This is a genomic window from Oryzomonas japonica, from assembly GCF_008802365.1.
In the GTDB taxonomy this organism is placed as follows: Bacteria; Desulfobacterota; Desulfuromonadia; order Geobacterales; family Pseudopelobacteraceae; genus Oryzomonas; species Oryzomonas japonica.
Window position 1 is genome coordinate 282,710 of sequence record NZ_VZQZ01000004.1, and the last position, 53,555, is coordinate 336,264.

54 protein-coding genes and 4 tRNA genes (1 of these 58 cut by a window edge) are annotated in these 53,555 nt (G+C 59.9%); 25 read left to right on the plus strand and 33 right to left on the minus strand.

The genetic code is table 11. The annotated features are described in order from the left end of the window. The 4 genes from F6V25_RS17480 to F6V25_RS08875 all read right to left on the minus strand — a co-directional run. Positions 1-476, minus strand: the 5' portion of a protein-coding gene (locus tag F6V25_RS17480; protein WP_218043538.1) for an AAA family ATPase. Its footprint begins 400 nt before the window's first position; the window shows 476 of its 876 coding nt (coding positions 1-476); its start codon is at positions 474-476; its stop codon lies off the left edge, out of view. Between the two features lie 379 nt (positions 477-855). After that, positions 856-1,272, minus strand: a complete 417-nt coding sequence (locus F6V25_RS08865; protein WP_151128239.1) for a putative toxin-antitoxin system toxin component, PIN family — start codon at positions 1,270-1,272, stop codon at positions 856-858. Then, positions 1,269-1,562, minus strand: coding sequence for a type II toxin-antitoxin system Phd/YefM family antitoxin (locus F6V25_RS08870; RefSeq protein WP_151128240.1), 294 nt, complete (start codon positions 1,560-1,562; stop codon positions 1,269-1,271). Before F6V25_RS08870 ends, F6V25_RS08865 begins: the two co-directional genes overlap by 4 nt. Before the next feature lie 124 nt (positions 1,563-1,686). Beyond that, positions 1,687-2,544 carry an AraC family transcriptional regulator gene (locus F6V25_RS08875; protein ID WP_246167005.1) on the minus strand — a complete coding sequence of 286 codons (858 nt, stop codon included), beginning with the start codon at positions 2,542-2,544 and terminating at the stop codon, positions 1,687-1,689. Positions 2,545-2,568: 24 nt separating this feature from the next. Between F6V25_RS08875 and F6V25_RS08880 the strand changes: the two genes are divergently transcribed. Then, positions 2,569-3,342: a class I SAM-dependent methyltransferase gene (locus F6V25_RS08880; RefSeq protein WP_151128241.1), complete on the plus strand. Its 774-nt coding sequence runs from the start codon at positions 2,569-2,571 to the stop codon at positions 3,340-3,342. A 33-nt stretch (positions 3,343-3,375) separates the two neighbouring features. On the opposite strand, the gene F6V25_RS08885 is transcribed toward F6V25_RS08880, so the two are convergent. The 5 genes from F6V25_RS08885 to F6V25_RS08905 form a co-directional block, all read right to left on the minus strand. Then, positions 3,376-3,699 carry a low molecular weight protein tyrosine phosphatase family protein gene (locus F6V25_RS08885; RefSeq protein WP_151128242.1) on the minus strand — a complete coding sequence of 108 codons (324 nt, stop codon included), beginning with the start codon at positions 3,697-3,699 and terminating at the stop codon, positions 3,376-3,378. A gap of 73 nt (positions 3,700-3,772) precedes the next feature. Beyond that, positions 3,773-4,411 (minus strand): tetratricopeptide repeat protein, encoded by a 639-nt coding sequence (locus F6V25_RS08890; RefSeq protein WP_151128243.1) that lies wholly within the window; start codon positions 4,409-4,411, stop codon positions 3,773-3,775. Between the two features lie 51 nt (positions 4,412-4,462). Further along, positions 4,463-6,067 (minus strand): thiolase family protein, encoded by a 1,605-nt coding sequence (locus F6V25_RS08895; protein WP_151128244.1) that lies wholly within the window; start codon positions 6,065-6,067, stop codon positions 4,463-4,465. Between the two features lie 272 nt (positions 6,068-6,339). Continuing rightward, positions 6,340-7,203 carry an NAD(P)-dependent oxidoreductase gene (locus F6V25_RS08900; protein ID WP_151128245.1) on the minus strand — a complete coding sequence of 288 codons (864 nt, stop codon included), beginning with the start codon at positions 7,201-7,203 and terminating at the stop codon, positions 6,340-6,342. Positions 7,204-7,338: 135 nt separating this feature from the next. Beyond that, the gene (locus F6V25_RS08905; protein ID WP_151128246.1) at positions 7,339-7,995 is read right to left on the minus strand and encodes an endonuclease III domain-containing protein; all 657 of its coding nucleotides are present in this window, start codon (positions 7,993-7,995) and stop codon (positions 7,339-7,341) included. Between the two features lie 77 nt (positions 7,996-8,072). Between F6V25_RS08905 and F6V25_RS08910 the strand changes: the two genes are divergently transcribed. Next, entirely contained in the window at positions 8,073-8,954 is an 882-nt protein-coding gene (locus F6V25_RS08910; RefSeq protein WP_151128247.1) for a PHP domain-containing protein, read from the plus strand. Here the strand turns inward: F6V25_RS08910 and F6V25_RS08915 are convergent, their stop codons facing one another. Continuing rightward, entirely contained in the window at positions 8,955-9,782 is an 828-nt protein-coding gene (locus F6V25_RS08915; protein WP_151128248.1) for a cytidylate kinase family protein, read from the minus strand. Positions 9,783-9,917: 135 nt separating this feature from the next. Between F6V25_RS08915 and F6V25_RS08920 the strand changes: the two genes are divergently transcribed. Beyond that, positions 9,918-10,496 carry a methyltransferase family protein gene (locus F6V25_RS08920; RefSeq protein ID WP_275095493.1) on the plus strand — a complete coding sequence of 193 codons (579 nt, stop codon included), beginning with the start codon at positions 9,918-9,920 and terminating at the stop codon, positions 10,494-10,496. Here F6V25_RS08920 and F6V25_RS08925 read toward each other — a convergent pair. The 8 genes from F6V25_RS08925 to nadC form a co-directional block, all read right to left on the minus strand. Further along, entirely contained in the window at positions 10,474-11,175 is a 702-nt protein-coding gene (locus F6V25_RS08925) for an MgtC/SapB family protein (RefSeq protein ID WP_151128250.1), read from the minus strand. The genes F6V25_RS08920 and F6V25_RS08925 overlap by 23 nt on opposite strands. Further along, positions 11,172-12,074, minus strand: a complete 903-nt coding sequence (locus F6V25_RS08930) for a GTP-binding protein (RefSeq protein ID WP_151128251.1) — start codon at positions 12,072-12,074, stop codon at positions 11,172-11,174. The genes F6V25_RS08925 and F6V25_RS08930 overlap by 4 nt, the downstream gene beginning before the upstream one ends. 78 nt (positions 12,075-12,152) lie before the next feature. Further along, positions 12,153-13,046 (minus strand): hypothetical protein, encoded by an 894-nt coding sequence (locus F6V25_RS08935; protein WP_151128252.1) that lies wholly within the window; start codon positions 13,044-13,046, stop codon positions 12,153-12,155. Between the two features lie 87 nt (positions 13,047-13,133). Next, positions 13,134-14,303, minus strand: a complete 1,170-nt coding sequence (locus F6V25_RS08940) for an SPOR domain-containing protein (RefSeq protein WP_151128253.1) — start codon at positions 14,301-14,303, stop codon at positions 13,134-13,136. A 36-nt stretch (positions 14,304-14,339) separates the two neighbouring features. Then, the gene (gene fusA / locus F6V25_RS08945; protein ID WP_151128254.1) at positions 14,340-16,424 is read right to left on the minus strand and encodes an elongation factor G; all 2,085 of its coding nucleotides are present in this window, start codon (positions 16,422-16,424) and stop codon (positions 14,340-14,342) included. A gap of 167 nt (positions 16,425-16,591) precedes the next feature. After that, positions 16,592-17,356: a type III pantothenate kinase gene (locus tag F6V25_RS08950; RefSeq protein ID WP_149306114.1), complete on the minus strand. Its 765-nt coding sequence runs from the start codon at positions 17,354-17,356 to the stop codon at positions 16,592-16,594. A gap of 1 nt (position 17,357) precedes the next feature. After that, on the minus strand, positions 17,358-18,347 hold the full coding sequence (locus tag F6V25_RS08955) for a biotin--[acetyl-CoA-carboxylase] ligase (RefSeq protein ID WP_151128255.1): 990 nt from the start codon (positions 18,345-18,347) through the stop codon (positions 17,358-17,360). 26 nt (positions 18,348-18,373) lie between these two features. Next, complete coding sequence (gene nadC, locus F6V25_RS08960; RefSeq protein ID WP_151128296.1) at positions 18,374-19,198, minus strand: carboxylating nicotinate-nucleotide diphosphorylase; 825 nt, start codon at positions 19,196-19,198, stop codon at positions 18,374-18,376. A 194-nt stretch (positions 19,199-19,392) separates the two neighbouring features. On the opposite strand from nadC, the gene F6V25_RS08965 reads away from it, so the two are divergent. Beyond that, entirely contained in the window at positions 19,393-20,658 is a 1,266-nt protein-coding gene (locus F6V25_RS08965; protein WP_191966140.1) for a c(7)-type cytochrome triheme domain-containing protein, read from the plus strand. 87 nt (positions 20,659-20,745) lie between these two features. Here the strand turns inward: F6V25_RS08965 and F6V25_RS08970 are convergent, their stop codons facing one another. The 10 genes from F6V25_RS08970 to F6V25_RS09015 form a co-directional block, all read right to left on the minus strand. After that, positions 20,746-21,666 carry a diguanylate cyclase gene (locus F6V25_RS08970; protein ID WP_151128256.1) on the minus strand — a complete coding sequence of 307 codons (921 nt, stop codon included), beginning with the start codon at positions 21,664-21,666 and terminating at the stop codon, positions 20,746-20,748. Next, positions 21,650-22,513, minus strand: coding sequence for an HDOD domain-containing protein (locus F6V25_RS08975; RefSeq protein WP_151128257.1), 864 nt, complete (start codon positions 22,511-22,513; stop codon positions 21,650-21,652). Before F6V25_RS08975 ends, F6V25_RS08970 begins: the two co-directional genes overlap by 17 nt. Then, positions 22,494-22,832, minus strand: coding sequence for a hypothetical protein (locus tag F6V25_RS08980; protein ID WP_151128258.1), 339 nt, complete (start codon positions 22,830-22,832; stop codon positions 22,494-22,496). The genes F6V25_RS08975 and F6V25_RS08980 overlap by 20 nt, the downstream gene beginning before the upstream one ends. A 229-nt stretch (positions 22,833-23,061) precedes the next feature. Beyond that, on the minus strand, positions 23,062-23,553 hold the full coding sequence (locus tag F6V25_RS08985; RefSeq protein WP_151128259.1) for a chemotaxis protein CheD: 492 nt from the start codon (positions 23,551-23,553) through the stop codon (positions 23,062-23,064). A 5-nt stretch (positions 23,554-23,558) separates the two neighbouring features. Further along, the gene (locus F6V25_RS08990; RefSeq protein WP_151128260.1) at positions 23,559-24,449 is read right to left on the minus strand and encodes a sensor histidine kinase; all 891 of its coding nucleotides are present in this window, start codon (positions 24,447-24,449) and stop codon (positions 23,559-23,561) included. A gap of 13 nt (positions 24,450-24,462) precedes the next feature. Continuing rightward, complete coding sequence (locus tag F6V25_RS08995; RefSeq protein WP_151128261.1) at positions 24,463-26,025, minus strand: 4Fe-4S binding protein; 1,563 nt, start codon at positions 26,023-26,025, stop codon at positions 24,463-24,465. 129 nt (positions 26,026-26,154) lie between these two features. Continuing rightward, positions 26,155-26,979, minus strand: coding sequence for a nitroreductase family protein (locus tag F6V25_RS09000; RefSeq protein ID WP_151128262.1), 825 nt, complete (start codon positions 26,977-26,979; stop codon positions 26,155-26,157). A 54-nt stretch (positions 26,980-27,033) separates the two neighbouring features. Next, entirely contained in the window at positions 27,034-27,918 is an 885-nt protein-coding gene (locus F6V25_RS09005) for a DUF362 domain-containing protein (RefSeq protein ID WP_151128263.1), read from the minus strand. Positions 27,919-28,021: 103 nt separating this feature from the next. Continuing rightward, complete coding sequence (locus tag F6V25_RS09010) at positions 28,022-29,014, minus strand: ROK family protein (RefSeq protein ID WP_151128264.1); 993 nt, start codon at positions 29,012-29,014, stop codon at positions 28,022-28,024. Beyond that, entirely contained in the window at positions 29,011-29,508 is a 498-nt protein-coding gene (locus F6V25_RS09015) for an HIT family protein (RefSeq protein WP_151128265.1), read from the minus strand. The genes F6V25_RS09010 and F6V25_RS09015 overlap by 4 nt, the downstream gene beginning before the upstream one ends. 219 nt (positions 29,509-29,727) lie before the next feature. On the opposite strand from F6V25_RS09015, the gene F6V25_RS09020 reads away from it, so the two are divergent. The 15 genes from F6V25_RS09020 (at position 29,728) to F6V25_RS09090 (ending at position 46,905) form a co-directional block, all read left to right on the plus strand. Continuing rightward, complete coding sequence (locus F6V25_RS09020) at positions 29,728-31,986, plus strand: NADP-dependent malic enzyme (protein ID WP_151128266.1); 2,259 nt, start codon at positions 29,728-29,730, stop codon at positions 31,984-31,986. A 240-nt stretch (positions 31,987-32,226) separates the two neighbouring features. Further along, positions 32,227-33,435, plus strand: coding sequence for a type II secretion system F family protein (locus tag F6V25_RS09025; RefSeq protein ID WP_151128267.1), 1,209 nt, complete (start codon positions 32,227-32,229; stop codon positions 33,433-33,435). Positions 33,436-33,443: 8 nt separating this feature from the next. Further along, complete coding sequence (locus F6V25_RS09030; RefSeq protein ID WP_151128268.1) at positions 33,444-35,162, plus strand: GspE/PulE family protein; 1,719 nt, start codon at positions 33,444-33,446, stop codon at positions 35,160-35,162. A gap of 19 nt (positions 35,163-35,181) precedes the next feature. Further along, complete coding sequence (pilM, locus tag F6V25_RS09035) at positions 35,182-36,108, plus strand: type IV pilus biogenesis protein PilM (protein WP_151128269.1); 927 nt, start codon at positions 35,182-35,184, stop codon at positions 36,106-36,108. Beyond that, entirely contained in the window at positions 36,108-36,647 is a 540-nt protein-coding gene (locus F6V25_RS09040) for a PilN domain-containing protein (RefSeq protein WP_151128270.1), read from the plus strand. Before pilM ends, F6V25_RS09040 begins: the two co-directional genes overlap by 1 nt. Further along, positions 36,644-37,192 (plus strand): type 4a pilus biogenesis protein PilO, encoded by a 549-nt coding sequence (gene pilO, locus F6V25_RS09045; protein ID WP_191966141.1) that lies wholly within the window; start codon positions 36,644-36,646, stop codon positions 37,190-37,192. Before F6V25_RS09040 ends, pilO begins: the two co-directional genes overlap by 4 nt. After that, the gene (locus tag F6V25_RS09050) at positions 37,189-37,836 is read left to right on the plus strand and encodes a hypothetical protein (protein ID WP_151128272.1); all 648 of its coding nucleotides are present in this window, start codon (positions 37,189-37,191) and stop codon (positions 37,834-37,836) included. The genes pilO and F6V25_RS09050 overlap by 4 nt, the downstream gene beginning before the upstream one ends. 33 nt (positions 37,837-37,869) lie before the next feature. Next, positions 37,870-40,557, plus strand: a complete 2,688-nt coding sequence (locus F6V25_RS09055; RefSeq protein ID WP_151128273.1) for a secretin N-terminal domain-containing protein — start codon at positions 37,870-37,872, stop codon at positions 40,555-40,557. Positions 40,558-40,570: 13 nt separating this feature from the next. Next, entirely contained in the window at positions 40,571-41,065 is a 495-nt protein-coding gene (locus F6V25_RS09060) for a type II secretion system protein (RefSeq protein ID WP_275095497.1), read from the plus strand. Beyond that, positions 41,040-41,543 (plus strand): type IV pilin protein, encoded by a 504-nt coding sequence (locus tag F6V25_RS09065; protein WP_151128274.1) that lies wholly within the window; start codon positions 41,040-41,042, stop codon positions 41,541-41,543. Before F6V25_RS09060 ends, F6V25_RS09065 begins: the two co-directional genes overlap by 26 nt. A 107-nt stretch (positions 41,544-41,650) precedes the next feature. Next, entirely contained in the window at positions 41,651-42,340 is a 690-nt protein-coding gene (gene ftsE / locus F6V25_RS09070; RefSeq protein ID WP_149306092.1) for a cell division ATP-binding protein FtsE, read from the plus strand. Beyond that, entirely contained in the window at positions 42,297-43,265 is a 969-nt protein-coding gene (gene ftsX / locus F6V25_RS09075; RefSeq protein WP_151128275.1) for a permease-like cell division protein FtsX, read from the plus strand. The genes ftsE and ftsX overlap by 44 nt, the downstream gene beginning before the upstream one ends. Before the next feature lie 4 nt (positions 43,266-43,269). Further along, complete coding sequence (locus F6V25_RS09080; protein WP_338045591.1) at positions 43,270-44,451, plus strand: murein hydrolase activator EnvC family protein; 1,182 nt, start codon at positions 43,270-43,272, stop codon at positions 44,449-44,451. Between the two features lie 48 nt (positions 44,452-44,499). Continuing rightward, a complete protein-coding gene (locus F6V25_RS09085; protein WP_151128276.1) occupies positions 44,500-45,858 on the plus strand; it encodes a S41 family peptidase in 1,359 nt (452 codons plus the stop codon). A gap of 66 nt (positions 45,859-45,924) precedes the next feature. Next, positions 45,925-46,905: a divergent polysaccharide deacetylase family protein gene (locus tag F6V25_RS09090; protein ID WP_246167006.1), complete on the plus strand. Its 981-nt coding sequence runs from the start codon at positions 45,925-45,927 to the stop codon at positions 46,903-46,905. Between the two features lie 117 nt (positions 46,906-47,022). Here F6V25_RS09090 and F6V25_RS09095 read toward each other — a convergent pair whose 3' ends face one another. The 5 genes from F6V25_RS09095 to F6V25_RS09115 are packed head-to-tail and all read right to left on the minus strand — an operon-like array spanning position 47,023 to position 50,898. Further along, positions 47,023-48,228 (minus strand): bifunctional 3,4-dihydroxy-2-butanone-4-phosphate synthase/GTP cyclohydrolase II, encoded by a 1,206-nt coding sequence (locus F6V25_RS09095; RefSeq protein WP_151128277.1) that lies wholly within the window; start codon positions 48,226-48,228, stop codon positions 47,023-47,025. A gap of 21 nt (positions 48,229-48,249) precedes the next feature. After that, positions 48,250-48,891, minus strand: a complete 642-nt coding sequence (locus tag F6V25_RS09100; protein ID WP_151128278.1) for a riboflavin synthase — start codon at positions 48,889-48,891, stop codon at positions 48,250-48,252. Next, positions 48,876-49,985, minus strand: coding sequence for a bifunctional diaminohydroxyphosphoribosylaminopyrimidine deaminase/5-amino-6-(5-phosphoribosylamino)uracil reductase RibD (ribD, locus tag F6V25_RS09105; RefSeq protein ID WP_151128279.1), 1,110 nt, complete (start codon positions 49,983-49,985; stop codon positions 48,876-48,878). Before ribD ends, F6V25_RS09100 begins: the two co-directional genes overlap by 16 nt. Beyond that, the gene (nrdR, locus tag F6V25_RS09110) at positions 49,982-50,434 is read right to left on the minus strand and encodes a transcriptional regulator NrdR (RefSeq protein WP_151128280.1); all 453 of its coding nucleotides are present in this window, start codon (positions 50,432-50,434) and stop codon (positions 49,982-49,984) included. The genes ribD and nrdR overlap by 4 nt, the downstream gene beginning before the upstream one ends. A 2-nt stretch (positions 50,435-50,436) precedes the next feature. After that, positions 50,437-50,898, minus strand: coding sequence for a deoxycytidylate deaminase (locus tag F6V25_RS09115; RefSeq protein ID WP_149306085.1), 462 nt, complete (start codon positions 50,896-50,898; stop codon positions 50,437-50,439). 274 nt (positions 50,899-51,172) lie between these two features. On the opposite strand from F6V25_RS09115, the gene rpoH reads away from it, so the two are divergent. From rpoH to tuf, 6 genes are all read left to right on the plus strand, one after another. Next, positions 51,173-52,021: an RNA polymerase sigma factor RpoH gene (gene rpoH, locus F6V25_RS09120; RefSeq protein WP_151128281.1), complete on the plus strand. Its 849-nt coding sequence runs from the start codon at positions 51,173-51,175 to the stop codon at positions 52,019-52,021. 139 nt (positions 52,022-52,160) lie between these two features. Next, positions 52,161-52,236, plus strand: a tRNA-Thr gene (locus F6V25_RS09125). Positions 52,237-52,276: 40 nt separating this feature from the next. Then, positions 52,277-52,361: transfer RNA gene (locus F6V25_RS09130), tRNA-Tyr, on the plus strand. A gap of 106 nt (positions 52,362-52,467) precedes the next feature. Then, a tRNA-Gly gene (locus F6V25_RS09135) sits at positions 52,468-52,544 on the plus strand. 6 nt (positions 52,545-52,550) lie between these two features. Continuing rightward, a tRNA-Thr gene (locus F6V25_RS09140) sits at positions 52,551-52,626 on the plus strand. A gap of 78 nt (positions 52,627-52,704) precedes the next feature. Then, positions 52,705-53,555: elongation factor Tu (gene tuf, locus F6V25_RS09145; protein ID WP_151128282.1), on the plus strand; the 851-nt coding region annotated here is incomplete at its 3' end.

The window sequence follows — 53,555 nt, forward strand, 5'->3', positions numbered from 1 at the left end:
GCGTTGGCGGCCAACCGGTGCGCAAGGGTTGATTTTCCCGCCCCAATTTTCCCACACACCAGATAGAGGACTGGTGCAGACTCAGGTCGTATCAGTTCCGTCCCGTACGAATTATCCACGACACAGCGCCAGACGCCTTCTGTGTCCCGTTTGAAAACGTATGTGGCGTGCCTCTCCATGGCAAAGGCTTCACCGCTGCTCTGCTTTCCGCTGAGAAGTGTCTGTGCTAAAACGAGGGCACTAGTGCCACCTTCGATGACAGACATATCTCCTTGCTTCACCACGAGGCTATGATTGAAATACTCCGAAATGGCAACAAATGCAGCGCGGATTTGCTGCTTTCCGGTGACATTCAAGCCTGGACGCACGACAAGGGTGGCATCCTCGGCGTAAAAGTCCATCAGAGCGTCAAAATCTTCACGATTTATGGCGCTGTCTGCTGATTCAATGACCTGATTGAGTTCGTGTGGCTGCATCGATACACTCCTGTGTTTTTTGAAATTACCCAGGAAGCGGAAATAAAAAAACCCGCCTCCGTGGGGGCGGGTTGCTTATATTATCTGACAACGTGCGCTATCCCACCATTTTGGAAATGGTGGAAATAATCAGCGCAGTGTAAAATTCGTGACGGTTCATTTTTTTATGCTAACACGACAGAGGATTGTTTTGCCAACCTTTTATTGGACCCCTTGGCACAATATGGGGGGAGCCCTTGAAAAGCAGTATTATCGAGGGCAGGCCACCTCGCGGCTCTTTGTTGTCTCCATCCATATTTTTAGCGGTGATGAGGTTTGTGAGGGCAGGCCTGCGCCTCCCCAACAAACGGACGTTTCCTCTCCCAGCGGGGGAGAGGAGCTATTTCCTCCGCTGTTTTTTGTAGAATGCCAGAAACTCGCTTGGAGAAAGAACCGTTACCCCCTGGCATAGTTCAGGCGGGAAATGTATCCGGTTCCCGGTGACGATACATATTGCCTGGGAGGCCATGGCAACTTCCAGGAACGGTTCGTCGTCGATGTCGGGTAGGGATTGGGTGAGTGGCGAGGAGGCTACCGTGAGTCCTCGGTATTCGATCTGGTCGAGGAGGGCCGCAACCTTGTCTTTGTCGAACTTGAACTTGGGGCGGTCGAGCACTTCCTGATATTCGGTCAGGATGCGGGCATCCAGGGCAAGGGTCAGTTCACCCGAAGAAACCATGCGGACTATTTCCCCGCACGGCCCGAACGGCGACAACAGCCCGGCGACAAGGACGTTGGTGTCGAGAACGATGTTCACCGCGCTGACGTGCGCTTTTGTCGGACAGCTTTGATCTCGGCGTTGATCTCATCCATGGTTATCCGGTCCGCTCCCTGGTCAACGGAACTGCGCTGAAGCGCTGCAACCGCCTCGACGGCCCGCGCCTGGCGGAATGCCGACAGGGATTCTTCGAGGTTCGACTCGCTGATCGCCGCAAGGATAGCTATGGGCCTGCCATTGCTGGTAATGATCATTTCCCGTTCTTCCGGGAGATCTTTCCATATCTGGGCCGATTTGCCCCGCAGGTCGCGCACGCTTAAAAATTTCATGATGATTGCCCTCCTTTGTGTCTATAATTATGCCCGCAATTGTCACTCAAAGCAAATGGACTTTTCTGTAGTCATGTTTGTTAGATCAATAAGGACCGATGTTGAATGTGTCCGCCCTTGGGAACTACAGGGTTTGTCTCGCTGCCTGCACATACTGCCCCGGTGGTGAACCAAGGGCATGGCGAAACATGTCGATAAACGCGCTGAGGCTCCCGTATCCCAGGTCAAAGGCCACGCTTGTCACGCTATGGCCTTTGCCAAGGCGTTTCACCGCCTCTTGCAGAATGAGCCTTTTCCGCCACGTTCCAAATGTCAGCCCGGTCTCGCGCACAAAAAGGCGCGCCAAGGTTCGTGAGCTTGCACCCGCAATAATGGCCAGTTCGTCAATAGCCCTTTTGTCGCCTGGGTTGCTTAGCAAAAAATCCATGGCCCTCTGAAGCCGTTCATCTTGCCCCATGGGCAGACGGAGGTCTGTCGGTTCCATGCTTCGCAATTCGTCGATAATCACCATCATCAACCGGTACCCGGCACTGTCTGACTCATAGGTATCCCCAACCTTCACAGATTCCAGAATCAATTCGCGCAACAGCGGGGAAACCTTTAAGACTTTGCATTCATTGGGTAGGACTCGGGAGACGGATTGGTCGATGAAGAGATTACGCAGTGAGGCGTCACCGGGAAAATATACCTCATGTTCCACCTCGGGCGGAACCCATACCGCTTGCGAAGGGGGCACCACCCAAATATCACGACTGCAAATAACCCGCATCACCCCCCTGCTGGCAAATATCAGTTGCCCGCGCGGATGGGCATGGGGTGCCGCGCAGCCGGCCCGATGAACCTCCATGGCAAATGGAATGACCGGCAAAGCGGGATTGACGATGTAGCCGATTTCGATAGGGGATAATTTTGTCAGTTTTGAGACATCCATTGTCATAATATAGCAAGACAGCCATTGTCTCCACAAGCTATAATCCGCCAATACAATCCTCGGGGAGGCTTCAGCATGAATTATGGAATTAAACAGGCTCACGAATCGAACATCATCGAGCAGTTCTCCCGCCAAGCCATTCCATTTACCCGGGTCCCCGGTCACTATGATGCGATGCAAATCCTGATCGAGTTGTCCGGGGTGCACCGTGACGATACGGTATTGGATGTGGCATGCGGGCCGGGCATGGTTGCATGTGAGTTTGCCCGGCACGCTCGGCATGTGACCGGCATCGATATCACGCCGGCTATGATCGAGCAGGCGGCACAACGCCAACAGGAACAGAAGCTGGATAACCTGGCATGGGACAGGGGTAATGCCATACCGCTGCCCTATGCCGACAACTCGTTTTCATTGGTGATCACCCGATACAGTTTCCACCATTTGTTGGCGCCGGAAGAGGCGTTGGCGGAAATGATGAGGGTGTGCGCGCCGGGGGGGCGGGTCATGGTTGCGGATGTTGCGGTTGAATCCGCGAAAGCAGCAGCGTATGACCGCCTGGAAATGCTGAGAGACCCTTCCCATACCCACGCTTTAACCCAGGAAGCGTTTGCCGCGCTGTTCCGGAATTCCGGCTTGGCGGATTGTCGCCAGAGCGCCTATGGCGTCGATATAGAGCTGGAGACCCAGTTGAAAGCGTCGTTTCCCAAACCGGGCGACGAGGAGGTGCTGCGGAACATGGTCACAGACGACGTGGGCGTTGACGCTCTCGGCATCAATGCCCGGAGGGTGGACGGCAGTGTTGTCTATACCGTGCCTATCGCTGTGTATGTGGGCAGGAAGAGGTGAGGGGCGGATGGATCATTGGAGCTGGTCTCCCCCTCAAATCCTGACATACCGAGGCACTTTGGCCTCCAGTATCCTGATAAGTTCCGGGTCCATGTACGCGTAGTTATCCGGGATATCCAGGACAACCAGCCTCGTCGTCTTGAACGCGGCTTTGAACCTGCGCGCCAACTTGTCCCGGTGGATTCTTTCCATGCAGAAAACCACATCGGCCCATTCGATCACATCAGCGGATATTGGGGTTACGGCGTCATTGTTCGTGCCTGCCGAAAGCGCCTCGACGCCTGGGTAGGCTGAGAAGACGGCCTCTGCGGTGGGGCTGCGAAGCTTATTCTGGCTGCATACAAAAAGGAGATTCAAGGTGGGCGCTTGGTTTATGGGAGCGGTGTTTTTCAGCTATCTGTGCCAAATTCGCGATCTTTGATATAAATATCTAATGAACGTAAGGCGCTGGTTCGCTTGTCTTTTGGGGCTCCCATGAAATTGCTAGAGATTCCGACTGTTTGACTTGGTCTGCTGACAGTCTGGCTTTGAGTTTCGATTTGTGCCCTGGCGGATCACTTAGTACCCATTGGCAGAGCGAAACATTCTGGCACCTCTTTGCCGCATCTTGGGCCAATAGCATCCACTTTAGCCCTTCGACATCATTTTGAGGCTGGACATATTGATTTGAATACAGGCTCGCCAAGTTATACTGTGACTGCATATATCCTCTTTCTGCTGCCATCATATAAAAATCGTAGGCTTTCGTAAGATTCCTGTTTAAGCCATTTTTACCATACTCGTATGAAACGCCGACATTATGGCAAGCAGGTTGACTACCGAGTTTGCAAGCCCGTTCATACCATGAAGCTGGACTCCCGAAAATATTTACCTGCACTCGCCCTTCTTCCAGTAAACGCCCAAGTTTCAATGCAGCAGAAGCATCACCTTGCTCTGCCCCTGCTTTATACAGCATGGCCGCATTTTCAGGGTGTCCCGTTCGCAAAGCTGCATCACCTGGGGTGTGGGCACAGCCAATGAGAGAAGTATACAACGACATGAATATAAAAGACTGGACTAGGTTTCTCATTTGATTTCGTTCCGGTAATTTCCAAACCTCTGTATCGTTGCTATAAACCTACTACCCCTTCCCAATCAACCTCTTCCACCCGCTCCCGGCCAACTCCACCAACCCGTTGATGGTGCGGGTGTAAAACTTGCGCACCGGCATGCGGTTGACCAGGACCCTATCGTCCTGCCGCTCCACGGAGATCGGGGCGCCGTGTTCTATGCTCGCCACTTGGTCGTAATGCTCCCCGTCGATGCCGAAGAGGAAACGGTACTTGACCCCCTCCAGCTTGCAGGCGACGATCAGGATGACCACCTCGGGCCGGCCGGTCTTGTAGTCGAAACGGGCGGTGGAGGTGACGAAGGAGCCTTCCACCAGCGGTGTTGCCGCCAGCAGCGTGTCCAGGGTCGCGTTCTTGGGCTTGATCTTGCCCAACGAGGGGAGCCCCCACGGCTTGTACGCCTCGTGGCGACGGCGCTGGTACTGGTCGCTCCGCTCCAGCAGGGTCACCACGTTGTTGTTGATCGGGCCGCCGATGGAGTGGGACAGGCCGGCGCTGAACCCCTGCTCTTGGATCAGGCGGTGGTTCTCCACGATCTGGATCATGCCGGTGGCCCCCAGGGGGTGGCCGCGCCCCTTCAGGCCGCCGGTCAGGTTGGTGGGGAAGGCCCCGGTGGGGCCGGTGAGGGAGTCGTCCAGCAGGGCGTCCATGAGGCGGTTGCGGCTGACGATCCCCAGGTCCACCAGGTTGATGGGGCCGAAGCCGTTGAAGGGGTCATGCATGTTCACGTGCAGCCGCCCCTCCAGGGTGCGTATGTCCTTGAGGCCGGCCATGCCGTAGGCGTATCCGGCGGCTATGACCGTGGCGGGGAAGGAGTGGAAGTAGTTGCGGTCGGCGATGGTGGGGATGTCGGTGGCGCTCCCCACGCCGCTGACCAGCACGTCCTGGGGCTTGGCGGTGAGGATGACCGCCGCCATACCGTCGGACATGGGGCAGTAGTCGTGGTAACGCAGGGGATACCAATAAAGGTAGTTCTTGCCGCTGGCGATCTGGCGGTAGTACTCCTCCACCTCGATGGTGTTCCTCAAATGTGCGTCCGGGTTCTGGGCGGCAAAGCGCTGGCTCCGCTGGGTCAAGAGGGCCGCGTAGGCGGTCCACTCCTCGTCGGAAAGCTCCAGCCGTTCCTTGAGGGCCCGGGCCACCAGGGCGCCGCAGGCCGGCATGGTGAGGCCGAATTCCGATTCCTCGCGGTCGATCACCCCGGCGATGATCCGGGTGGATTCGGTGGTGGAGGCGTCGCTCATCTTCTGGATGCCGATGGCCAACACATGGTCGAAGCGCCCCGACGCCACCTCCAGATAGGCGCTCTCGAAGGCCGAGGCGCCGGAGGACGAGGCGGTGTCCACCAGCACGGAGCGGGCCCCGGAGATGCCGAGTATCCCGGCGATCTTCGCCGCGGTGTTGTCCACCCCGGAAAAGGCGGAAGGGTTCTGGCTCCCCACCACCACCGCCTCGATGTCGCGCCGCCGCACCGGACTGCCGCCGAACACGGCTTCGCAGCGTTCGGCCATCTCCAAAAAGGAGAGGTTCTCCTTGTCCTTGCCGTTGTAACGCCCCACCGGGGCCATCCAGGAGGCGGCCACATAGACCTGCCGGGGACGGAATTGGGTGCTCATGGTTTCTCTCCTTGTGCACTAAAAGAAAAGAGGCGCCCGGCCAGCCGGACGCCTCGTGCGTATTCCAGATCAATCGCTATCAAGCCGTTTTTGCAAGGGGCTTTGGCATTGAACCGGTATCACCGCCCTAGCAGACTATTGAAAACTCAGGTTGTTCAAAAATAGTCAGATCGTCGCACACGCTAGACAAGCCCTGAGGAGGCGTAGCAGCGCTACGCCGCACGAAAGGGCTTTTGAGGACGAAGGCCTGATGGCTGTTTTTCAACAACCTCCTAGCGCAACGCCTTGATGACCGCCGAGAAATCTTCCTCGCCCCAGCCGGCGTCCACCGCTTTTTCGTAGACCTTGCTGGCCGCTTCCGCCGTGGGCAGGTTCAGGCCCATGAGGCGTGCCGCATTCAGGACCATGTGGAGCTGCTCGTGGACGTATTTGAGCGCCAGGCTGCGCGTAAAATCGCCCCGGGCCATGGCCCGACCCTTGAGGTGGAACAGGGGGGAGGCGACACCCCGGGTATCGAGCACTTCGAGGATCTTGTCGGCGGTGAAGCCCATCTTGTCGCCCAGCACCAAGCCTTCCGCCAGGACCTGCACCAGTTCGGCCTGCACCATGTTGACGATGAACTTCATCTTGGTGGCGTCGCCCACCTCGCCCACATGGATGATGTTGAGCCCGAAGCAGGAAAAGGGCTCGCGGCATCTCCCCACCAGGGACGGATCGCCGCCGGTAACGATGGTCAGAAGCCCGTTGGCCGCATGCTCCTTGCTCCCCCAGACCGGGGCGTCCAGATACAGAACCCGTTTCTTGGCGCACTCGTCGGCCATCTTCATGGTGGTATCCAGGGAGTGGGAACCCATGTCAGCCAGGATCGTCCCCCCGCCGATGCCGGCAAGGATACCGTCCTCGCCGAAGAAGAGACGCCCCAATTCCTCACCTTCCGGGACGATGGCGATAACCAGGTCGCGGTCCCGTGCGGCTTCGGCGGCCGACGTTGCGGCTTCGGCGCCCAACTCCACCAGCCTGCTCACGGCGGAGGGGTCCGTATCGAAAACCGTCAGCTCATAACTTCCCTTGGACAGGTTGGCGGCCATGTGCCGGCCAACGGTACCAAGCCCGATGAATCCGATTTTTCTCAACATTTTTGCGCCTCCTGAGATAGCGTTATTATATAGATGATGGGGGATTTTACCTAATAATCATAGCGCTGGCAACCAACAAATCGTTATTCAAACGGTATTTTAAAACAATGTGACACACAAACGGCGTAATCGGCGTCAGCGGGATTGGGCAACGCCGACGCGCGAGCAGAGATCGCTCAGGCGGCAGACGGAGCAGCGGGGCGATACGGGGTGGCAGAGGTTCTGGCCGAAGGCCACCAGCAAGTCGTTGATTTCGATCCAGTATTCCGGCGGGAGCAGGGCGCGCAGCGCCATTTCGGTGGCGTCGGGGTTCTTGGTCGCCACGTATCCCCAGCGGTTGCAGATGCGATGGACGTGGGTATCGACGCAGATACCCGGCTTGCCGAACCCCAGGGTGAGCACCAGATTGGCGGTCTTGCGCCCCACGCCCCGAAAGGCGAGCAGTGCGTCCAGGCTGTCCGGCACCCTGCCGCCGTACTCCGCCACCAGGCGGCGGGAGATCTCCAGAATCTGCTCGGCCTTGGTACGGTAGAACCCGGCCGGGTAGATCAGGCGGGCGATCTCCTCTGCCGGAAGCCCTTCCATCGCCTCGGGGGTAGGGGCGCGGTCGAAGAGCCGGGCGGAGGCCTGGGTCGTCACCTCGTCCTTGGTGCGCAGGGAGATGATGCAGGAAATGAGCACCTTGAAAGGGCTGCGGCTGGCTTCGGCAACCACGGTGACCGAGGGGGTGCGCCACGCCCGGGCCTCTTCGCGCAGGATGGCCATGGCGCGGTGTATATCGTCCGGTTTCATGGCAAAATAGTACCCGAAGGCGGCCGGCCATGCAATAGCGCTTTTACTTTTCTGCGGCACCGGGCTACTATACCGGTATGACAACGGAACCATCTGCCTACATAGACCTGCACGTCCACTCCAGTTTTTCCGACGGCGCCTTTACCCCCTCCCAGGTGGTGGAGCGGGCGGCAAGGGAGGGATTGCGCGCCATCGCCATTGCGGACCACGACTCGGTGGCCGGCGTGCCGGAGGGGATCGCCGCCGGGGCGGAACGGGGCCTGGAGGTGATCCCGGCCATCGAGCTTTCGGTGCAGTTCAAGACCTACAAGGACGTACACCTGCTGGGATACGGCATGGATTGGGGCGACCGCGGGTTTCTGGAGCACTTGGGCCTTCTGCGCGAACGGCGGGAGTTGCGGAGCCACGACATCCTGGCCGCGGTGAACGAACGCCTGGCGGGGGAGGGGCGGGCGGTCATCGGGTTTGAAGAGGTGGCGATACATGCCCGAGGCGCCATCGGCCGGCCCCACATCGCCCGGGCCATGATCGGGCGGGGCTATGTGGATTCGGTCGAGGAGGCTTTCCGCCGTTATCTGGTCCCCTGCAACGTTCCCAAGCGCTACTGGCCCATGGACGACGCCATCGCCACCATCAGGCGGCTGGGTGGGGTAGCGGTCCTCGCCCACCCGACCAGTGTCAGCACCCTGCGGCCCGAGTTGCGCAGCATCATCACGGAATTGGCGGAGCTGGGGCTGGACGGTATCGAGGTATTCAACAACATGGCACTGCCGGAGGAGATGTCGGTGCTGCAACGGATTGCCGGGGACCGGGGGCTGCTGATGACCGGCGGCTCGGATTTTCACGGCATCGAAGAGGGGCAGGAACTGGGAAGGGGGCGAGGCGGCATCCGTTTCGAGGATACCCTGCTCACCCCCCTGAAGGCTCGTCTTGAACAGCGGAAGGTTGAGAGGTCCTGATCAGCTTCGATCCTTGTAGGCCTTGTAATTGACCACCTGGATGTCTTCCTGCACCGACTTGACCCCCTTGACCGACCCGGCGATTCTGATGGCTTCCCGTTTTTCCTGTTCCGAGGCCAGGTAGCCGCTGAGATTCACCTTTCCCTTGGCAACCTCGATGGTGAAGGGGCGGTAGTCCAGGTCGGCCGAATTCAGCAGGGCGGTCTCGATCTTCTTCATCAGGATGGTGTTGTCGATCAACTCCGTTGCGCCCTTATCCGCTTCCTTGAGGTGGTGATCCTTGGCCGCAGCCACGATGCACTCCACAATGGCCTCTTCCGACATGCGCGACGTGTTGAACACCAGATCGTATCCCAGCGGGTCGTGCCAGTCCCGGTCGAAATAGAAATGGATGAAGCCGCCCCGTTGGTGGTCGCTGCGGCGGATCATGGACTTGGCCAGGTCGGGGTCGATCCATTCGCGCTCGGCGAAGCGTTCGGCCCGCTCTTCGAAATCGGCGATAAAACGGAGCCTGAGAACGTTGCGGCACTCCTTGAGCAGGTCCTGGCCGCCGCGGCCGTACAGGATTACGTTCCCCTTGCGGGCGAAATCCAGCAGGATGAGTTCCACCGAGTTGAGAGCCGCGGCCCGTTTGCGGTCTTCGGCCGTGATGTAGGAGGGTGGCTTTTCGTCAACCATCTGGAGCATGTCGGTCGTAAGGCCGTATTTGGAGGCGATGGCGCCGATCCGGGCGCCGTCCACAAAGGTGTACTTGAGTCGCTTGGCAACCTCTTCCGCAATGTGATACGCCCCGGTACCCATTTCCCGTGAAAATGTGATGACTGCCATCAATAACCTCCCTGCAGGATGAGCGTTGCCAGCGCTATATAACACGTTGGGGTTGTGTATACAAGAGGACAGTGATAATCTGGTGCCCTGAAATGATTCATCGGGGAGGCTCCGCTGCCGGACTACTGCGTCTTCATACTCCGTTTCCTGATCTTTGCCGCCGCGCATTCCCTGTTTGCCGCAACCGGGATCAAGGAAATCATCGCCCGGCTGTGCCATGGCGAACCACGGGGCTACCGCCTGGCCTACAACCTGTTCTCCCTGGCGCTGTTCGGCTGGGTGATGGCCGCCTTCCGCTCATCACCGGTGCTCTACTTCGCCCCCGGCGTCTGGAGTCTGGTCATGTACCTGGGCCAACTCGTCTGCGGGGTGATCCTGGTGGATTGCCTGCGCCGGACCGGGGCGGGCGACTTCCTCGGCATCAGCCAGCTCGGTTCTGGCCGGGCCGAAGGCCCCCGCCTGGTTACCGACGGCTACTACGCCATGGTGCGCCACCCCCTGTACCTCTTCTCCACCGCCTTCCTCCTCCTCAACCCGGTCATGACCGCCCAGTGGCTCCTGTTGACGATCCTTTCGGCCGCCTATTTCGTCATCGGCGGCCTGATCGAGGAACGCCGCCTCCTGGCGGAGTTCGGCGACGAATACCGCCGGTATCGCCAGCAGACCCCCTTCATCATCCCCGCGGCCAGGGTCAGGCGACCGCATTCACCTTGACGGCCACATCCCTGATGCCGCTTATGGCCGAAACGCTCTCCAGGGCGTCGACAGCCAGTTTCTGTCCGTGCAGCTTGAGCTGGAATTCGTAGACCAGGAGTCCCGCAATCGGGCGTCGCTCCATGCCGAGCAGCGTCATCTTGTAGCCGCATGCCTGGACCGCCAGGGTGATCCGTTCGAGTTGCCCGTCGCAGTCGTCGCTGTGGACCGTGAGGATGGCGTAGGTGTCCCGGGAGAGCATCCCCTCGATCTTTTTCAGCGCAATGAGGCTCACGAGCGCAATGGCGGTCACCAGGGCCGAGAGCGCGAACAGGCCGACGCCGCAGGCGACCCCCACGGCCGCGGCGACCCAGAGGCAGGCCGCGGTGGTCAAGCCCCGCACCGATGTCCGCTCCCTGATGATAGCGCCGGCCCCTAAAAAACCGATCCCCGTCACCACTTGGGCCGCCACCCGGCCGGCATCAATCCCCACCGGCAGCACGCCGCCGAAGTTGCCGAACATGCGATAAAAGCTGATGGAAACGGCCACGAACAGGGCTGAGCCGAGGGATACCAACAGGTGGGTCCTGAAACCGGCCGGCCGGCCGTGAATCTCCCGTTCCAGGCCGATCAGCGCGCCGAACAGCGCCGCCAGCAGGAGGCGCCCCATCATCTGGTAGTCGAAATCGACGGGCGTCATGGCGCGTCGGTATCCGGCCCGACGGCGACCGTCAGCACGAGCCGCCGCGTCTGCCCGTGGAGGGAGATGGCGAGGGGAATCCGCACGCTGCCGTCGGCCTGGGGCACCGCCTCAGCCGCCTGCGTCACCCGGAGATCGCCCGGGGACTCCGGTTCCGACGGCAGGGGGGCATCGGCCGCCTCTTCACCGTCCGTGGGGGGAGGCGGGCTCGGGGCAGAGGCTTCGCCGAGGAGGCTGTCGGGCTGCGCGGGCGGGGCCGCGGCCTGGGGAGCGGCCACGGAGGAGGGGGGGAGGGGGGCCGGTTCGGCTTGCAGGGTGTGTTCCGCGCCGACCCGTTCCATGATCTGGCGGGAGAGGACCGAGAATGTTTCCAGCACCCCCTCGCCGTTCAGGGCCGTGGAGAGGCAGGCCGTGAGGTGCTCCACCTCCAGTTGGGCCGCGGTTGTCGTCGCATTCGTCGCCCCGGCCCGGTCCACCTTGTTCACCTGCAGGACCGCCGGCATGTCGTTCAGGCTCATGCCGTATGAGGCCAGGTAATCGCGCAAACGCTCGATACTCTGCTTTCCCGTCGCCGTGGCGTCTGCGGCATCGACCACCAGCACCACCCCGTCCGCCCCCTTGAGGGTCATCTTCCAGGCTGCGGGATTGGCGACCCGGCCCGGCAGGGTATAGATGTGGAAACGGATGCGGTAACCGCCGAACACCGGTTGCTCGAACGGGCAGAAATCGAAGAAGAGCAGCGAGCCGCCGCTGGCCGGCAGTGTTTTCAGTTCGCCGCGCAGCGACGGCTTGATCCTTTCGTACAGGTAGCGCAACGAGGTGCCTTTGCCGGCCCCCTCATGCCCGTAGTAGACAATCTTGGCGTTGATCTCGCGTTTGGCGTTGTTGATAATGGCCATTCCAGCTCCCGGTTTGTCGATTGAATATCCTCATTGCATGTGCAGGTGTTTCTATTTTTATCCGTTTTCAGCGGCCACCTAACGTTTTTTGTTGAGCAGCAACCGTTTCGCCTGGGTGGAAATGACCGATGAAACATTCTTGCTCTTGGCGTAGCCGGCGATATCCTTGTCGCTCAGGGTGGAAAGGTAGCGCAGCGCATTCTGGATCGGCGTGCGGTGATTGTCCACCAGCGCCTTGCGGATATTGTAGACCTTGACCCAATCCTTGTTGGCACAGATCAGGCGCATGATCTCGTCGTTCTGGATGCCGGATTTCAACAGGGTTACGACCTCGCCCTCGGTCATGCGCGGGTTTTTGACGACGCTCCCCGAAACGAGCTTGTTTGCATCCTTGACCAGGATCGAGCGCCATTCCTTGTCGCCGGTCAGGGCCATCTTGATCTTCTCGGCAATGCCCAGCACCTGGGCCATTTGATACTTGCTCTGAAATTCCTCGGCGGTCTCATCCACCGGGACATCGGGCTCTTGCGGGGCGGTCTCGGCCGCTTCCCCGGGTTTGGACTCATGGGGGGGGCTGTCGGCAGGCGGCGCAGCGCCGGCGCGCTGCAGGATGATCCTCTCCAGGAAGGAGCGGGCCGGTGCGGAAAGCTGTTCGTTTCCCAGGAGCGCTTCCGCAATGCCCTCCCGTTGATGGTGGACCTTGGCGATGGCGTCGAGGAGCGCCGGATGGGCCTCGGACGAACCGGCCACGACGAGCAGGGTCTCCCCGGGCAGCGAGGAAAATGCCGCCTGCGCCGCAGCCTTGACCGCCGCATCGCCATCCTTCATCAGGCAGAAGATCAGCATGAACCGGTCGAACGGCTCCAGTGCAGGGGCATTCCCAATGCCCTGGAGCCGTTCCCCGGCGCTCTGCCCCGGACGGAGGCAGGCCGCCACGGGCGGCGATATCTTCAGCTTGATCGTCTCGGCCATAATCCTTATATCCTGTGCGATTGTGTCGCTCCCGGCAGGGGGGGAGGGCGTAGCGACTACGCCCCGGCCCCGCCTGCCGTACTTATGTTACGGATGGGACAGGGAAGCCTTGATACCAAGCCCCTTCAACTTTTTGAGCACCGCATCGGCACCTTTCCTGTCGCTGAACGTACCGGCGACAAGGGTCTTCGACGGTATGGATACCTCGGCGTGTTTTACGGTCAGGTTGATGCCGGCCGCGGCCAGGCGTTCCTTCTCGGAACCGGCCCGGGCCGTCAGCAGGTAGGAACCGGCGTACACGGCAAACTTGCCTCCCTGATCCATGATAAAGGCGTCCGAGGTGTAACGTTTCAATTTGTCCAACTCCTGCTGGGCCTCGACGCGGCTCGGGTACTCTCCGGCAAGGAGGCGGTTCATGGCTGATTTCTTGCGGCCTCCCGGTTTGACGGCCGTCTCGATCCCGGCGCCTTTGACCCGCGACAGGTCTGTCGCCATGGCTTCTTCAAGAACATAGTTCCCCACGACGACCGTCCAGGGGCCGGTAGCCTTGGCGGGAGCGGGCTTCGGCTTCACCGTATCCTTTTTCGCCGTTGCCGGCGCGGCCTTCTTTGCCGGGACTGCCGCTGCTCCGGCCTGACTCTTGCCGGGCGCTTTGGCGGCTTCGGCCGATTTTTTGTCGCTTCCCTGTGCCGGTGCCGGTTTCTTCACCGCCCCGGCGGGTTGCTGTTTCGTGACGGGGACGGCCTTCTTGGCATCCTGCTTGGCTGCGGTCGCCGCTTTGGGCTCTTTTGCCGCGGGTGCCGCCTTTTTCTCGGGAACTGCTGGTTTCTTTTCTGGAACCGCCGGTTTCTTTTCGGGAGCCGCCGGTTTGGCCGGCTTGGCCGCTTCGGGCTTGGGAGGTTCCACCTTTGCCTCGGGTGCCGCTTTCACGGCTGCAGGGGGCTCGGCCGAGGCCACCTTCTTGGCTTCGGGCGCCGCAGGTGCGGCGGCATTCTTCTGCGCCCCCGGCGCGCCTGCCGTCTCGTCCTTGGCCGTCTGCCCGTTGCGTGGCGGCAGCGGTTTTTTCACCACCTGGGGCGCCGGGGTCTCGGCCGGTTTCTGCGCCTCCTGCGGCTTGATCAGGCCGGTGAAGAAATACAGGTACGCGAAAGCTGCCACGAGGATCAACAGTACAACCAGCAGCATATTCTGTCTGCCCTTTTCGGCCGGTGCCGCCGACTCTGGCTCCTTGGTGTCGTTGCCAAACTTGAAATCCATGAAAAACCTCCGTTGATTTTTAACCCGCGAAAGCGGTTATTCCTTCTTGACCGTCTGAGTCTCGGCAATCACCTTTTGGGACAGGTGCGTCGGCAACTCCTCGTAGTGAGAGAATGCCATACTGAACAGGCCCCGATCGCTGGTCATGGACTTGAGGTCGTTGGAGTAGGCCAGCACCTCGGACATGGGGACGATGGCGCGGATAATCTGGGAGTTGGCCTTGGGCTCAACCCCGACCACCTTGCCGCGGCGGGAGTTCAGGTCGCCGATCACATCCCCCATGCTTTCGTCCGGAACGGTCACCGTCATGTTCACGATCGGTTCCAGAAGTACCGGTTTGCACAGCTCCATCGCCTTTTTGAACGCCATGGAACCGGCCACCTTGAAGGCCATTTCCGAAGAATCAACCGTATGGAAGGAACCGTCGTAGAGCGCAACCCGGAAGTCCACCACCGGGTAGCCGGCCAGGTATCCCTCCAGGGCCGCTTCCTGAATCCCCTTGTCCACCGCAGGGATATACTGGCGCGGGATGACGCCCCCCACGATCTTGTCGTCGAACTGATACCCTTCGCCCCGGCCGGTGGGGGACATCTCTATCCAGCAATCGCCGTACTGACCCCGGCCGCCGGACTGTTTCTTGTATTTCCCCTGGACCTTGGTCGAAGCGCGGATCGTCTCCAGGTACGGCACCTTGGGGGTCTTGAGCACCACCTCCACGCCGAACTTGCGCTTCAGCTTCTCGACGATCACCTCCAGGTGTACCTGGCCCATGCCGGAGATGATGAACTCCTTGGTCTGGGGGTCGCGGTGCGACTGCAGGGTCGGCTCTTCCTCGATCATGCGGTGCAGGGCGCTGTGGATCTTGTCCTCGTCGGCCTTGGTCTTCGGGGCGATGGCATAGGAGATCACCGGCTGGAGCTGCTGGGCCGGCTCGTACACGATCGGCTTGGCGGCATCGCACAGGGTGTCGCCGGTCACGGTCTCCTTGAGTTTGGCCACGGCCACGATATCGCCGGCCACCGCCTGCTTGATCGGGTGCTGCTTCTTCCCTTCCAGTTCGTAGATCTGGCCGATGCGCTCTTCGATCCCCTTGGTGGAATTGAGGATGGTGGAGTCGGAGTTGAGCACCCCCGAGTAGATCCTGAAGATGGTTATCTTCCCCGTGAAGGGGTCGGATGTGGTTTTGAACACCAGGGCCGAGAACGGCTCCTTTTCATCGGGGGCGCGCTCGATCATTGCGCCGCTTTTGGGCTCGGTTCCCACCGCCTTGGTACGGTCCAGGGGGGACGGCAGGTAGTCGCAGATGGCGTCCATGAGCTGCCGGACCCCGATGTTCTGCACGGCCGAGCCGCACAGGACGGCCGTAAAGGTGTTGCGCATGGTGCCGACCCGCAGGCCGTCGACGATCTCCTCCACGGTCAGTTCGCCGCTGTCCAGGTATTTTTCGGTCAGGGCGTCGTAGGCCTCGGCCACGATCTCCACCATGTACTCGCGCAGGCGCGCGGCCTCATCCCGGTATTCGGCCGGTATCTCCCCCTCGGTGCAGGTCCCGGAGCCGTCCTTGGGATAGAAACAGGCCTTCATGTGAATCAGGTCGATGACACCGGCGAACGTGTCCTCCGCGCCTATGGGCATCTGGATCGGCACCCCCCGCGCTCCCAGGGCCTTCTCCATACCGTCGATGGCCCGGAGAAAGTTGGCCCGCTCCCGGTCCATCTTGTTGACGAAGGCGACGCGGGGGATCTCGAACTCGTTGGCCCACCCCCAGATATCCTCGGTCTGCGCCTTGATGCCGGAGATGGCGGAAATGATGACGACGGCGCAATCCAGGGCCCGCATGCAGGCGCGGGTGTCGGCGATGAAATTGCCGTAACCGGGGGTGTCCACGATGTGGACGGAATGGCCGTTCCATTCGCAATGGTCCAGGGCCGAGGTGATGGATATCTTGCGCTTGATCTCTTCGGGCTCGAAATCCATGGTGGCGGTGCCGTCATCGACCCGCCCCAGGCGGTCGATCATGCCGGCGTTGAACAGGATCGCCTCGGACAGCGAGGTCTTGCCCGCCCCTCCGTGTGCGATGATCCCCAGGTTCCGAAGTTTGCTCGTCTCGTACTGTCCCATTGCATAGCCCCCTTAATAAATGAGATATCCTCTGCGTAGCTGCCACTTCATCGCTGTTCGTACAACGTGTGTGTCTGCACAAGAAAGATGTATCTGCAGTCTCAAAAAGGCATCCCGGTCCAGCCGTCAAAGCGCCTGCATTGGCTCGCTTCTCCGTGCCGCCGGAATCAGCTGTTGCGTTCGTACAGTATTCTCAGTCCCTCCAGGGTAAGGAATTCGTCCACTTCGTCGATGGTCTTTGATTCGGGCGCGATCAGGGCCGCCAGGCCGCCGGTGGCGATGACCCGGAATTTTTCCCTCGATTCCTGGCGCATCTGTTCCACAATCCCGTCCACCAGGCCGACATAGCCGAAGAAGATACCGGCCTGCATGGAGTTGACGGTGTTCTTGGCGATAATGTGGGGTGGTTTGGCGATATCCACGCGCGGGAGTTTGCTGGCCCGCTGAAAGAGCGCTTCCAGGGAGATGGCCAGACCGGGGGCGATGGCGCCGCCGCAGTACTCGCCGCGGGCGTTGACGTAGTCGAAGGTGGTGGCGGTGCCGAAATCCACGATCACCAGGGCGCATTTGTGCTTCTCGTATCCCGCCACGGCGTTGACGATACGGTCGGCCCCCACCTCCCGGGGATTATCGTACTGGATCGGCATGCCGCTTTTGATTCCCGGGCCGACCACGTAGGGGGTCAGGTTGAAAAAATCCCGGGCGATGGCCTCCATCACGCCGGTGAGCGGGGGGACGACCGAGGAGATGATGGCGGCGGTTATGGCGGGGAACTCGAGGCCGGCCTGGCCGAACAGGCTGTGGAGCAGGACCGCGTATTCATCGGATGTGCGCGACTTGTCCGTGGAGAGCCGCCAGTTGCGCATGAGCTGCGGCCCCTCATAGATTCCCAAAACGATATTGCTGTTGCCGACGTCAATCACCAGGAGCATTTCAGAGCACCCTCACATCCCCACTGAGTATTCGTTCGATCGTGCCGTCCGGGTGGCGCAGCAGCAGGGCGCCGTCGCCATCGATGCCGGCGAACAGCCCCCGGATGTCGTCACGGCCGTGGTTGCTGACCACCACCTCGCGGCCGTTGGCGTTGCAGCGTTCCTGCCATTCACGACGCACCTGGACGAAGCCGTGGTCGAGAAAGCCGGCATAGAGCCGGTCCAGTTCGTTCAGGAGAAATGCCGTGAACCGCGCCCGGCTGATCTTGGCCCCCCCCTCGATGAGGAGCGAGGTGGCGGGGTGGCGCAGGTCGCCGGGGAACTGGTCGGCCGTCATGTTCAGGTTGACGCCGATCCCCAGGATGACGAAATTGATGCCGTCGTTGATGCCGTCGGTCTCGGCGCTCATTTCGTTAAGCAGCCCGGCCACCTTTTTGCCGTCGATCAGCACGTCGTTGGGCCATTTGATCTCCGGCTTCAGGCCGGTGGTCTGCTCGATGGCCCGGGCGGTGGCGACGGCGGAGAGGAAGGTGAGTTGGGGGGCCTCGAAGGGCTTGATCCGCGGGCGCAGGATGACCGAACAGTAGAGGTTGGCCCCCGGCGGAGACGACCAGATGCGCCCCAGGCGTCCCTTGCCCTTGCTCTGCTCCTCGGCGGTTACCACCGTCCCCTCGCCAGCTCCCTCTTCCGCGAGGCGAAAGGCCTCGAAATTGGTGGAGGTCGTGGTGGCCAGGTTGACCAGCCGGGTGCCGATGAGCCCACTGTTCAACTGCACGCTTATTTCTTCGGCCGCCAGGGTGTCGGGCGACGAAAGCAGCCGGTATCCCCGGGAGGGAACCGCCTCCACCCGGTACCCGGCGCCTCTGAGTGCCGAGATGTGTTTCCAGACCGCGGTGCGTGAGATGCCGAGTTCCCTGCTGAGTTGCTCGCCGGAAACGAACCCGCTCTGTTGCCGGAAAAATCGCAGGATGACAGCTGCCTTCTGGTGCATTGAACGACTCCTGCAGGGGGTAGCGGTTAGTCCAGCAGCATGGAGATATCCATGGCCCGGGCCGAATGGGTCAGGGCGCCGACGGAAATGATGTCGACCCCGGTTTCGGCGATGGCGCGCACCGTTTCCAGATTAACCCCACCGGATGCCTCGACCAGCGCGCGGCCGGCAATGGCCGTCACGGCGGAACGCATGTCCGCGAGGTTCATGTTGTCCAGCATGATGATGTCGGCGCCGCTCGCCAGCGCCTCCTTGACCTGGGCCAGGGTCTCGGTCTCGATCTCGATCTTCAGGGTATGGGGGATATAGGCGCGGGCCCGCGCGATCGCCTCCCCGATGCCGCCGGTGGCGGTGATATGGTTTTCCTTGATCAGGACGCCGTCGTAGAGGCCGGTCCGATGGTTGATGCCCCCTCCGACGCGCACAGCGTATTTTTCCAGTTCCCGCAGGCCGGGGGTGGTCTTGCGGGTATCGACGATGCGCGCCCCGGTTCCCGCCACCGCCGCCACATAGCGCGAGGTGAGGGTGGCGATGCCGCTCAGGCGCTGGAGCAGGTTCAGGGCCACCCGCTCGCCCATGAGCAGCTCGGCCGCGGTGCCGCGCACCGAGGCGATGACGGCCCCCTTGGCGGCTGGTGCCCCCTCCGCCAGACAGGCTTCGAACTCTATGGCGGGGTTGAGGCGTTTGAATACCCTCTCGGCCACGGACAGCCCGGCCAGGAGCATCTCCTCTTTGGCGATCAGACGGGCCGAAGCCCGGCTGTCGGCGGGGATCAGCGCCTGGGTGGTGATGTCTCCGGTATGAATGTCTTCGCGCAGGGCTTGGTCTATGAGATTGTCGAGTGAGAGCATCATCTGTGAGTCCACCTTGAATAGGGGAAATGTGCCCATTTCTATATCACAGGTAGGGAGGCGTATCAACCGCAAAACCGGCGCGTTCGCGACCGTGTTTGCCCGTCTACTTTGCAATTGACGGGAAACACGCCCTCCTGTATAGTAAACCGCTTGAAAAACCCATTTAATCCTATCATTGAGGAGTGGTTAGAATGCAGAAGCACATTTCAGTGTATGTTCTCGCGGTTATTTTACTCACAGCCGTCTGCGCCGCTGCAGTCGAAACCAAGGACATCAAGTTTACCTTCAAGAATGCGACTCCGGTCGTTTTCAGCCACGAACGTCACCTGCTCAAATATAACAACAACTGCAAGATGTGCCATGACGCCATCTATGACCTGAAGACACGCCGCCATTTCACCATGGCCGAGATGGAGAAGACCAAGTCCTGCGGCGCATGCCATAGCGGCGTCAAGGCTTTCAGCGTGGCGACCGAAAAGGATTGCGTCAAGTGCCACAAGGGTAAGACCCAGGACAAGGTCTACAAGGTCAAGGGGGTGTCCGATGTGGTATTCGGCCATACGCTCCATGTTTCCAAGACCGGCGGCGCCTGCAAGAGCTGCCATGGCGGCAAGATCTTCAGCGGCAAAACCCGGGGCGTCACCATGGCCGAGATGGAAAAAGGAAAAACCTGCGGCGCCTGCCACAACGGCACCAAAGCCTTCACCGTCGCCGGCAACTGCAACCGCTGCCACAAGGGGCTGAAACCCCGGGACATCACCTTTACGCTCAAGGGTGCCGCACCGGCGACCTTCAGCCATTCGTTCCATACCCAGGCCTATTCCTGCAAGGAGTGCCACACCAGGGCCTTCCCCTACAAGGCGGTTTCCGGCAAGGCCACCATGGCCGACATGGCCCAGGGCAAATCCTGCGGCGTGTGCCATAACGGCAAGGACGCCTTCGCGTCCAGCGGCGACTGCGGCAAGTGCCACAAGGGGATGAAGCCGGGCAAGATCTCGTTCAAGACCTCCGCAGGTGAGGCCGTCTTCAGCCACGAGTTCCATATCCAGGCATTCAAATGCGCGGACTGCCACACCAAGGTGTTCCCTTACAAGGCGGTTACGGGCAAGGCCACCATGGCTGACATGGCCAACGGCAAATCCTGCGGGGCGTGCCACGACGGCAAGGAAGCCTTTGCGTCCAGCGGCGACTGCGAAAAGTGCCACAAAGGGTTCAAACCCCGCACCATCACGTTCAAAACCGATGCCGGCGATGCCACCTTCAGCCACGACTTCCATGTTCAGGCTTACAAGTGCGCGGACTGCCACACCAAGGTGTTCCCCTACAAGGCGGTTACCGGCAAGGCCACCATGGCCGACATGGAGAAGGGCGCCTCCTGCGGGACCTGCCATAACAAGGACAAGGACGCCTTCTCGGTCAAGGACGACAAGTTCTGCGCCAAGTGTCACAAGATGTAACGGCTTTACAGCTGCAGACGAAATAAGAAGGGCGTCCTTCCCGGTTGGGGAGGACGCCCTTTCTGTATCCGTGCTGTGGCCTCGTTACTAGCTTTTGCGCTGGTCCACCAGGTACTGGCTTTTCTCCGACTCCTTGGCCAGTTTCTTCAGTTCGGCGGCCACCTCGGCCACCTTGGCCACGTGCCGGATCTTGTCCGAGTTCATGGGTACGGCGGCGATGGAGATGGAGAGCAGGGGAATCTTTTCCATCTCCCCCTTGCGGTTGGTGCCGTTGTAATACCCCTGCCGCTTGGTGGCCTCGTCGAACAGGTCCAAAACGATCTGGTCGAAATGATCGATGACGGTCTTGCACACCGATTCCAGTTGAGTCAGGGAGACGATGAAGACGAAATCGTCGCCGCCGATATGCCCGCAGAAGCCGCCTCCCGCATCGCGAACGGCGTTGAACATGATGCGGGCCAGCATCCGGAGCACCTCGTCGCCATGGGAAAAGCCGAAGGCGTCGTTGTACGGTTTGAAATGGTTGATATCCACATGGCAGACCGCCTGAGGCTTGCCCATGGCGTCCTCGATGGCCCGCTGGATGGAAGTGTTGCCGGGGAGGCGCGTCAGGGGATTGTTGTCGAAGATGCGCTTGAGGCGGGAGAAGGAGAGCGCGATGCGGCAGAAGAGTTCACTGAAGTTGAGCGGCAGGAAGACGAAGTCGTCCAGGGGATAGGTCTCCCACGGGAAGGAGTCGTAATCACTGTTCGACACCAGGCCGATGATCGGGATGGTGCTGAAGAAACTGTCGCTGCGCAGGGCCGTGATGATCGTGGTCCCCGCGTTGCAGTCCGAGGAAAGGTCGATGATCAGCAGGTCGGGCGGGTCGGAATAAAAGGCGCCCAGTACGCTGTCGATGTACGACATGCCGGTCGCCTGGTGCCCCCTGCTTTGCAGGCGCAATTGCAGCTGGGAGATGAGCTGCACGTCGGAGGAGACGAGGGATATCCTAATAGGCAACAGCATCGGTGCCCTGTTGCAGTTCGAGGCTGAAGTTCTTGACCTCCACCAGTTTGTCCTCCAGAGCCTCGACGATGTCGGCAATGATCTGCTCGTTGAGCTTGAGGATGTCCCAGGCGACCTGCTGAATCTGCGGCACGTAACTGTCGCCGCTGTCGCCGAAGCCGCTGGCCTTGATCAGCGCGTCGGCGATATGCACCACGGCGGTCTTGATGCGATGACTCCCCGCTGCCGCCACATTGTGGTGGCAGTTGATCGGCTCGCTCAGCTTGTCCGGCAGAAACCAGCTCTTGGCGAGCCATCCACCCACCTCGGCGTGATCCGTATCGATGATCTCCTGCTCCGCCTCCCGCATGTAGACCCGCTTTTGATCGATGACGCGACGGACCTCCTGCTCGGCTTCGCTGCATTTAAGGCTGATGATGACCTTGCCGATATCGTGCAGCAGTCCGGCGGTGGCGATCTCCTCGCACTCCGGCAGGTTAAGCTTGGTGGCGATCAGGTTGGAGGCCACGCCGACCCCCAGGGAATGCTCCCACAGGCCGACGCTGTTCTTCTCCATGATCTCGAAAATAGACGAGGAAAGGGCCAGGCTTTTGACCACGTTGACCCCCAGGAGGATCATGGCGTTGGAGATGGTCGAAACCCGGTAAAAACCGTAGGAGGGGGAGTTGGCCAGCCTGAGGATGCGCGCCGAAAGCACCTGGTCCGAGGAGACGATCCTGGCCATCTCCTGCACCGAGGATTTGTCGTTATCGGACAGGGAGTTCAGCTTATTGATGACACCGGGCAAGGTGGGGAGTGTTTTGGTGTCCATGATGATTTTTTTCAGTTCATTCCGCTTTTCGTCCACCGGATTCTCCCAAGGAGCGTTTCAAGTGCTCGGCGTAGATATCGTAGATTTTCGCCATCAGGGGGTCGTGACGAACCTTTTCAAAACGGTTGTCAAGATCGTGGAGGGTTTCTTCAAGGCTGAGGTCACCCTCCGTCCAGACGGGATGCCCCTCGACATATACGGATTGAATGTTCAGGTTTTCCAGCCGGGCAATGAGCGAATCCGTCAATTCCGTATCCTTGCCGCAAATGGGGATACCGTTTGCGGATTCCGTGCGGAATACGTCCCGCGAGAGCACCATGCCTGCTTTGGCAACCATGAGAGGTATTTTCTGCATCGAGGTTGCTGTCCTTGCCTGGTAATGAGTAATTTGCTAAATGATTGTTAATAAATCAGGATTAAGCATAATAGCTAAAAAAGGTCGTAACGTCAATCCGTTCATTGGCTGGACAGGCGAGTCTCCCGTGCGTTTTTTTCGGACCGACCGCACGAGGGGGCTGGGTGAATAATACCAGATAACTCCACGGAGTTCGAGTGTTAACTCAAAAAAATGCCGGCAGCAGCGGCTATGGCGCCTGGGCGGTAACCTTGTGTTTGCCCACCCAGACGACGCCGGTGCCGGTTTGCATGACGATCTTGCGCCCCAGGCGCCCGCCAACATCACAGGCTTTGATCGGTATGGCGTATTCGTCCAGCAGTTGATTGGCCAGGATGACGTTGCGGTCGCCGATCATGAATATCTCGTTACCGTTGCCGGTGCCATTGACGTTTGCCCCACCGAAAATTTTGGCCACGAGATGCTTTTTCACGCACCCGAGAGCCAACATCTTGTGCAGAAGTTTCTCCATGGCGATATTGCCGTACCGGGGTGTTGCCAGGCCCTCGCCGTTCCAGAGCGGCAGCATGAAGTGATTCATGCCCCCCACGTGGGTCACGGTGTCCCACAGGCAGACCGAAACGCACGACCCCAGCACGGTGCTGATCTGGTAATCGCGCGCGTCGGCGAAGAGGGTGCCGGGGAACAGAAAGTGCCTGTTTGTGGAGTCTTCCTTATTCATCGGTCCTATTTTTCACTGATGTCGTCGAACAGGAACAGGTTGCCCCCTTCGGCAAAGGTGGTGAGGGGGGCGTCACCGTCAGGGGGCGGGAGCGTGACTCTGAACAGCGCCCCCTGGCCGTAGGTGCTCTCCAGGTCGATGGTCCCCTGCAAGAGATCGGCCAGCGCCTTGACGATGCTGAGCCCCAGCCCCTGTCCCAGGTGGGAGCGGGTCGTGCCGGTTTCAAGCTGGGTGAAGCGGTCGAAGATACGTCTCTGGTCTTCCTCGGCGATGCCCGCTCCAAAGTCCCGTACCCCGACGACCAAGCTGCCGTCCGGGGCGAGGTTCAGGGATATCTGGACGCGTCCCCCCTCACGACTGTATTCGACCGCATTGGCCACCAGGTTGGAGAGGATGATCTGCACCTTTTCCGCATCGGTGTCGAACAGCAGGGGGGCCGATTCCGGGGACGGCTCCAGTTCGATCGCCACGGACTTGCGGGCCGCGTGGTGCCGGAACGATTCCGCCACGTCCCGCGCCACCGCGGCAACGTTCACCCGGCTCAGGTGGGGGTCGATCTCCCCCGCCTCCAGCTCGGCGGCCATGAAGATGTTGCGGAGCTGGAAATCCAGGTTGGTGGCCTCCGAGCAGATCATGGACGCCAGCGGGGCAACCTCGCTCCCTTCCGGGCCAAGGGCCCCGATCTGGCCGGCCAGCCCGACGATGGCATTGAGGGGGTTGTTGATCTCGTTGCGGATGTTGGAGAGGAAGTTGCTCTTCAACGCCTCGGATTGTTCCAGCCGCCGGTTCATCTCCACCAGTTTGCGATTTACCACGTTCAGGTCCGAAAAGGTCTTGCGGCTCCGGGCAAAGCGGTTGCTCAACTCCTGGATAAGCTCGTCGTCCGTCAGATTCATGCTAGATGCCCCCTCACTGATATCCCAGCCCCGACCCCGACCCCGTCGTATCTGCTGCGTCCCCGGGGGACTCGGCGATGGGCGTCCGGTTTGTTACCGCGAAGACCTCGATGCCCGCCTTTGTCTCCAAGGGGCAGACGTTCTCGCAGATGCCGCATCCGTTGCAAATCTCCTCCACGACATACGGCTCCTTGACCTTTTTGCGGACGCCGTCCAGCCCCAGAACCTCCACCTCTCGCGTGCGGATGGCCTTGGACGGGATGGGGCAGTGTTCCTCGCAGACCATACAATCGATACGTTTGGCGAACGGCAGGCAGTGGTTCTTGTCGAGCACCGCCTTGCCGATCACCTCACGCTGCTTGATGCTCGCCGGTAGTTTGGGGATGGCCCCGGTGGGGCAGACCTGACCGCACAGGGTGCAGTTGTATTCGCAGTATCCCAGGCGCGGGACGACTACCGGCGTATAGATGCCCTCCATGCCGGCCTGCCAGGCGGCCGGGTAGAGGGCGTTCTTCAGGCAGACCTTCATGCATTCGCCGCACCGGACGCATTTGTTCCGAAACTCGTCCTCGTTGCGCACACCGGGAGGGCGCAACAGGCGCAGGCCCTTTTCGGGCGGGCGGAAGCGCGCCGGGATGGCCAGCAATAAGCCGGTCGCCATGCTCCCCAACAGGACCCGCCGCTCCGGGAGAAGCGGTCCGGCACCCGTGCGCCCGGGGGTGAGGCGGAACGAGATGCGCTGGTGGGGGCAGTGCAGTTGGCACTCCATGCAGAGGATGCACTCCTCCTTGGCCAGCAGGTCCCGGTCAAAGGTGGTCGGGCAGAGTTCGCGGCATTTGCCGCAATCGCTGCACAGGCCGGCGGGGATGCGTTTGAAGAGGGAAAAACGCCCCAGCCACCCCAGCAGGGTGCCCAGGGGACAGAGATTCCGGCACCAGTTGCGCTCCTCAAACTGCTCCAGGGCGATGATCGCCAGGAGAGCCAGGGCCGAAAAGGCGGCCAGGGGATAGAGGGTCTCGCGGAACGGGAGCAGATAGGTGTGCAGCAATTCGTAGGCCGGAGCGACGGCGTCGCGCCGTTCACCCAGCAGGCGGTAGAGTCCGACCCACCCCTCCCGAGCCCCAAGCCCCAGAAGGGGATAGAGAAAGAAGGTCACCCCCCGCAGGAGGATGGCCATGGGGTCCAGCAGACCGGCCAGATTCAGGTTGAACAGGGCGGCGGCCAGGATCGGCAGCAAAAGCCAATATTTCAGGTTTCCCTTGAGGGCGGCGATCGGCCGGCGTGTGCGTTTTTTGGGCGTCACCAGATCGAGGACGGTCCCCAACGGGCAGATCCAGCCGCAGAAAAAACGCCCCAGAAGGAGCGTTGCCACCACCATCAGCAGGGCCGGCAGCAGGAGCCAAGTCCAGGTTTTGGCGGCCAAAAGGTAGCTGAAAAGCACCAAGGGGTCGGCCCGGAAAAAGGCGTTCACCGCGGCGTTGATCTCGTCGTGGCCGCGGTACTCGGTCTGGACGAACAAAATAAGGAACAGGGCCAGGAAGGCTAACTGGCTGATACGGGCGGAGGTCGGTTTCATGTCGTCACCTTGTCGGGGATGAAAAATCAGTGCGGGGAACCGTCTGCGACGTTGCAGGGGGACACGCATCGTGTTCGATACATTTCTGCCGGGTGCCCGGTCGTTCCCCGGGCGCTTTTCAGAGCCCGGTCATGACCGCCACGTGATGGTAAGCGGATTACGTTTCGGCGGGCGCTGGTAGCGCAGCAGCGGATAGCCGAGCATCATGGCATAGACCGGCAGATGGTCCGCCGGCAGGTCCAGCGCCCGCTGCAGCGGTTCCCACCGGGCTGCCGCCATTTGGAAAAAACCGGCCCAGCAGGTGCCGAGGCCGAAGGAAGGGGCGGCGATCTCAAGGTGGGCAAGGGCGATGATGGCGTCGGTCCCGGCCACGAGGGACTCCCGGTGGCCGTATGCCACGACGAGATGGGGTGCCTTGCGGCAGATCGGGTCGTTCCCCTTGTCCCACGAGCGGATGATCCCCTCGAAGTTGAAATAGGCGTTGATCGGCGCGTCGGAAACCATGACGGTCCGCATCCAGTCAACCGCCAGGCCGGTCAAGCGCCGCACCTCGCCGGTGTTGTGAATGACCAGCCAGCGTATGGACTGGCTGTTGCCGCTGGTGGGGGCGTAACGCACAGTATCCAGGAGCCGTTCTATGGTGTCGCGATCCACCGGGGTGTCCAGGTAATTACGCACTGATCTTCTCATGCGCAGATAGGCCGCCAAGCGTTCCGGAGCAATCTCGGCCTCGCCGGTTTCGTACACGGCCGGATCGAGGCGCGCATCCTCGATCTCCACCGCGGCGCTCGGGCAGACCGCCACGCAGTGGCCGCAGATGATGCAGCGGGTCGCCCCGTCCGCCACGTAACGCGGCTGTTCCCCTTCGGGAAGCCTGATGATGCCCAGAGGGCAGGCGGTGGCGCACAGGCCGCAGCGGGTGCATCTCTGGCTGTTGATGGCGAGTTTTGACATGCGTTGTTCCCTCTGTGGTTTCCCGGAAAGGGTGACGGCTCGATTCGTCGGGCGTCAGGCCCGCACGACCTTGATCCGCCCCAGGTCCATCTCGCCCAGGCCCCTCTTGTGGGCGGTGGCAATAACCGGGATGTCGGCCGGTTTGAGGCCGAACAGGGTGGTGGCGAAGGCGTCTGCGGCCACGATGTCGGTGGATGCGATCACCTTGTTGAGTACCTTGACGTCGGCCAGGCTCCCCCCTTGCGGCCCATGGGCGGTCAGGATGCGGGTGGCGTCGATGACCGTCAGGTGGCTTCTTACGCGGGCGTTGACATCCGCCAGCGCCACGTCGAGGTTGCGATGGATGTAACCCCGGTTGCCTCCCATGATGCCCATGATGTTCTTGAGGCCCATGGTAACTTTGGAAAGGCCGTGGTGCTTGGCGATCGGCACGTTGATGAAGACATTGGCCGAAAGCACTTCGTCGTACAGTTCCCATTCCTTGAGAAACCGGCCGTTCAGGGTCACCTTTTTGAAACGTTCCTGCTCGATCTGCTTGCACTCCACGTTCCGCATCCCCTTGAGCGCTCCTTCTATACCACTGTTGACGTAGCAGCGCCGCGAATCGTTACAGGTATAATCGAATACCTTGACCTTTTTTGCTCCGGCGGCCAGACACTCCTCGACCAGCGCCCGCACCACCTGGGGATGGGTGTTGGCGGCAAACTCGGTCGAGCGGTCCCACCCCATGTTGGGTTTGACCACTACCACGTCGCCGGCCTTGACGAAGCGCCGCATGCCGCCGATGGCGTTGACCGCCTTGCGGGTGATGGCCCTGTAATCCTTGCCTTCGGCCACCGCGACCACCGACTGCTCCTTTGCCGCCAGGGCTTCCTTGACCAAGCTGGGGGTAAAGAGGGAAGCTGCGGCGGCTGTCTTGAGAAACGCGCGTCTATCCATGGGGAGACTCCTGTTGAATGTATGGTTGATGGTGCGTGGAGAAACATTGTACGCCAGCATGCACAATTTTCAAGTATGCAAAAGTGGCGATGGTGGGAAAACGCTATGGGGCCTGGAGTGACGCACCATCAGCCGCGGTGTGGGGAGGGGGCGGGACATGGAGGCGCTCTTCCGCCAGGGCTGCTCCACCCAAGAGGCCGGCGTCGTCCCCCAACTCGGTCTTGAGGATGGCAAGCCCATCGTAAATGTGGGGGAAGCAGCGCTGGGACAGCTCCGCCCGGAGGCCCGGCAGCAACAGATCAAAGCTGGCGGCCACGCCGCCACCCACGATGACCGCCTGCAGGTTCAGGGTGTTGGAGAGGCTTCCCAGGGCGATACCGAGCCATCTTCCCAGCCGTTCGAAGACGGTCCGGGCTCCAGCCACCCCCTGGCGCGCCAGGGCTGCCACGGCCTCCGCGCTCGGCTCCGGGGGTGCAGGGGCGAGCAGGCCCGCCGGGATCAACTCGAGGGCTGCACGTACCACGGCGCCTGCCGAGCAGTACTGCTCCAGGCATCCCCTGTTGCCGCAGGGGCAGGGGAGGCCCTGCGGGTCCACGGTGACATGACCGAACTCGGCAGCAAAACCGTTTGCGCCGGTCCAGAGCCTGTTGTCCAGGATCAGCCCGCTCCCCAGGCCGGTCCCGATGGTGACCACCAGGAACGACGACAGCCCCTTGCCGGCGCCAAAACGCTGTTCGCCCAGGGCGATGATGTTGGCGTCATTGCCGCAGGCGGCCGGAAGGCCGGTGTGCTCTTCCAGAAAGGAGCCCAGATTCAAGCCCTCCAGGGGGCGCATGTTGACCGACGAATGGATCAGGCCATCCCGCCCGATCAGCCCGGGCACCCCGGCACCGATGGCGTGCACCCGTATGCCGCGCCGGGCCGCCTCTTCACGCAACTCGTCGATACAAGCCAGGAGGCGGGAGCAGAAACGGTCCCGCCCTGTTTCGATCCCGCTGGTGCTGCGCCGCTGTTCAACGATTGCGCCCGATGCCGTGACCAGGGCGCTACGCAGGTTGGTTCCACCGATATCGATGCCGATGACGGCCGTTTTCATCCCTTCGCTACTCCAGCCCTGATGGCTTCCGCCAGGTGATCATAGGTTTCCAGGAGCCCTTCGGGGATGACGCGCACATCCCCCACGACCGACATGAAGTTGGTGTCGCCATTCCAGCGCGGCACGATATGGACGTGCATATGGTCCGCGATGCCTGCCCCGCCCGCCTTACCCAGGTTGATGCCCATATTGAAGCCCTGGGGATTGGCAACGGCCTTCAACAGGTTGTGGGCCCGGCGTACGCACTGCATGAGGTCCAACATCTCCGCATCGGAGAGGTCGCTCATGTCGGACACGTGCCGGGCGGGGGCTGCCATCAGGTGGCCACCGGAATAGGGGTAGCGATTCATCATGATCAGGGAATGTTCGCTTCGGGCCAGCACCAGCCGTTCCCGATCGGCGTTTTCCTCCCAGGCCTTGCAGAAGATACATCCTTCCTGGGGGACGGCGTTATTGATATACGTCATCCTCCAGGGAGCCCAGATCCGTTCCATGACGGTTCCTCCTTTGTGCGCAGTTTCCGGATTGTAGCAGCACAAACGCGCGAGGCAAATCATTAGTTATAAATATAATATTTTTTTATCCGCGTATATTAACTTCTTGACAAATACGGTGTTTTAGGGATATGGTTTTTTTAATTTAAGTAAAAGATATTGCTAATATAGGTGGTATTAAACCCCTGTTTTTTATTGTAACTAAATTCGGAGGGCGGAATGGCCAAAATTACCGGTGCACTGGAATATCATTCGAGCGGCAGAAAAGGCAAGATTGAGGTCATATCTTCGAAACCATGTTTGACGTCGCGGGACCTGTCGTTGGCATACTCGCCCGGTGTTGCCGAGCCCTGCCTGGAGATCGAAAAAAATCCCGAAGATGCTTACCAGTACACGGCCAAGGGTAACCTGGTGGCCGTTGTCTCCAACGGCACGGCGGTGTTGGGGTTGGGCAATATCGGCGCCCTGGCGGGCAAGCCGGTCATGGAGGGGAAAGGGGTTCTCTTTAAGCGTTTTGCCGATATCGACGTGTTCGACATCGAATTGAACAGCGAAAATCCGGACGAGATCATCCGCGCCTGCCAACTCCTGGAGCCGACCTTCGGCGGCATCAACCTGGAGGATATCAAGGCCCCCGAGTGTTTCTACATTGAGGAAGAACTGAAGAAGACCATGAACATCCCGGTCTTCCACGACGACCAGCACGGCACCGCCATCATCTCCTCCGCGGCCCTGATCAACGCCCTGGAATTGATCGGCAAGAAGATCGAAGAGATCAGGATTGTGGTAAACGGCGCTGGGGCATCGGCCATTGCCTGCGCCAATCTGGCCATCTCCCTGGGGGTGAAGCGGGAAAAACTGATCATGTGCGACACCAAGGGGGTGATCTACCGGGGGCGCGTCGAAGGGATGAACAAGTACAAAGAGCGCTTTGCCGCCGATACGCCGCTGCGTACCCTGGAAGAGGCGGCAAGCGGAGCCGATGTGCTCTTCGGCCTTTCCTCCAAGGGGGCGTTTACCCAGGAGATGGTGCGCAAGATGGCCGCCAATCCGATCATCTTCGCCCTGGCCAATCCGGACCCCGAGATCACCCCGGAAGATGCCCGGGCGGTGCGGGGCGATGTCCTGATCGCCACCGGGCGTTCCGACTACCCCAATCAGGTCAATAACGTGCTCGGTTTCCCCTTTATCTTCCGCGGCGCCCTGGATGTGCGCGCCACGACCATCAACGAGGAGATGAAAAAGGCCGCTGTCTTCGCCCTGGCGGGATTGGCCCGGGAGGAATGCCCCGATTCGGTCTGCCGGGCTTACGGCAACGTCAAGTTCTCCTTCGGCCGCGACTACATCATTCCCAAGCCGTTCGATCCCCGTGCCCTGCTGCGGGTGGCGCCGGCAATCGCCAAGGCCGCCATGGATTCGGGCGTTGCCCGGCAGCCGATTGCGGACATGGACAAGTATGTGGAACAGTTGGAGTCGCTGCAGGGCAAGGCCAAGGAGACCATGCGCCTGATCATCAACAAGGCCAAGAGCGACCCCAAGCGGATCGTCTTCCCGGAGGGGGATAACGAGAAGATCCTCCGCGCCGTCCAGATCCTGATCGAGGAGGGGATCGCGAAGCCGATCCTCATCGGCAACCGGGACAAGATCAACGCCAAGATGGAGGAGCTGGGCCTGGATTTGAACGGCAGCGTGCAGATCATCGATCCTGCCAACTGCGATCAGGCGGATGACTACGCCCAGGAACTGTTCAGGCTGCGGCAGCGGAAGGGGTTGACCCTTACCGAGGCCCGGCGGATCCTGACCCGTAAATCGCGTACCCATTTCGGCTGCATGATGGTGCGCCAGGGGGATGCGGATACGCTGCTCTCGGGCATCGATACCCATTATCCCGAAACCATCCGGCCGGCCCTGGAGGTGATCGGCAAGCAGCCCGGCCTTTCCAGTGTGCACGGCCTCTATATGATGGTGTTCAAGAAGCGGATCTTCCTCTTGGCCGATACCACGGTCTGCATCGAGCCGACCGCCGAGGAACTGGCCGAAACCGCCATCCTTGCCGCGGAAAAGGCCCAGATGCTCGATATCGATCCGACGATCGCCATGCTCTCCTTCTCCAACTTCGGGTCGGTCCAGCATCCCCAGGCTCTCAAGGTGAAAAAGGCGACGGAGATCGTCAAGGAAAAGGCACCGGGGCTTGTCATCGATGGCGAGATGCAGTCGGACACCGCCGTGGTCACGGAGATCCTGCAAAAAAGCTTCCCCTTCGCCAGCCTGAAGGAGGCGGCCAATATCCTTATTTTCCCGGACCTGAACTCGGGGAATATCTGCTACAAGCTTCTGCATCACCTGGGGGAAGCCGAGGCCATCGGGCCGATTCTCATGGGCATGAAGAAACCGGTTCATGTCCTGCAACGGGGCGATGACGTGGACGATATTGTGAACATGGCGGCCATTGCCGTGGTGGACGCCCAGATATCCTGAGGCAATTGCGGAATTACACGCGCATGGCGGGGTGTCAAAGAGCTGCGGGACGTCTTTGCGGCGGCGCACGGTCGGGGTAGCTGGGGCATAACTGCATGGTATGCTTTGACTACCCTGTTCATCCTTTCCCTCGTGACGTTACCCAAGGCCCCGACAGGGCTTGGACACAAAAACCACCGGCCATCAGCCGGTGGTTTTTGTGTTTGAATTTAAGGTGCGATGTGATATTTTAACGCAGTTATGGCGATTTATACCTGTAAACTCGGTACATCCGACGGCAATGTAGTGTTTCGCGATATCGAAGCGGACGAACCGTCTGCATTGCGTAATAGCTTGGAAGATCAGGGTTTTTTTGTTTTTGAGGTCAAGAAAAAGCCGTTACAGTTTCTCTTTGAAAAGGGACTGAAGCGCCGTCGCATCGATAATCGTTCCCTTCTGACCCTGAACCAGGAGATGCTTGTCCTGATCAAGGCCGGAATGCCGATCATGCAGGTGCTTGATGCAATTCTGGAACGGCATGAGGCGGGCAAGCTCAACGAGATCCTGCTCCAGGTGCGTGAAGACGTAAAGGGGGGGGCAGCGCTTTCGGCCGCCCTGGACAAACACGGCCAGGCCTTCCCGCAACTGTACATTGCCTCCATCCGCGCCGGAGAGAGGACCGGAGACCTGCTCCGCACGATTCGGCGGTATATCCAATACCTCAAGCGGGTTGACGATATTCGCAAGAAGGTCATCGCGGCGCTGTTTTACCCATCCATACTCATTGTTTTCGCATTCATAGCCATCACTCTGCTCCTGCTGTACGTGGTGCCCACCTTCAGCCAGGTTTACGCCGACGCCGGTTCCCAGTTGCCGGCGCCAACCCGGATGCTGATCGGCTTTACCGCGTTTCTCCGGCATTTCGCCCCGGTGGGGGTGTTGTTGGTGATCGGTTCGGTTTACGCGTACCGCACCTGGGTCGGCACCGAGTCCGGGCGCTACACGGTCGATCGCTTCAAGCTGACGATCCCGGTGGCGGGCGACGTGTTCACCAAGTATTCGGTGGCCGGTTTCACCCGCACCCTGGCGACGGTGCTCGGCAGCGGCATACCGATCATCGAGTCGCTCCGCATGTGCATCGGGACCCTTAATAATCGTTACATGGAAAAGCGTCTCTTCGAAACGGTCAGGTTCATCGAGGAGGGGGGGCGACTTTCCACCGCTTTGGAGCGGATCAATATCATGCCTCCCCTGGCACTGCGCATGCTGGGGGTGGGAGAGGCGACCGGTGCCTTGGAGGATATGCTGGTTGACATTTCCGACTATCTGGAGGAAGAGTTGGAGGAACGCATGCGCGTCCTCACAACCGCCATTGAACCCGCCATCATGCTTGTTGTCGGCGTGGTGATCGGCATCATCATCGTTGCCATGTACCTGCCGATATTCAAGATCGCAGGCACGGTAGGCTAGGAGCGGCAATGCAGTCGTACCGGCGGAAAAAAATCGGCACGATCCTTATCGAACGCGGTGCGCTCGATAAGGATCAATTGCCGGTCGTGCTCGATAAATTGACTACCAGCAAGCTGCGTTTCGGGGAAATCTGCATCCAGGAGGGGCTGATCAGCGACGACGACCTGGCCCATGCCCTGGCCGAGCAGTTCAATCTGGACTACGTCGATCTGGCCAGCTTCAAGCCGGATGAGGATCTGCTCAATTCGCTGCCGCCCGATGCCCTCTACCGTTTCCGCTTTGTACCGCTGGAAATGACCGAGGACTTCATGGTGGTGGCCGTTGCCGACCCCACGGACGTGGTGAAGCTGGATGAGCTTGAACTCCTGTTCGACCGCCCCCTGCAGCTCCGCATTGCCGCTGAGTCTGCCGTCGCAATCCTTGCCAAGGCGGGGGAGGGCACGCGCCGGGTGCTTCGCGAGGTCTCGGAAGACTTCATGCTGCAACTGGTCAAGGAGACCGACCGGGGCGAAGAGGTCCTGTCGGTGGAGAGCATCTCCGAAGACACGAGCCCGATCATCAAACTGGTCAACAGCACCATTCTTGACGCTCTTAACCGCCGGGCCAGCGATATTCACATCGAAACCGGCCACGACGGCGTCGAGATAAAGTACCGCATCGACGGCGTCCTCTACCGGGCCAACGACCCCATCGACCTGCATTTCCAGGGACCGATCATTTCGCGTCTCAAGGTCATGAGCGAACTGGATATCTCCGAGCGGCGCATCCCGCAGGATGGACGCTTCAAGATCCGTTTCAGCGAAAAGTCCATCGACTTCCGCGTTTCCATCATGCCGAGCGCCCTGGGGGAGGATGCGGTTATCCGTATCCTGGACAAGGAGAGCATCGCCAGCGACATGAAAGGACTGTCCCTGGAAAATCTCGGGGTATGCGAGCGGGAGATCAAGCGGCTGCGCAGAAAAATTCGCGAACCGTACGGCATGGTACTGGTGACCGGTCCTACCGGTTCGGGCAAGACCACCACCCTGTATGCGGCCCTGACCGAGATTCATACGGGCGAGGACAAGATCATCACCATCGAGGACCCCGTGGAGTACATGCTGCGCGGCGTGCTCCAGATTCCGGTCAACGAGAAGAAGGGGCTCACCTTCGCCAAGGGGCTGCGCTCCATCCTGCGTCACGACCCGGACAAGATCATGGTCGGCGAGATCCGGGATTCGGAAACCGCCCAGATCGCCGTGCAATCCGCGTTGACCGGCCACCTGGTTTTCACCACGGTGCACGCCAACAACGCCTTTGACGTAATCGGGCGTTTCATCCACATGGGGATAGATCCCTACAACTTTGTCTCCTGTCTCAACTGTGTCATGGCGCAGCGCTTGGTGCGGCGGGTCTGCATGAAATGCCGCCGACCGGTTCGGTACACCGACGACGAGTTGCGGGAGGCAAGGGTCGACCCGGAGTGCACGCGTGATGCCGTCCTGTACGAGGCGGTGGGGTGCGAGGAGTGCAACGGGACCGGGTACCGGGGACGCACTGCCATTGTGGAGCTTCTTGAATTCAATGATGAGATCAGGGACCTGATCATCGCCCGGGTACCGGCAACCCAACTCAAGCAGGCCGCCCACGCAGCAGGGGTGGTTTTTCTGCGGGAGGCCGCCGTTGAAAAGCTTCTTGCCGGAGAAACGACGCTCAAGGAAGTCAACCGCGTTACTTTCGTGGAATGATGGGGACGAACTGACCACTATGCTGTTTACCAAGACCTCACTCGGAGCCGAAATAAGCCCAACCGGCGTGGCCTTTGCCCTTTTGGGGGGCACCGCCTCTGCACCGCGCCTGGAAAGGGCCGCCTATGTGCCTTTGGCGGCAGGCACCGTGCGCAGTTCGTTGCGTGAAGCGAATATTCTCGACCCGCAGGCTCTTGTCGATCGTTTCCAAAGCGCCCACAACCTGCTGCTGCATCGTTCCAAACGCCTTTCCCTTACCTTGCCGGACTCGGTCGGCCGTATCATGCTGGTGGATATGGAGGGGCGTTTCAAAAACCGGGCCGAAGGCCTGGATATGATCCGCTGGAAGCTGAAGAAAAACCTCCCGTTCGACGCCGCCGATGCTCACCTGGATTACCAGGTGCTGAAGATCCGCGAGAACGGCGACATGGCCCTGCTGGTGGCCCTGGTTTCCCGTACGGTCATCGGGCAATACGAGGACGTGCTGGCAACGGCGGGGTTCACGCCGGCCCGGATCGATTTCAACAGCTTCAACCTCTACCGGGCCTTTGATCGACGTCTGGGCCTGTTGGACGACTGTATCCTGATCTTTTTCTACAACCACACCCTCGGCATCATGGCCTATCACAACGACATACCCGAGTTCATCCGGGTCAAAGAGCTTGCCGGCACACCGGCCGTGGATAACCGCGTGTTCATGGAGATCAATAACTCGCTTTTGGTCTATCGCGAGCGTTTTCCCGAACTGAATACGGCCAATGTGTTCTGTTGCGCCCCTCCCGATGCGGCCCACGCCTTCTGCGAGATGGTTGCCGAAGCAACGGGGGCGGAAGCGACGCTGCTGGAGACCAAAACCGCCGTAGCGCCCGGCGATGGTGCGCCGGGGGACCAGGAATCGCTCTTTCTCTTTTCAGCCGCCATCGGCGCCGCCCTGAGGAGTCTGTGATGCGCTTTACCATCAACCTGGCCACCAGAACCTATGTGGATCAGCGGCTGATAAGCCAGGTCTGTTACGTCGCCCTGGCCCTGCTTGCCATCGTGCTGGCGTGGAATGTGGTGGTTGCGTTCAGCAATTATGGGGAGTTGCAACGCCTGAAAGCGGACATTGCCACCTACGAGGGGCGCCTGAACAGCCGGCCCAAGGACATCCCGGAACGGGACTATACCCGTCTGCTGGCGGATATCACCTTTTTCAACGGCGTGTTGGAGCGCAAAGCCTTTAACTGGGTGGGGCTCCTGGGGCAGGTGGAGGATGCCACGCCCGAAGGCGTCGCCTTGACGTCCCTGGCCCTTGACACGAAAACCGGCGAAATGAAGATCGAAGCCCTGGCGCACTCTTTCGCCAACGTTCGTGCCTCCATGGAAAAATTCGAAGGATCGGGGGCCTTTACCAAAACGCTGCTTTTGACCCATCACGATGTCTCAATGGGCGAAAAGACCCGCGGCGTGCAATTTTCCCTTTCATGCAGGATGGCGCCGAAATGAACCAGATGATCCTGGAAATAGTTGGCCAGAGGCGGCGTATTCTTGTGGCGCTCCTGGTGCTTTTGTTGCTCAACATCGCCGTGCTTGCGGTTTTGAAAGGGTATCTGGCTTCCGGCATCAGCGATGCCCAAACCACGTGGGACGACCTGCGGCGTCGCGTGGCGGTTGCCGGGCAGAACGACGCTTCGGTGATTTACCGGCGGGGCAAGGCCGACCTTGCGCAGTTGCAGACCCGCATTCCCCGCAAAAACGAGTTTCCCCGGTTATTGGGAGGAATCTTCGACACAGCGGCTTCCGACAGTGTGAAGGTCGTGGCGGTCACCTACAAAGCCGCGCTGGTAAAGGAGAATACGGCGCTCCTGGCCTATGACATCTCCCTGTCCGTTGGCGGCAGTTACGCCGCGGTTAAGAATTTTCTGGCTGACATGCAGAAGCAGAGCGAATTGGTCGTCATCAACAACATGGCCATGGCAAGCAGTGACCCGTATGAGGAAAACGTCATAATGAGCCTTCATCTGACGGTGTATCTCCGGGAGGCCCCATGAACCGACAGCGGTTGATTCTGTCCATCCTGCTGGTTGCGCTGGTTGCGGCCGTGATATGGAGTTTCTGGGCCACACCCCGCCCCAAAGTGGCGCCTCCCGCGAAAAACGCTCCCGGCCAGCGCGGCGCCCCCGCCAGGGATGCATCGGGACGTACCGCGCCGGCACCGGCTCTGCCGAGCGACAGCCGCATCGTGAGGCTGGATCTGCTTGGCCGCGGGCAGGAGGTATTCAAGGGGTATCGCCGCGATATCTTCAGACCGATATTTGTCGATGAGCTCAAGATCATGCAAAACAAGGCTGCGGCGCTTAAAGTGGTCAAACCGCCCCCATTGCCGCCGCTGCCGCCTCCTCCCCCGCCGTCAAGGATCGTTCCGACACTGACACCCGCGGAGGAGCGGGCGCAACAAAACCGGCGCGAATTGGCACGATTCATTTTCAAGGGGTTTCTCAGCAAGGACCAGCAAAAAACCATTTTTTTGTCCAAGGACGGCGCCATATTGCTGGTAAAAAAGGGCGATATCTTCGAAAGACGATACCGGGCCGCCTCGATTTCCGACCAGGCTTTGACTATTCAGGTTACGGACACCGGTGAAGAGATCGTCATACCGCTCATGGAAAATCTCTCACTCAAAGCAGTGCCTTGACGTTTGAACACAGTTCCAGAGGAGACGCTACGGATGCGCTATCTGATTCATCTGAACATACTCTGCCTGCTTGGTGCGGTTGTCTCGCTGTCCGGTTGTACGGGGGGGCGCCAGGCTTTCAGTACGGGCGAAAGATTCGAGACCGAAGGCAGATACGAAGAGGCCATGTACAGCTATGCCGAGGCCTTTCGCAAAGAACCCGAGGTTGGCGAATACCGGGTGCGTTTTCTCAATGCTCGTCAAAAGGCAGCCGAAAAGCATTACAAAAATGGCCTTGAGCAAAGCGCCAGGGGGGACTATGCCGCTGCACTGGAAGCGTTCCAGAGCGCCTACGGACTTGACCCCGGCCAGGCTGTGTACAAACAGCAGGCCGAAACGACCGGCCGCCTGAAGGATGCCCAGACTGCCTTCCAGGAAGGGGTGGACTTCGAAAAGTCCAACAAGTTCAAGGATGCCAGCCGCGCCTTTATCCAAGCTGTGTCGTTGCGCCCCGACAGCAAGGAGTATCAGGCCGCTCTGCGGCGTGTTGCCGGTATGCGCAAGAGCAAGCTGGAGGGCTTTGAACTGAGCCTCAAATCAAGCAAACCAATTACGCTCAAGTTCAAGGATGCCAAGATCAAGGATGTCTTCAGCATCCTCACCCGACTTTCCGGCATCAATTTTGTGTTTGACGATGGGGTGAAGGACCAGAATATCAGCATCTACATGGAAAACGGGACCTTTCAGCAGGCCCTGGAGCTTCTGACCAACATGTTCAAGCTGGGACGCAAGGTGCTGAACGAAAGTACGGTGATCATCTACCCCAAGCTGCCCGACAAGATCAAACAGTACGAAGAGATGGAGGTGCGCACCTTCCACCTCAACTATCTGGATGCCAAGAAGGCGATCAACCTGATCCGGGGCATGATGCAGGTGCGTAAGATCCAGGTCAATGAAGACGCCAACTCAATCATTGTCCGCGACACCAAGGACGTGGTGGACGTGGTGGACAAGATTCTGGACGCCCATGATGTCCCCGAGCCTGAAGTCGTGCTTGATGTGGAGGTGGTGGAGCTCAATGATACGAACACGGAAAACGTGGGACTGCTGCTGAATTCCTACAACGTACAGCTGGGGGGCTTTGCGCCGGACGGCACGGCGCTCTCTTCGAGCCTTGCAACGACAGCATCGGCATCGACAACCTCGTCGACCTCTTCTTCGTCAACCATCAGCAGCCTGATCCGCGCCTTTTCGATCAAGGGGTATGGCGGCTACGTGACCGTGCCCAACGCTACCTACAATTTCGGCAAGACACTGGCCAAGGGCGAGGTGCTGTCCAACCCCAAGGTCAGGGTCAAAAACAAGGAGAAGTCCAAGTTCACGGTCGGCACAAGGGTGCCGATCACCACTACGACCACCACCAACTCCACGACCAGCGTCAACGTCCAGTACGTGGATGTGGGGGTCAAGGTCAATGCCGAGCCGACCATCCAGCTTAATAATGAAGTTACCATAAAGCTGTCCCTCGAAGTAAGTTCGATCCTTTCCACCGAAACCGTGGGCAGTACGGACAGCGCCACAAAGGTCGTCACCATCGGCACCCGCAACCTTGAAACCGTGCTCAGCCTGAAAGACGGCGAAACCAGTGTCATCGGCGGCTTGATATCGCGCACGAACAGCGACAGCAAGAGCAAGGTGTTCCTGCTGGGGGACCTGCCGCTCATCGGGCCGCTCCTCTCCAATTCCAACGGCAGCAAAGCCAAGACGGAGCTGGTGCTGGCGATCACCCCCCGGTTGGTACGAGGCGTGACCGTGCCCCAGATCGACCTATCCGCATTCATGTCCGGCAAGGAGGACGATCCTTCCCTGTCCCGGCCGCTGGCAGCTTTCGAAGAGGAACCGGTCTTTGCGACGGATGGCACTGCGCCCGCTTCCCAGGCCGAGGTGGTTACGGATAAAACGCTGCGTGAACTTGCCGACAAAAATGCAGTGCGGCGGCCAAGCGGACGGGTCAATACGCCACGTCGTTCCCCAGCTCCCGCACCCGTGCCCCAGGAATCGGTGACGTCTGTCCCCCCTGCCCAGCAGATTGCCGGCCAGGAAAAACCGTCTCCGGAGGCGTCTGCCGCGAATGGGCAGGTTCCCCTGCAACAGGCCGAAAAGGAGCGTCTGGCAAAGGCTGCGGCCGATCAGGAGCGGATCGCGGCCGAGAAGGCCGAACAAGCTGTGCCCGCAACGGTACCCGCGAAAGGGGGAGCAGCTCCTCCGTCGGTGGTTCTTGCCCCTGAACAGGCCCCGCCTGCCCAGCCGGGCCAAGGTGCGGCATCCACCCGTGGGCTGCTCCAGATTGCGGCGCCAAGCGGCATAGTCGTCGGTCAACAGTTCAGTATCGATGCCAGGGTCAGTTTTGCGCAGAATCTAGCCCACACACCTTTTACCCTCACCTACGACCCGAGCAGCGTCGAGTTCGTTTCGGCTACGGAAGGGGCGTTTCTGAAACAGGATGGAAAGCCGATAACCTTCGGCTTGGCTGTGGACCCGGCGGGAGGAGCGGTCACGGTCTCCCTGGCCCGGGTAGCCGGGAGCGGTGGGGTCTCCGGCGGCGGAACGCTTGCAAGTTTTGTTTTCAAGGCGAAAAAACAGGGGCAAACAAATTTCGGATTCGGCACGGTGAACTTCACCTCTGCCGATGGCGTGCCGTTCGAGATGGTGCCGTTCGTAAAACCTGTCGACGTACTGTAGCGTTGCGGCCGTGATCTCGAACCGATTCATATCATGCCGCGGGGTCAGCCTGGTTGAGCTGATCGTGACGATGACCATTCTGGCGATACTGGCGTCGGTCATCATGCCGATGATGCAGATGACCGCTGTCAGAACCCGCGAGATTGAATTGCACCGCAATTTGCGCATCATCCGCACCGCCATAGACGAGTTCCAGAGGAGTTACAAAAAGGCCGAACTGGAAGGGAAAATTCCCAAATCCCTGGATAAGTCGGGGTGTCCGGAAACGTTGCAGCAATTGGTGGATGGGTACGATTTCGGCGGCCTGTACTCGACCAAAAAGAAGTTTCTGCGCAGGATACCGCCCGATCCGATGAATCCACCCCAGCCGGGGAAAGAGCCTGAGTGGGGCATGCGATCCTATGCCGACAAGTCGGATTCCACCACGTGGGGCGGCGAAGATGTCTACGATGTGTACTCAAAGAGTGAGGGAACGGCCATTGATGGGACGAAATACAACGAGTGGTGAGTGCTGCACACTGTGGTTTCGTACCCGGCCGGCTCCAGGCGGCCTTCCGGGCGACAGCCGCGGCTTTACCCTGATCGAGTTGATGATCGTGGTCTCGATCATCGGCATCCTGGCGGCCATTGCCGTGCCCAACTACCAGTGGGGCATCATCAAGACCAAGGAAGCGGTGCTGCGCGAGGATCTGCACAATTTGCGCAGCGTCATCGATCAGTATTATGCCGATCAGGGGAAGTATCCCGACTCGCTCAGCGACCTGACGGATAAGAAACATCAATATCTGCGCGACATCCCCAAGGACCCCTTTACCAAAAAGGATGACTGGCAACCCGAGGCCCCCCCTACCGATACGCAGTCGGTCCCTGGAGGTGCCACGCCTGTGTCGGGAGGCGGCTCCGGAGCCGGCCTGGGCAATGTGTGGGATGTCCACAGTAACTCGGATCTGGTGGGGACCAATGGTATTCCTTATAGGGAGTATTGATGGCTCCGGTATACTCTCCGCGATCCCGCGCAGTGCGTATTGTTTCCAGATGAAACTCCAATGCCCCCAAATTCTGTTTTTGTTGAGCTTTGCTCCAGGTACTCGAAATGATCCAACTACATAATGTTTTCCTGGCATACCAAAAGGATGCCACGGCCTTAAACGGCATCAACCTGCGGATCGAAAAAGGGGAGTTTGTCTTCCTGACCGGCCCGTCCGGGGCGGGAAAGACCACGTTGCTGCGTCTTTTGTACGGTGCTCTCACCCCCACTCGCGGGCAGGTGCTGATCGACGGCCAGAATGTCTCCCGCATGACCCCGTCCCAGATCCCTTTTCTTCGGCGCAGCGTCGGGGTTGTGTTTCAGGACTTCAAGCTGCTCCCGAATCGGACGGTCTTCGAAAACGTCTCCATCACCCTAGAGGTGCTGGGGTGGGGGAGGGCGGATATCGGCAAAAAGGTCATGCACGTGCTGAAACAGATGGGCATGGAGTCCAAAATCGCCATGACCCCTCAGCGCCTTTCCGGCGGGGAACAACAGCGGGTGGCCCTGGCGCGGGCCCTGGTGAACGACCCGAAGATTCTCGTTGCGGATGAACCGACCGGAAATCTCGACGACGCCAACAAAAACCAGATTCTTAATATCTTCAAGGAAGCCAATGTGCGGGGGACGACGGTCGTGGTCGCCACCCATGACCGCCGGCTTATCGATAATTGCCACAAACGGCTGGTAACCCTCAGCAAGGGAGAGATCGTTGAACAGGTGGAAAAAGAAAGTACCCCCGGCGAATCAGCCTAACATACGCCCTAATCTTGCTGGCGAAGGGTTCGGGGGCCGGCTCGGCTATTATTTCACCCGCGCCTTGACCAACATCCGGCAGAATGTCTTTGTCAATGTGGTGACGGTGGGCACGATCACCCTGGCGCTCCTGATCGTTTCGCTGTTTCTCCTGGTGTTTGTCAACCTGGAGAATGCCGCGGAGAACTGGAGCGAGCGGGTGCAGGTGACGGTCTATTTCGACCGCGAGTTGAGCGCCCAGGAACAGACGGCGCTGCGCGGCAAAATCATGGCCTTGGGCGGTGTGTCCCGCATCGGCTACGTGTCCCGGGATGAGGCGTTCAAGCGCTTTGTCGGCAGACTCCGGGGACAGGAGACACTGCTTGAGGGGGTCAGGTCCGACATCCTGCCCACCTCCCTCGAGATCTCCCTCAAACGGGCGAACCGTGATACCCGCGGGGTCGAGACGTTTGTCGCCTCCCTGAAGGGCATTCCGGGCATCACCGAGGTGCAGTACGGCGAGGAGTGGGTTCGGCGTTTCAATACCTTCCTGAACTTCATGCGGATGCTCGGGGCGCTGTTGGGCGGCTTCCTGGTGGTAGCTGTGGTCTTTATCGTTTCCAACACCATCAAGCTGACCATTTACTCCCGTCGTGACGAACTGGAAGTTATGGCGCTGGTGGGCGCCACGCGGTTCTTCATCAAGGCACCCTTTCTCATCGAAGGGATCATCCAGGGGGCGGTGGGCGCGGCGCTTGCCGTTGGCCTGCTGTGGGGATTGTACGAGGGGTTTCTCCACAATGCGGGAAGTTTTCTGACCTTCAACCCGGCGGCCTCCGGGCTGGCCTTTCTCCCAATCGAGTATGTGGGGGCTCTTGCCGTGGCCGGCATTCTGCTCGGTTTTGTCGGCAGCCTCACGTCTCTCAAACGCTTTATTACCGTCTAAATCAATGATGCGATTGTTGTGCATACTGCTGATGCTTGCAGCGGCTTCCCCTGGCTGGGGCGACAGCCCCAAGGACGAACTGAAGGGGGTCAAGCGGGAGATCAAGGCGAAGAGGCAACTCATCACCAAGACCCGCAAGGTCGAAGCGGTCGTCTCCACGGAACTCCAGGAGATCGACCGGTCCCTGGAACGGAAGATGAACGACCTGGGCAGCCTCGACCGCGACCTGCGGAACGTGGAATCGAACCTTGACCGCACCGGGCGCACCATCGCCCTGGTTACGGAAGAGACCAACCGGAAGAAGCGGGAGATCGAGCGCCGCCTCGTCTCGCTCTACAAGGCGGGCGAACTGGGCGTGCTGCGCATGTTCTTCTCCGCCGAGTCGTTTCCCCAGATGGCGGAGAACATCCGCTACATGCGTTCCATTCTGGAGAATGACAAAAAAATATTTGCAGAGTATACTACCAGGATTGAGGAATTGCGCCGGCTGAAGGCCTCCCTGGAACAGGACATGACCAGGAAGGAACGCATCAAGAACGGCATAGCCTCCAAAAAGCGCGAGATCGAACAGGAAAAGAACAAGAAGTTTGCGTACCTGATCAAGGTCCGCCAGGACCGCAAGGGGTACGAATCGTCGCTCAAGGAACTGCAGGCCAACGCATCCCGTTTGCAGGCCATGCTGAACCGCCTTGAGGCGCTGAGCCGGAAAAAGCTTTCATCCCGGCACGAAAAGCCGGGGAGCAAGCTCAAGCCGCTCCCGGAACTTCCGCCGGTGCCCGATCGGGGGTTTGCCTCACAGAAGGGGCGCATGGCGTTGCCGGTTCGGGGTGACATCATCGAAACGTACGGCAAACACAAACACCCGGAATTCAATTCCTATACCTTCAGCAAAGGGCTCTCCATCGCTGCCGGCGCCGGTACGGAGATCAAGGCTATCTACGATGGCAGCGTGATCTTTGCCGACTACTTCAAGGGGTACGGCAACATGATCATTGTCGATCATGGCGGCGGCTATTTCAGCCTCTACGCCCACGCCGCGAAGATAACGAAGAAGGTGGGCGCCGAGGTTGGCAAAAACGAGACGCTGGCCACGGTGGGGGATGTGGATTCCGCCAAGGGGCCGATGCTGTACTTCGAAATAAGGCACCAGGGCAAGCCGGTGGACCCGGCCGGCTGGGTGCGGTAGCTCTACTTTAGATATCCTAACGCTGTTCAATACAAACGGAGGCAGAAGATGTTCACAATCGGCAGGAGAAAGAAGAAGGTGGTGGTCGGCTTTGCACTCGTGGTAGCTGTCCTCGTTGTTTTCATCGGTATCAGCACGCAGCGGCACGCGGCGGCGGAGGGCAAGGGGAGCGATTACGAGTCGATCGAACTCTTTACGGATGTCATGGCGATCATCAAGAAGAGTTACGTGGACGAGGTCGATACCAAGAAGCTCATCTACGGCGCGATCAACGGCATGCTTTCGTCCCTCGACCCCCACAGTTCCTTTATGTCCCCCGAGACCTACAAGGAGATGAAGATCGATACCAAGGGGGCCTTCGGCGGGCTGGGAATCGAGATTTCAACCAAGGACGGCATCCTGACCGTCATTTCTCCCATTGAGGATACGCCCGCTTTCAAGGCCGGGATCAAGGCAGGCGACCAGATTCTCAAGATCGACGACAAATTCACCAAGGACCTGAATATCAACGACGCGGTCAAGCGGATGCGCGGCCCCAAGGGGACCAAGGTCGTTTTGACCATTATGCGGGACGGTTTCGAAAAACCGCAGGACTTTACCCTGGTGCGCGATGTGATCCAGGTGAAGAGCGTCCGTTCCCGCCTGCTGGACGATGGCTACGGGTATGTGCGCATCGCCCAGTTCCAGGAAAAGACCGACGAAGACCTCACCAAAGCCCTCAAATCCCTCAAGGATGAAAACAAAGGCGACCTCAAGGGGCTGGTCCTCGACCTGCGCAACGATCCCGGCGGGCTCCTGGATCAGGCTGTGCGGGTGGTAGACCACTTCATCGCCGAAGGGCAGATGGTTGTGTATACCGAGGGACGTGAAAAGGATTCCAAGATGCAATTCACGGCCAAAAAGGGCGGCAAGGAGCCGAACTATGCGATTGTCGTGCTGATCAACGGCGGCAGCGCTAGCGCTTCCGAGATCGTGGCCGGAGCGCTGCAGGACCACAAACGGGCCATTATCATGGGGACCCAGAGTTTCGGCAAGGGATCTGTCCAGACGATCATCCCACTCTCGGACGATTCAGGTTTGCGCCTCACCACGGCCCGTTACTACACGCCCAAAGGCCGTTCCATCCAGGCCAAGGGCATAACCCCCGACATCACGGTCGAGCGTCTGGAACTGCCCAAGGAAACCGCGGAGAAGAAAGAGTTCATGCATATCCGCGAGAAGGACCTGGAGCACCATTTCGAAAACGAGGATAAGGCCGACCAGGGAGCCACCAAAAAGGACGTCAAAAAGGAAAAAACTGCCCAGCAGAAAGTTGACGATACCTTGAAGAACGACTATCAGGCCATGCGCGCCCTTGACCTCCTCAAAGGGTGGGACATCCTGAAAACCATGGGACCGGGCAAGTAGGTCGCCTGCCCGGGTGCGCGCGGGAAACCGGCGCCCCCGGGCGGGCTCACGTCCCACAACACTACGGTGAATAAACCAAGAAACAATAGATATAAACAGAAACAGGGCGGCAGCCGTATCGCCGCCCTGGCTGTTGTGGCGGTCATTGTACTTGCCGTTGGCCTCTATCTGATGAACACCCCCCGGGGTAACGCACCTCCTCCTGTTCCCCCGCCCCATGTCGTAACCCCCCCCCATGCTCAGGACCAAGGTGCGCGTCGGCCCTCGGAATCGGCTCCGCTGGCGCCCGCGACGGCACGGCCGGCCCATAAGGAGTATCCGAAGGAAACCGCCACCACCGAAGAAGAGGAAGAAAAGCCGGCCACAGGGCGAAAGGGGGGCACCCATGGGCAACTGGCCGTCATCATCGACGATATGGGGAGTAGCCTGCAGGAGGCCCGCGCCCTGGCGGGCATCGGCCTCCCCGTGACCTTCTCCATTATCCCCGGCCTGCGCCATGACCGGGAGGTGGCGGACTTCGCCGCCCAAAGCGGCATCGAGACCATGATCCATATCCCCATGCAGTCCAAGGGATGGCCCCAGCGCAGGCTGGAGGCCAACGGGCTCCTGCTCGCCATGGACGACGCCGCCATCCGCGAGCATATGGGCGACTATGCGCTCCGCATCCCCCGGGCCCTGGGGGTGAACAACCACATGGGCTCCGAGTTCACCGAGCACGAGGACAAGATGAGGACGGTGCTGGGGGTGCTGAAGGGGAGGGGGTTGTTCTTTGTGGACAGCGTGACGACGCCCCAGACGGTCGGACTGCGCCTGGCGCGTGAGATGGGGGTGAAAGCGGGCAAACGGAACGTGTTTCTCGATAACGAGCAGGACGGCGCCTACATCCGCGGGCAACTTGGCCAGGCGGTGCGGCTGGCAAAGCGAAACGGCGCCGCCATCGCCATCTGCCACCCGCACCCGGCAACCATTGCCACCCTGGCCGAGGCGCTGCCGACCCTGGCCGGGCAGGGGATCACCCTGGTCGCGGTTTCGCGTCTGGTGCGGTAACAGCGACGTACGGCGTCATGCCGGCAGTCAAAGGGACAAAAAAGGGGGGGCAGCTTGTGTAAGCTGTCCCCCCTTTGCATTGGTAATGGAGCGGGAAATAGACGACGTGGGCCGGGGTCAGAGGTTCTTCAGCAGGTGGCCCATCTTTGCCTGTTTGGTCTTGAGGTACTTGCGGTTGCTCTCGTTGGGGACGGCCTCGATGGCGACCCGCTCGATGATATCGATCCCGTAGCCCTGTAAGCCGATGAGCTTTTTGGGGTTGTTGGTCAGGAGGCGAATCTTGGTGATGCCCAGGGTAAGCAGAATCTGGGCTCCGATGCCGTAATCGCGCAGATCGGCCTTGAAACCCAACTCCAGATTGGCTTCCACCGTGTCGCGGCCCCGATCCTGGAGTTCATAGGCGCGGAGCTTGTTGATCAGGCCGATGCCTCGCCCTTCCTGGCGCATGTAGAGGATAACCCCTTTCCCCTCCCGCTCGATCATCTCCATGGCGCGGTGCAGCTGCTCCCCGCAGTCGCAGCGTTTGCTCCCGAGGACATCGCCGGTCAGGCACTCGGAATGCACCCTGACCAGGATGGATTCCCCTTTGGCAAACTCTCCCTTGACCAGGGCGATGTGATCCAGGTGGTCCACATCATTTTCAAAGGCGATGGCCTTCCACTCTCCGCCGTACACCGACGGGAGATGGGCCTCGGCCACGGTGCGCACGAGACGTTCGTGCCGCAACCGGTAGGCGACCAGATCGGCCACGGTGCAAATCTTGATGCCGTGCTCTTGTGCGAATTTTTGCAATTCCGGCATGCGCGACATGGTGCCGTCGTCGTTCATGATCTCGCAGATGACCCCGGCCGGTTTCAGTCCCGCCAAACGCGCCAGATCCACCGAACCCTCGGTCTGTCCCGACCGGACCAGGACGCCACCCTTGCGGGCGCGCAGGGGGAAGATGTGGCCGGGGCTGACTAGGTCATTCGAGGTCGCCTTGTCGGCAACGGCGGTCAGGACGGTGTGGGCCCGGTCGGCGGCCGAGATGCCGGTGGTGACCCCGTGTTTTGCCTCGATGGAGATGGTGAACGCGGTTTCAAAGGGGGAGGTGTTGTCGCGCACCATGGGGCGCAGACCGAGTTCGTCGCACTTTTCGCCCGTCATGGTCAGACAGATCAGGCCGCGGCCGTATTTTGCCATGAAATTTATCGCCTCCGGCGTGACCGCCTCGGCCGCCATGGTCAGGTCGCCCTCGTTCTCCCGGTCCTCGTCATCGGCCAGGATGACCATCTTTCCCTGCCGGATGTCCTCTATCGCTTCTTCTATGGTTGCTATCGGCATGTGAACACGATTCCTTTCTGCTTACAAAAATCCATTTTCCGCCAACGTCTTCATGCTTAATCCGGCGCCGTCCTTCCAGGGGGAGGCCAAGCGCTCGATGTATTTCCCCAGGATATCGGTTTCGATGTTCACGCTGTCTCCCGGTGTCAGGCCCGCCAAGGTGGTTTTGGCAAAGGAGTGGGGGATTACGGTGACGGTAAACCCGTCGCCGCTCACCTCGTTTACGGTCAGGCTGATCCCGTTTATGGCCACCGACCCCTTTTTGACCAGGTAACGGGCGAATCCGGCCGGGAGGGTGAAGGTCAGAACATGATAGCCGGAAGCCTGCTCGATCCTTGTCAGCGCGCCGCAGCAATCCACATGCCCGGTTACCATATGCCCCCCCAGGCGGTCACCCATGCGCAGGGCCCGCTCCAGGTTGACCTTGTCGCCCGTTCTCAGTGACTCAAAGGTGCTTTTGGAGATAGTCTCCGGTGAGACGTCGAAGGTCAGGACCGTGCCGGAGATGCTGGTGACCGTCAGGCAGATGCCGTTGACTGCCACCGAGTCGCCCAGGGCGATCTCGTGGGCGGGGAGGGCGGTTGCGACGCCGAGCACGGCCGCCCTGTCACTGCGCCTGAAGGAGGTCACCGTGCCCATGTCTTCGATCAGGCCGGTGAACACACTGCCTCCGCCGGCCAGGCGTGGACGATGATGTCCTGGCCGCTATGGGCGATCTGGCCGAATTTCAGCTTGATCGCCTGGTCCATGCTGGTGATTCCGCGCAGGGTGAAGGGCGCGAATCCGTCGGAGCCTATGATCTTGGGCGCCAGGAAAAAGATGAACTCGTCGATGACGTTGTTTTGCAGCATCTCGCCCGCCAGCCTGCTTCCCCCCTCGAGGAGGATGGACTGTATTCCCCGCTTGCCGAGTTTCTGCAGCAGATCCACCATGGAAACCCGGCCGTCGTATTCGTCGCAGACGATGACGGTGGCCCCCTGTTGGGTGTAGCGCAGATGCACCCGGGGATTGCTTTCGGTGGTGGCGATGATGGTGCCGTGGGCCATGCTCTCGCTGAGCACGCCGACGCTCTCCGGGGTCCGCAGCCGGGTGTCCAGGATGATCCTGAGGGGGTTGCGCCCCTTCACATGGCGGACCGTCAATTGGGGATTGTCGGCGATGATCGTATCCACGCCCACCATGATGGCGTCGTGGGCCGCCCGCAGCCGGTGGGTATAGCGCCGCGAATCCAGGCAACTGATCCACTGGGATTCGCCGGTGACGGTCGCGATGTTGCCGTCCAGAGTCATGGCGCATTTGTAGGTCACATAGGGGAGGCCGGTGGTGACGTGCTTGATGAAGGGGCGGTTGATGGCCCGGCACTCCGCCTCCATGACGCCGTGTTCCACGATGATGCCTGCCTTGCGCAGCAGGGCGAATCCTCTGCCCGCCACCTGGGGGTTGGGGTCGACCATGCCGGCAACCACCCGCCGCACGCCGGCGGCGATCAGGGCCTTGGCGCAGGGGGGCGTGCGACCGGTATGGCTGCAGGGCTCCAATGTGACAAAGACATCGGCACCCCGGGCCTCGGAACCGGCCATGGAGAGCGCGTTAACTTCGGCATGGGGCAGACCGGCCTTCTGGTGCCACCCCTCGCCGACGACGCGCCCATCCTTGACAACGACGCATCCCACCGCTGGGTTGGGCGATGTTTTGCCGACCCCCTTGCGGGCCAGGGCGAGAGCCCGTTTCATATGGCGTTGGTCCTGTTCACTCATTTTTTGAGCAGCTCCTGTAACTCCTGCATGAATTCACCAATATCGCGGAACGACCGGTAGACGGAGGCAAAACGGACATAGGCCACCTCATCCATGCCGTGCAACTCCTTCATGAGCCACTCACCGATAGCCGTCGTGGATATTTCACGCTCGGGAGATTCCTGTATCTTGCTCTCCAGCCGGTCCACCAGGCGTTCGATTTCGTCGATGGATATGGGACGCTTTTCACAAGCCTTTTTGATGCCGGAGACGATCTTCATCCGGTCGAACGGCTCGCGGCGTCCATCCTTTTTGCATACCAGTGGGAGCATCTCTTCGATGCGCTCGTGGGTGGTGAAACGCTTGGCGCACCCCTCGCACTCCCGCCGACGTCTGATGGCGGATCCCCCTTTGTCGGGGCGCGAGTCCACAACCTTGCTGTCGGGATGGCTGCAAAAAGGGCATTTCACGGTCAGGAACCTCCGGTGTCGCCGATAAATTGTACCACGTTCAGGCCGCTTTCGGTGGTCATTTCCCGAGCAAGTTCGTCGGCATACCCATCGCTGTAGACGATGGAGCGTATGCCTGCGTTGATGATCATCTTGGTGCAGATGATACAGGGCATGGTGGTGCAGTAGAGGGTGGCGCCGTCGATATTGGTGCCGTGGCGTGCAGCCTGGATGATGGCGTTTTGTTCGGCGTGCAGGCCACGGCACAACTCGTGGCGTTCGCCGGAAGGAACGCGAAGCCGTTCCCGCAGGCAGCCGGTGGCTTCACAGTGGCTGATGCCGGAAGGAACGCCGTTGTAGCCTGTGGCAAGGATGTTGCGGTCTTTGACAAGTACCGCCCCGACCTGTCGGCGCAGGCACGTGGAACGTGTTGCGACCAGGCGGGTGATATCCATGAAATACTGGTCCCATGATGGGCGGGGCATAAGAAGGTCTCTTTAAATGCAAGGATGTACACTAAATTACTCCAATATCCGCATGAGGTCAATATGTAAGCAGTTGCACGGGCGGCAGGCTCCGCGCATCTGTCGGAAAGCGGTGCGCCAATCCGGCCTTATATGGTTGAAACCTCTGGGATTATTCCCTTTAGGCGAAGGTCTTGCATTTTTGCCGGGTGGATGGTAGTATTTAGCAGTCAGGCGAGGAGAGTGCTAACGCTCTCCCTGGAACGCCATTAATTTCCCTTCCAGGAGAATCCATATGGTTACACGACTTCCGGTTGTAGCCGACAGTTTGACCCTGTATCTTGCGGAGATCAGGAAGGTCCCCCTTCTTTCGGAGGAGGAGGAACACCGCTTTGCGGTGAAGTTTTTCGAAGAAAAGGATCTGGAAGCGGCCCATTCGCTGATCACTGCAAACCTGCGTTTCGTGGTCAAGGTTGCCTCCGAATATCGCCATTACGGCATGAAGATGCTCGACCTGATTCAGGAGGGCAATATCGGCCTGATGATGGCGGTGCGCAAGTTTAACCCCTATAAGGGAATCCGCCTGATCTCCTATGCGGTCTGGTGGATACGGGCCTATATACAGAATCATATCGTCTCCGCCTGGAGCCTCCTCAAGATCGGCACCACCCAGGCGCAGCGCAAACTGTTCTTCAAGCTGCGGGAGGCCAAGGACGCCATCCGCAGGTTGGGTAATGGTGAGGACGATCTTCACGCCACGGCCCTGTCGCTCAATGTGAGCGATCAGGAGGTCGCGGAGATGGAACAGCGCCTCCATGGAGAGGCATCCCTGGATGCCGAGATTCCTGGGGGCGATGGCTTCACCCTGTTGGAAAATCTGGCGGACGACCGGCAAAATCAGGAAGAAGCCTTATCCGAGTTCCAAGAGAGCCAGCAGCTCCATCGCCAGGTGGCGCGCGTCGTGGCGGGGCTGAACGAGAAGGAGCGCTTCATCGTGGAAAAACGGATCAGCGCCGATGAGCCTATGACCCTTCAGGAAATCGCCACCCATTTCTCCATCTCCCGAGAGCGGGTGCGCCAGATAGAGGAAGCGGCATTGAAAAAGATGAAAACGGCGCTTACTCCTATGTTATCAGCTGCTTAGTCGGTGTGACCCCCGGGCGCGGCACCTTTGCTGGGGGAGATTTTGAAAAACTTATTTTAGCATATCAGAAAAAAACCTTGACTTTGTCGGCATCTTTCTTTAAATAAACAAATTCTGTTTCGCGATTAATGAAACAAGTGCTGGCGTAGCTCAATTGGTAGAGCAGCTGACTTGTAATCAGCAGGTTGCGGGTTCGAGTCCCATCGCCAGCTCCAGCGAGTACAGAATGAATTAGGCTTTAGCATCATTCTCCCTGGAGGGATTCCCGAGCGGCCAAAGGGAACAGACTGTAAATCTGTCGTCGTAGACTTCGGAGGTTCGAATCCTCCTCCCTCCACCATACAATCATCGGAAGCCGGCAGCAGAATGTGAGTCCAGGAGACTGAGGTCGTTTGAACTGGTAAGGATTGTGTTGGGGTGGTTTCCAAAAATCTTCATCTGGTAGCGCGGGAGTAGCTCAGTTGGCTAGAGCATCAGCCTTCCAAGCTGAGGGTCGCGGGTTCGAGTCCCGTTTCCCGCTCCAGTTATCGCCCACATAGCTCAGGAGGTAGAGCACTTCCTTGGTAAGGAAGAGGTCTCCGGTTCGAGTCCGGATGTGGGCTCCATTTCTTTTCGGCAACACCCAACATAACTGTGTGCAGGTAGACAAAACAAAAGGCAATGAATGAGGAGGGCCTGTTATCATGGCGAAGGCTAAATTCGAGCGTAACAAACCGCATGTAAACATCGGCACGATAGGTCACGTTGACCACGGCAAGACTACGTTGACCGCCGCTATCACGAAGGTATTGGCCGGTAAGGGTCAGGCCGAATTCAAGGCGTTCGACCAGATCGACAATGCTCCCGAAGAGCGTGAGCGCGGTATTACGATTGCCACTGCGCACGTTGAATACGAGACCGACAAGCGTCACTATGCCCACGTTGACTGCCCGGGCCATGCCGACTACGTGAAGAACATGATCACGGGAGCTGCGCAGATGGACGGCGCCATCCTGGTNGTGTCCGCCGCTGACGGCCCCATGCCCCAGACCCGCGAGCACATCCTGCTTGCCCGTCAGGTAGGCGTTCCCTACATCGTCGTCTTCCTGAACAAGGCGGACATGGTGGACGACGCCGAGTTGCTGGAACTGGTTGAGCTTGAGATTCGCGAGCTTCTGTCCAGCTACGACTTCCCGGGTGACGATATTCCCATCATCAAAGGTTCGGCCCTCCAGGCGCTGAACGGCGAGAAGGGCGAACTGGCCGAGCCGGCCATCATTGCCCTGATGGACGCGGTCGATGCCTACATCCCCAATCCCGAGCGTGCCATCGACAAGCCGTTTTTGATGCCTGTCGAAGACGTCTTCTCCATCTCCGGTCGTGGTACCGTTGCCACCGGTCGTGTTGAGCGCGGTATCGTCAAGGTCGGCGAAGAGGTCGAGATCGTCGGCATCAAAGCCACCGCCAAGACCACGGTAACCGGCGTTGAGATGTTCCGCAAGCTGCTGGACGAAGGTCGTGCCGGCGACAACATCGGCGCCCTGCTGCGCGGTGT

Coding starts and splice junctions, on each gene's coding strand:
- F6V25_RS08935 (WP_151128252.1), bottom strand. CDS start 13,046: ATGGCCGAGACGATCAAGCTGAAGATATCGCCGCCCGTGGCGGCCTGC.
- F6V25_RS08905 (WP_151128246.1), bottom strand. CDS start 7,995: ATGAAACCGGACGATATACACCGCGCCATGGCCATCCTGCGCGAAGAG.
- fusA (WP_151128254.1), bottom strand. CDS start 16,424: ATGGGACAGTACGAGACGAGCAAACTTCGGAACCTGGGGATCATCGCA.
- F6V25_RS08895 (WP_151128244.1), bottom strand. CDS start 6,067: ATGAGCACCCAATTCCGTCCCCGGCAGGTCTATGTGGCCGCCTCCTGG.
- F6V25_RS09030 (WP_151128268.1), top strand. CDS start 33,444: ATGCAGTCGTACCGGCGGAAAAAAATCGGCACGATCCTTATCGAACGC.
- F6V25_RS08955 (WP_151128255.1), bottom strand. CDS start 18,347: ATGCACCAGAAGGCAGCTGTCATCCTGCGATTTTTCCGGCAACAGAGC.
- F6V25_RS08985 (WP_151128259.1), bottom strand. CDS start 23,553: ATGAATAAGGAAGACTCCACAAACAGGCACTTTCTGTTCCCCGGCACC.
- F6V25_RS09095 (WP_151128277.1), bottom strand. CDS start 48,228: ATGCCGATAGCAACCATAGAAGAAGCGATAGAGGACATCCGGCAGGGA.
- F6V25_RS08870 (WP_151128240.1), bottom strand. CDS start 1,562: ATGAAATTTTTAAGCGTGCGCGACCTGCGGGGCAAATCGGCCCAGATA.
- F6V25_RS09115 (WP_149306085.1), bottom strand. CDS start 50,898: ATGCCCCGCCCATCATGGGACCAGTATTTCATGGATATCACCCGCCTG.
- F6V25_RS08880 (WP_151128241.1), top strand. CDS start 2,569: ATGAATTATGGAATTAAACAGGCTCACGAATCGAACATCATCGAGCAG.
- F6V25_RS08925 (WP_151128250.1), bottom strand. CDS start 11,175: ATGACGCCCGTCGATTTCGACTACCAGATGATGGGGCGCCTCCTGCTG.
- rpoH (WP_151128281.1), top strand. CDS start 51,173: ATGGTTACACGACTTCCGGTTGTAGCCGACAGTTTGACCCTGTATCTT.
- F6V25_RS09005 (WP_151128263.1), bottom strand. CDS start 27,918: ATGGATAGACGCGCGTTTCTCAAGACAGCCGCCGCAGCTTCCCTCTTT.
- ftsE (WP_149306092.1), top strand. CDS start 41,651: ATGATCCAACTACATAATGTTTTCCTGGCATACCAAAAGGATGCCACG.
- F6V25_RS08995 (WP_151128261.1), bottom strand. CDS start 26,025: ATGAAACCGACCTCCGCCCGTATCAGCCAGTTAGCCTTCCTGGCCCTG.
- nadC (WP_151128296.1), bottom strand. CDS start 19,198: ATGCTCTCACTCGACAATCTCATAGACCAAGCCCTGCGCGAAGACATT.
- F6V25_RS09050 (WP_151128272.1), top strand. CDS start 37,189: ATGAACCGACAGCGGTTGATTCTGTCCATCCTGCTGGTTGCGCTGGTT.
- F6V25_RS09040 (WP_151128270.1), top strand. CDS start 36,108: ATGCGCTTTACCATCAACCTGGCCACCAGAACCTATGTGGATCAGCGG.
- F6V25_RS09010 (WP_151128264.1), bottom strand. CDS start 29,014: ATGAAAACGGCCGTCATCGGCATCGATATCGGTGGAACCAACCTGCGT.
- F6V25_RS09080 (WP_338045591.1), top strand. CDS start 43,270: ATGATGCGATTGTTGTGCATACTGCTGATGCTTGCAGCGGCTTCCCCT.
- F6V25_RS08970 (WP_151128256.1), bottom strand. CDS start 21,666: ATGCTGTTGCCTATTAGGATATCCCTCGTCTCCTCCGACGTGCAGCTC.
- F6V25_RS08930 (WP_151128251.1), bottom strand. CDS start 12,074: ATGGCCATTATCAACAACGCCAAACGCGAGATCAACGCCAAGATTGTC.
- F6V25_RS08950 (WP_149306114.1), bottom strand. CDS start 17,356: ATGCTCCTGGTGATTGACGTCGGCAACAGCAATATCGTTTTGGGAATC.
- F6V25_RS08980 (WP_151128258.1), bottom strand. CDS start 22,832: ATGCAGAAAATACCTCTCATGGTTGCCAAAGCAGGCATGGTGCTCTCG.
- F6V25_RS08890 (WP_151128243.1), bottom strand. CDS start 4,411: ATGAGAAACCTAGTCCAGTCTTTTATATTCATGTCGTTGTATACTTCT.
- F6V25_RS08990 (WP_151128260.1), bottom strand. CDS start 24,449: ATGAATCTGACGGACGACGAGCTTATCCAGGAGTTGAGCAACCGCTTT.
- F6V25_RS08900 (WP_151128245.1), bottom strand. CDS start 7,203: ATGTTGAGAAAAATCGGATTCATCGGGCTTGGTACCGTTGGCCGGCAC.
- ribD (WP_151128279.1), bottom strand. CDS start 49,985: ATGAGTGAACAGGACCAACGCCATATGAAACGGGCTCTCGCCCTGGCC.
- F6V25_RS09085 (WP_151128276.1), top strand. CDS start 44,500: ATGTTCACAATCGGCAGGAGAAAGAAGAAGGTGGTGGTCGGCTTTGCA.
- F6V25_RS08940 (WP_151128253.1), bottom strand. CDS start 14,303: ATGGATTTCAAGTTTGGCAACGACACCAAGGAGCCAGAGTCGGCGGCA.
- F6V25_RS08910 (WP_151128247.1), top strand. CDS start 8,073: ATGACAACGGAACCATCTGCCTACATAGACCTGCACGTCCACTCCAGT.
- F6V25_RS09015 (WP_151128265.1), bottom strand. CDS start 29,508: ATGGAACGGATCTGGGCTCCCTGGAGGATGACGTATATCAATAACGCC.
- F6V25_RS09055 (WP_151128273.1), top strand. CDS start 37,870: ATGCGCTATCTGATTCATCTGAACATACTCTGCCTGCTTGGTGCGGTT.
- F6V25_RS09020 (WP_151128266.1), top strand. CDS start 29,728: ATGGCCAAAATTACCGGTGCACTGGAATATCATTCGAGCGGCAGAAAA.
- F6V25_RS09025 (WP_151128267.1), top strand. CDS start 32,227: ATGGCGATTTATACCTGTAAACTCGGTACATCCGACGGCAATGTAGTG.
- F6V25_RS08915 (WP_151128248.1), bottom strand. CDS start 9,782: ATGGCAGTCATCACATTTTCACGGGAAATGGGTACCGGGGCGTATCAC.
- pilM (WP_151128269.1), top strand. CDS start 35,182: ATGCTGTTTACCAAGACCTCACTCGGAGCCGAAATAAGCCCAACCGGC.
- F6V25_RS09000 (WP_151128262.1), bottom strand. CDS start 26,979: ATGTCAAAACTCGCCATCAACAGCCAGAGATGCACCCGCTGCGGCCTG.
- F6V25_RS09065 (WP_151128274.1), top strand. CDS start 41,040: ATGGGACGAAATACAACGAGTGGTGAGTGCTGCACACTGTGGTTTCGT.
- pilO (WP_191966141.1), top strand. CDS start 36,644: ATGAACCAGATGATCCTGGAAATAGTTGGCCAGAGGCGGCGTATTCTT.
- F6V25_RS08965 (WP_191966140.1), top strand. CDS start 19,393: ATGCAGAAGCACATTTCAGTGTATGTTCTCGCGGTTATTTTACTCACA.